Here is a 56,424-nt window from a genome sequence, read left to right on the forward strand (position 1 = left end):
CCGCCGGTGGAAGCGCCGATGTCCATGCAGACCTTGTTTTCCAGGGAAATGGGAAATTGTTCCATGGCCTTTTCCAGTTTTAAACCACCCCGACTGACGTAAGGCAGCGTTGCCCCGCGCACTTCGATCTTTGCCGAAGCCGGCAGCATGGTGCCTGGCTTGTCGGATTTTTGATTGTCCACGTAGACATTGCCTGCCATAATCATCGCGCGCGCTTTTTCCCGGCTCTGCGCGAACCCCTGCTCAAAAAGCAGGCAGTCCAACCTCTTCTTTTCTGCCACTTTTTAACTCCTAATCAAGATGTTCTACCCTCTATGGGAGAATCCATCCTTATCTCTATTTCAAATTATGTCCAATTTTGGACTGCATCGATCACGATGCGATACATTCCATCCGCATCCAACCGCAAATCGTGTAGCGATTCCTTCATGGTCGCATGCCGCACAAATCCACGGATCGCATGCAGCATATAAACGCCCTGAAAACCGGCCTGATGTAGCAAATGCTCAAAATGCTCACCCACACCGCCCTGTTCGATTCCTTCCTCAAAGAAGAAAACACGCTTTGCTCCTTTCGCTGCTTCCACCGCCTCGGGAGGGATCGGCTTGATCCGGTTGAGCTTGATAATCCGCACAGAAATTCCTTCTTCTTTCCAGCGAGACAGCGCTTCACAAGCAAAGGAGAACAACCGGCCATACGTCACCAGTACGGTGTCTGCCTGTCCCTCTCCGTAGAAGCAAAACGCCTTTCCGTTCGGCCGGTAATCATATGGGCGGAACAACTGCCCTCCGCGCGGATAGCGAACCGCCGTCACACCGTCGCAATCATACAGCGCGGTGTGCAAGGTCTCCCGAAGTTCATCGTAATAAGCCGGGGAAAACACGGTACAATTCGGCACCGTATTCAAAAAGGCTGCGTCAAAAATCCCCTGATGGGTTTCGCCATCCTCACCCACCACGCCTGCACGGTCGATGGCAAAGGTGACTTTGAGATTTTGCAGCGCTGCATCGTGGATGATCTGATCGTATCCGCGTTGTAAAAATGTGGAGTAGATTGCGCACACCGGACGCATCCCTCCGGCTGCAAGGCCTCCTGCAAATGTCACTGCGTGCTCCTCTGCGATACCCGTATCAAAAAAACGGTCTGGAAAGCGCTTGCCAAACTCGGTCAAACCCGTCCCCATTTGCATTGCCGCTGTGATAGCGCAGACGCTTCGATCATTAGCCGCTACCTCGCAGAGATATTGGCCAAATTGGCTGGAAAAATCCTCTCCGCTGGAGAGCTTTTTTCCCGTATGGACGTCGAATTTGGAAATCCCATGAAATACACCGGGATTTTCCTCCGCAAAGGAGTACCCTTTTCCCTTTGCAGTAATCACATGCAGCAGGATGGGGTGCTCGATGTGCTTGGCGTTCTCCAAAACTTCCAAAAGCTGCGGCAGGTTATGCCCATCGAACGGACCGTAGTAGATAAAGCCCATATCTTCAAATAGCGTATTATTGTACAGCAGGTGCTTAACCGCCGTTTTTGCGCCCGAAATCGCGCGGTGCAAAGACGGCCCCACTCCCGGCAATTTATCCACTGCAGATTCCAAATTCCCTTTTGCACGCAAATAGCCGGGCTTCGTGCGAATCTGCGCCAGATAGCGCGCCATAGCCCCTACACTGCGGGAAATCGACATCTTATTGTCATTCAGAATAACAATAAAATTTTTTGGGAATCGCCCCGCATTATTTAGCCCTTCATAGGCCATCCCGCCTGTCAGAGACCCGTCCCCGATCACGGCAACCACATGCCCTGGCTCATGACGAATCTTTTTTGCCACAGCCATCCCGTACGCTGCTGAAATGGCCGTACTTGCATGCCCTGCATTAAAAGGATCGTACGGACTTTCCGCCCGGTTTGGATAGCCACATAGCCCGCCCCGCATTCGGATGGTGTCGAGCTGCTCCCGGCGTCCAGTGAGAATCTTATGGGTATACGCCTGATGCCCCACATCCCAGACAATTTTATCCTGTGGCGCACGAAACACTCTATGTAGAGCAACCGTCAACTCCACGACCCCCAGATTGGAGGCCAAATGACCGCCATTATTGGCGACCGTATGAATGATTTTTTCCCGAATCTCCGAACATAGCAGCTCCAGTTCCTTTTCAGAAAGATTCTGCAAATCGTCCGGCCGGTTGATTCGATTCATCAGGTTCTCCATTCGAAAGTCCCCAGTGTTTCACTGTGGGCCGGGTTACATCGAAAGCCCGTTTTGTAGCCGGGCCGCTGTTAACGTATTGCGCAGCAACATCGCAATCGTCATGGGTCCTACGCCACCTGGAACCGGAGTGATATATCCAGCAACCTTCTCGACCTCTGCAAAGTCGACGTCACCACAGAGCTTACCATTTTCATCGCGGTCCATCCCCACGTCAATTACCACTGCACCTGGCTTTACCATATCCGCTGTCACGAATTTCGGCTTGCCGACCGCAGCTACCAAAATGTCCGCACGCTGGCAGATTTCCTTAAGATTTTGGGTTTTGCTATGACAAATGGTCACAGTCCCATGGTTGTGTAACAAAAGCATGGCCATTGGCTTGCCAACGATATTGCTTCGCCCGATCACGACGCACTCTTTGCCCTGGATCTCAATGTTTTGAGACCGCAGCAATTCGATAATACCCGCCGGTGTACAGGGCAGGAAATGGAAATTGCCGATCATGATGCGGCCAACATTGGAAGGATGGAACGCATCCACATCTTTCTCCGGAATAATTGCCTCCACCACGGCTTCTTCATCCAAGCCCTTCGGCAGCGGAGACTGGACCAAAATTCCGTTGATGTCTTTCTTGGCATTCAATGTGCGAATGAGTTCCATAAGCTCATCCTGCGTTGTAGTCGCCGGCAGGGCATACTCCTCGGAATAAATCCCTGTCTGTGCGCAGGCTTTCTTCTTGTTGTTTACATAAGTGCGCGACGCGGGGTCGTCCCCGACAATAACCACCGCCAGGCCCGGTGTGACGCCCTGCTTTTTGAGCGCCTCCACCTCTTCTGCTACCTGCGTGCGTACATTTGCCGATACTGCCTTTCCATCGATCAACTTTGCCATTTCCAAAATCCTCCTATACCGATCTTAGTCTTCCTGTTTCCCATTGTCCAGAACCTCGTCGACCTCTTCTGGGGCCACCTGCGTCCCCTCGCCCGCTGGAGATTCCAACGGCGTCTTCAGTGTGGTCAATGTAGGCTCTTCCCCTTCTGCCGGTTTTTCCTGGGAGTTCTCCCGCATTGCCGCCGGCTCTGGTTCTTCCTTCCCCTCTTCCGGCTCTCCAACCCCCTCAGGCTCCTGATTCGCCTCTGCAATGGCTGGCTCCGGACCATCTTCTTTTTCAAAGTTCTCCAACGTTTCTTCCCCTTCCGTCTCCAAAGAAACATCCTCTGTCTCCATCAATTCCTCGGGAATGGTCTCCTTGAGGGCATTCATCGCCATCACTTTGGCAGAGCCGCATCCGGAGAGGCTGGTGCGGTTGCGGAAGATCACCAAAAAGATCACGCCCACCAGTACCGTAGCTGCAGCCACCAGTTGAGAAACACGTAGATCGAAGAATGGAGTCAGCAGGCTGTCCGTGCGCAACCCTTCGATAAAGAAACGTCCAATCCCATACCATACCAAATAGAGAAGGAATACCTGCCCGTCATATCTTCTGAGCTTCCGGCAGAAGATATGTAGCAGGACGAATCCCAACAAACACCATACCGACTCATAGAAGAAGCAGGGATGCACCGGACCGTTTACCACGGCGCGAGTTCCCTCGCTGACCATACCCCAGGGCAGATCCGTCTGGCTGCCAAACGCCTCTTGATTGACAAAGTTTCCCCAACGGCCGATACCCTGTCCGATCAAAAAGCCCAATACCGCAATGTCCAACACAGCGGGAATTCTCAATTTGCAGATCTTTGCCGTGATTACGCCACCCAAAAGGCCGCCGATGATTCCTCCGTAGATGGCAAGTCCACCTTCGCGAATATTAAAAATCTGCATCGGGTCGCGAATATACAGATCGCCAGGATAGAAAAGTACATAGTAGAGCCGTGCCCCGATGATGCCGGTGACCATGCCGACCAACACACAGTTGACCAACTTGTCGCTGTTGATGTTCATCTTTTTACAGCTGAACATGGCATACAGGAATGCCAACATAAACCCAACGGCGATGATAATGCCGTACCAAGCAATCGGGGTATCCCCAATGCGAAAGGCTGTGGGGTCCACATGGAATTCCCAGCCGAGTTTCGGAAATTGTACAGTATACATTTCAAATCCACCTTCCCCGCGCGCGGTAAAAAATCAGGAAAGCCGCCAAGCTCCGCGCGGGAAGCCTGGCGGTTTGATTTTTCTTTGTTGAAAGTCGTGCGTTTTAGTCCACCGGGTACACCACTGATAAGGCGGAATATGCCGGGTCCAGCGCTTCTTCCAAACGCTTTTGGACGGAGTCCAGCTTCGCATTCGCCAGTTCATCGATGTAAGAATACAACTCGCGGCCGGCAAAGGCAAACACTGCCATTGAGTTCGCAATATTGTCCACACTGTTTAAGGCGGCAATGTTTCTGCCATACAACGCTTTTTTCGCACGCTGGAACGCCTCCGGGTCAATACCGTCCCGGCGCAAGCGCTCCGTTTCCGCGCGAATTTCCTCAGCCACGCGGTCCGGGTCCTTGGACTCTCCGGAGAAGATGACGGATGCATACCCTGGTCCTTCAAAATACTCATACCCAAAGGAAGATTCATTAATCAATCCCGCATCCAACAAGCGGCGGAACAGAGGAGAAGCGTCGGAAGCCATCAATTCCAGTAGAATCTCTGTCTCTGCAAGCTCCTTGGTCGTGCGGCGGCTTACTGCATTTTCTTTAAAGCCCAGCTGAAACAGAGGCGTCACAACCGAGAGCTTTTGTTCCACCCGCGTCTTGACCACTTCACGCGGCTCTTCTTCGAAGATGCGCTCAATCTCCACAGGCTTCGAAGGCTTGAGCATGCGGTCGCAGAGATCGAGAACTTTGTTCAGCTCCACGTTGCCAGCAACGCAAAGGACCATGTTATTCAAATTATAGAAGGTGTGGTAGCAGCGGTAAAGCAACTCCGGCGTAATTTGGGCAATGCTCTCCACTGTACCCGCGATGTCCACCTTGACCGGATGCTTGTGATACAACGCCTCCAGAAGATTGAACATCACACGCCATTGCGGATCGTCGTCGTACATGCGAATCTCCTGGCCGATAATCCCCTGTTCCTTTTGTACCGTCTGCTCGGTAAAATAGGGGGACTGTACAAAGTCCAGCAGGATCTCCAACGACTCATATACATTCTCTGTACAGGAGAACAGATAACAGGTTACGTCAAACGAGGTGTATGCGTTTGCATTGGCTCCTGTCTTGGCATAGCGCGCGAATGCATCTCCATCCTCGCTCTCAAAGAGCTTGTGCTCCAAATAATGGGCGATACCAGCCGGTACGGTGCAGGCATCCGCTTCATCCGAGCGCTTAAAGGTAGTATCCACAGACCCATAACGGGTACCAAATACCGCGTAAGTGGAATTGTTCTGTTCCTTTGGATAGACGAAAATACGAAGGCCGGAGGGATGCTTCACTTCATAGTACCGATCCCCCACACGGTCGCTCTTGACTTCTCGAATCACGTTCATTGTGCATCCTCCCCATTTCCCACCAGGCAGTACACGGTGTCCAATGTCACACGGTTGGCAGCGTCGATGATTTCCTGCCGGGTGACCGCATTGATCTGTGCAGCCGCCTCATCAGGCTGCTGCGAATGGCTGGCAAAGGTCTGGGAAAGATACCAGTTTTCCAACCCACCCAAGGAGTCAGAGAGCGTACGGTAACTGTTGCAGAGGCTCATCTTGGCCGCCTCCACTTCGCTCTCGTCAAAATGGCCTTGCTTGACCTCATCGAGCTGGCGCAGGATTTCTTCCCTTGCACGCTCGATATTTTTGGCCTCCACACCGCTCTGTACCAGCAGAATTCCCTTCATGCTGTTGTAAGATGCGCTGCAATAATAACACAAACTCAACTTTTCCCGTACATTCAAAAAGAGTTTGGAGTTCGGCGTCCCCCCAAAAAGAGCCGTCATCAAGCGTGTTGCAGGCACGGCTTCGTCCGGCGTTGCCGTTCCTGCGCGGAAGCCCAAAACAAGCTTCCCTTGCGCTACATCCATCTTCTCTGTGACCTCATGTACCTGTTCCGCAGAACGAACGACCATCGTCGTACAATCGGCGGTCTTTCGGCCGCCCAGTTTCTCGAATGCGGCGCGGAACCCCTCATAGACCGGCTCCGGGTCACAATCGCCCAACACCATCAGTTCTACCTTCGCCGTATCCAGAAGGCGCTTCCACGCCTCCGTCAATGCAGGGCGCTGCACCTGCGCAATGTCCTCCTTGCCGCCATAGCGATTAACGCCATACGGCTCATCCGCACACATAATGGCTTCACAACGCTGACGGGCATACGTGCGCTTGTCGCTATATTCGGAGTCGATCAACTCCACTGTCTGGCGTTTCTCCTGTTCAAAGCCGTCCTCCGGAAACAAGCCGTCCACCAGCGGCGGGTCAAACAAAATGCTGCAAAGAAGCTTTGCCAGCTCCCCTGAGATGGCTTCCCCTTCCAATGCATAGCGGTCTGCAATACCGGACGCTGAGAGAGAAAGCACCTGCAAATCGCCGAGCTTCTGGACGTCCGCATTCAGAGACGCCCCATAGAGTTCTGCGAGCCGCTGGCCTAGCTTGGTAAAATCGGGATATTCCCGGCTGGCCCGACTGAGTAAAAACGGCAAAAGCGCATTCTCTGCCGCGGTCTGCCGGCTCATCGGCACGATCAGATGGGCAGAAATGCGCATCGTTTTGAACTTCGTATCACGAATACTTCTAAAATTGACACCGTCACAAATGACGCGCTGTTCAATTCCGATCATTCCATCATCTCCATATTAAAAATCAACCTGCAAACAGAAACCATAAGCTGCATTGCGGCCCCAATCGCCATAACCGTTCCACGGCATATGGACCGCTGTATTGTCTCCATAAGCATGATTACATACACGGAATCAAAACTTCCCATTGCCCGATTCCGATTGGTTCGCGAAGTTATTATAGCACACCATCCCTGTTAAGAAAAGGAAAAATCTATGAACATACAAAAAATGCGGCTATTTATACACCGTCCTCCCCATAGTCTGCGCCTTGCCATTCCTCTGACACGATGGTATAATTTACAAAAAGAAAAGTGGGTTGTTTTTGAACGGAAGAAGCGGGATTTTTGTATTTTTTTCGGATGGGCGGCCACGATTCAAAACTTCTAAAAAGAATGGATGGGATAAGATTGAATGCGAAAAAACAACTACGGCTGGCAGAATTGGGCCTTTTGGTGGTCACCATCATCTGGGGCAGCGGATTTGTCGCAGTGAAAAGCGCAACCGGAAGTCTCGAACCAGCTGCCATTGTTGCGTTGCGTTTCGCGATCGCTGCTGTTTTGATGTGTGTCGTCTTTTTCCGGCGGCTGAAAAAAATCGACAAGGGTTGTATCAAAGCCGGCGCTTTGGCTGGTTTTCTCTATTATTTGGCCTTTTACCTGCAAACATTGGGCGCCAAATACACCACAGCCGGAAAAAACGCCTTTTTAACGGCCGTCTATGTTGTGCTGGTCCCTTTTTTATACTGGATCATTAAAAACCAACGGCCGGACGTCTACAATATCTCGGCTGCGTTTCTTTGTTTGATTGGTATTGGGCTTCTCTCGCTCAACGCGGATTTCTCCATCAACATGGGGGATGGTTTTTCTCTGTTGGGCGGCGTTGGTTTTACTGCACAAATCGTTGCCGCTGCTATTTTAACCCAAAAGCATGACCCTATACTGCTCTCGGTCACGCAGTTTGGCTTTGCTGCCCTATTTGCAGCGATCACGTCCCTTTTGACCGAACCGATCCCCACCCAGTTTGCTCCGGATGCTCTCACTTATATCCTTTACCTTGGCGTGTTCAGCACGATGATCGCCTTATTGCTCCAGACCGTCTGCCAAAAATACGTCCCCGCCTCTAAAGCGTCTTTGATTTTGTCTTTGGAATCGGTGTTTGGATGTATATGTGGTATTATTTTTCTGCACGAAGCACTCTCTGAGCGCATCCTTGCAGGATTTGTCTTAATCTTTGGCGCCATTTTGCTCTCTGAGGTCAAGCCCGCTTTTCTTCGTGTTGGTTTTCTAAAAAAATCGTCCATACCAATTCAAAGAGAGGAGAAAGAAGGGTCTGAAGGATGAACGATCTTTTCCAAAATCCGCTTTGCCGTCCTTTTGATTTTCCAGGTTCGTCCCAGCACGGCGTCCTATTGGTACACGGCTTTACAGCCACGCCCGGTACCATGCTGCCATTGGGCAAAGCGCTGGCCCAGTGCGGGTTCCGCGTCAAAGGAATTCTCTTACCTGGACATGGAACGAATGCGGAGGACATGGAACTTCGACGATGGCCCGAATGGCTTGCTGCTGTACAAGCAGGATTTGACCAATTGGTAAGCGAATGCGAGCGGGTCAGTGTAGCAGGCTTATCCATGGGAGGGACACTCGCGCTTCTTTTGGCGCAAACGCGCCCAGTCTATCGCGCGGCGGTCCTCTGCGCGGCGTTACGAGTGCGTAACCGCGCAAGCCGCGCTGCACGTATCCTCTGGCCGGTGATGCGTTATCACACGCAAGCCCCTTTTTCCTATGACGGGGAATTTCTTGCACAATACAACGCCTGCTATGACCGTACACCGGTGAGGAGTGTCGCAGAACTCAATGCGTTGATGCGCCATACCCTCCATGGCCTGAAAGGCGTCCGCTGTCCGCTCCTGGTGGTTCGCGCCGGACAAGATGAGACGGTGCTTCCAGTGAGCGCGGAGATCATTATGAATCGGGCGGCTTCTACCCACAAACGATTACTCACCCTTTTGAATAGCCCACATGTTTGTACACTGGGGCCGGAGCGAGAACGCCTATTTGCAGAAATTGCCCATTTTTTTGGCAGCCCCTGAAACATCGACCCATATGAATAAAATAAGAGGGTGTCCCAAAAGTCATAAAATGACGAAAGGGATACCCTCGTTTTTTAGAAACTCCGAGTTTTTTTCAAAACAGAAAGGGGATGCCCCTTTCCTATGAATCGAAAGATTCGTAGTTTGGGAACACCCTCTTTTCCATTGGATTATACCTGTGCCAAGGCCTGTTTGATGTCGTCCAAGATGTCCTCCGGATTTTCAATACCCACGGACATACGAATCATATCTGCGCTGATGCCGCCCTCTATGAGCTGCTCATCCGTCAACTGGCGGTGTGTGGTGCTGGCGGGATGCAGCACACAAGTCCGCAGATCCGCTACATGGATCACGATGGAAGCAAGCTTCAAGCTCTCCATAAACTTGGCAGCAGCCTCTCTGCCGCCCTTGATTCCGAAGGAGATCACCCCACAGGTGCCATTCGGCATATACTTTTGGGCCAACTGGTAATATTTACTACTTTTGAGCCCTGGGTAATTGACCCACGCAATGTGGTCATCCTGTTCCAAGAATGCGGCAACCTTCAACGCATTGGAGCAATGGCGCTCCATACGCAGGGCGAGCGTCTCCAAGCCAAGGTTCAGCAGGAAAGCATTCTGCGGGCTCGCCTGCGCTCCCAAATCACGCATCAAGTGAGCGCGCGCTTTGGCGATATAAGCCGCATTGCCGAACTGCTTGCAGTAGACAACGCCATGATAGGATTCATCCGGCTCTGTGAACTCCGGGAATTTCCCATTGTTCCAGTCAAATTTTCCACTGTCCACAATCACGCCGCCAACCTGTACGGCATGTCCGTCCATATACTTGGTGGTGGAGTGGATGATAATATCCGCCCCGAATTCAAATGGCCGGCAATTGATTGGGGTTGCAAAGGTGTTGTCCACAATCAACGGAACCCCATGCGCATGCGCCACTTTTGCAAAGAGTTCCAAATCTGTCACAATCAAGGCCGGATTCGAGAGCGTCTCCGCAAAAACACATCGCGTATTCGGCTGGAATGCAGCATGTAGCTCTTCCTCAGTGCTCTCCGGAGAGACAAAAGTAAAATCAATTCCCATCTCATGCATGGTCTTATAAAAAAGGTTAAATGTCCCGCCATAAATTGCACTGGAACAAACAACATGTCCACCTGCGCGGCAAATATTAAAAATAGAAATCAAAGAAGCCGCCTGCCCGGAAGAGGTAATCAGCGCACCAACGCCCCCCTCCAGCGCCGCAATTTTCTTTTCAACTGCATCGATCGTAGGATTTCCCAGACGGGTATAAAAGAACCCATCCTTCTCCAAATCAAATAGTTTTCCCAGCGTCTCCGCGTGGTCATACTTATAGGTTGTACTCTGGACAATGGGTAGCACACGCGGCTCTCCGTCGCCGGGCGTGTATCCAGCATGGATACAATTGGTATCAATTCGATACGGACTCATGGAAACATTCCTCTTTTCACATCTGAATTTATGATGACCGCCGCGAAGGGTCCCGCACACCGAAGGCGCCAAACGATTTTCTCCGGCCTGCGGAACCACAAGTGCGGTTAAAAACGTATATCATCAAGGATAGAGCAGAGATTTTACCCATCCTGCCGCCGCATCCGCCATCGTGACAACGGCCCAGATCAACAAAATAAAAAGCACCACTGAAATTGCACGCACGATGAATCGCTTGCGCGGGCTCATTTCAGCAGCTTCATCCGCTTCTTCAGCGCTTTTTCCCGAACCGGTTACACCGATATGATGCATCAATTCAACCGCCTCTTCCAAACGGTCATACGGCACAAAGATGTTTTTATTACACATCCCGCCTTCCCCTGCATAGGCGGATGCAATCCCTTCTACACCGCAAACACGTTCCTCATGTGGGATTTCCTGGCCGTCCAACGCACCGGCGATTCTACGGCATTTTTTCTCTGTCGCTGTAAGCAGCATCACCGGGTCGCCCTCCTGGGGTTCCCGCAGCTTTTTGCTGTTGCAGGCAGGGCAACGATCCCCTTCTTTTACCAGGACCTGGCACTTGGGACAATAGAGCATCGTTTCACTTCCTCTCTGTTCTTGTACCATCATAGCACACGAACAGGCGCTCTTGCAATCTTTTTATCCCCGCTAGCCGAAAATAGGCTGAAGCTGTCGCCCCTCCAATGCGGCAAGGGCCGCTGGGAGCAACTTCTCAAAGTCCGCCACCAGAGAATACGGTTTTTTCTCTGGATCATCCTGCGCCAAAGGCACAAAATAGACATGTTTCGTGTTGAGCAATTTACCAATGTTCTGTGCAGATGCTGCCAACGCATCGTTGGTCGCTAGCGCTAAAAGAACCGGCCGGCCAATGCGCAGATTGGATTTTACCGCCATCGTGACTGGCGTGTCCGTGATGCCATTGGCAAGCTTTGCAAGGGTATTTCCTGTACAAGGTGCCACGATCATCAGATCAACCATCTTCTTGGGGCCGATCGGTTCCGCCTCCACAATGGTCTGTATAACATCCCGTCCAGAAATGTCGTGCAGCTCCTGCACAAAGTCGGCTGCTTTGCCAAATCGCGTGTCCGTTTTTGCCGCATTATAGGACATGACCGGCAATAAATGGTATCCCTTTTCCGCTAAGAAACGCATTTGCTTCAGGGACTTCGAAAAAGTACAGAACGAGCCGCACAGTGCATAGCCAAACGTCAAATCGTTCAAAGTCCTCACTCCTCCATGATGTTGTAGATGGTGTTTTTGATGATTTCTCCAGCTGCCTTTGGTGCAACCCGGCCGGGTAAAGACAATGCTTTGATCGTTCGGATTCCCAGCTTGTCGGCCGCCTCATAGTCCACGCCGCCGGGAGCGCTGGCCAAGTCGATCAAAATGGTGCCTTCCCGCGCCTTGGAAAGCATTCTTCTGTTAAAAACCATGGCGGGAATGGTATTGAAGATCAAGTCGTATTGGTCCCGGTCGCAGATGTCGTCCGTTTTGATCGCCTGATATCCGAACAATTCAATCCAGGCAAGGTCGCTTGTTCTACGGGCGCTCACCGTGACCTTGGCGCCAATCCCACGCAGCATCCAAGCCAGCACCTTCCCTATCCGGCCGTATCCGGCCACCAGGCAATTGCTGCCATTGATGGTTCCCGCGTATTCCCGCATGGCAATTTCGAGCGCCCCTTCCGCTGTGGGAACCGTATTCTTTACCGCGAAATCCTCACGGGTATAGTAGTCATAGGCGTCGATGCCATCCCATAATTCACTGGTGAGGAACAACTTTCCCATCATCCCGCCAAAAACGGTCTTGTTGCGCATATACTCCGCAAAATCGTCGTCCAGCAGGGTCTTTTTTTCACTGTACTGCGTATTTAAGTACTTTCCGTCCGCTGTCACTGGCAAGGGCAGAATGATATTTTCACATCTGGCAGCGATCTCGCCCAATTCGGCTTTGATGACGCCTTTCTTAAAATCTACGGTGTCAAAACCGAATGCGTACACGGTGTATCCATCTGAAGCGATGGATTCGGCCAGAGCAATCTGCCGCCGGTCGCCGCCGACTACGCCGAAACTGTTATAATCGATCATATTTCAAACCTCCTGTACGGACTGAACAGCCGATCGTTCCCTCTTCCCTAGGAAATATGGCTGTAATCTATAGTATGGGGATTTTTTTACTATGTGATTATCCTAGACAAAATCCCCCCAAAGCCCACCAAAGATTTTTCTTGTCAAAATTTCAAGAAACTGTTTATTCTTTTGGGATTTTGCAATATAATAAATTAGTTAAGTCTGTCAATGGCGGACATTCCCTTATATACGGCCCAACCGGCCAAAAGCGTTTCCTTTTTTAACATCTACTAAGGAGATCATATAGAATGGACAGCAACGACATTTTAGCAAAGGTTCAGAAAATTCATTTTGTAGGGATCGGTGGGTCTGGCATGTGCCCAATCGCCGAGATCCTGCACCACAAAGGTTATCATCTCACTGGTTCCGACACCAACGAATCCGACACTTTACAACGGATTCGTTCCTATGGCATTCCCGTGTCTATGGGGCATCAAGCAGAAAACATTGGCGATGCCGAATTGGTTGTCTACACGGCGGCGGTGAAAGCAGATAACCCGGAACTTGTGGCCGCGCGTGAAAAGGGCATTCCAACGGTGGAGCGATCGGTCATGCTCGGCATGGTGACCCGGCGGTATCCCAACTCTGTGGCGGTCTCTGGAACACATGGAAAAACCACCACCACCGCGCTCATCACACAAATTTTTGTCAATGCGGGGATCGATCCCTCTGCCATCATCGGCGGCAAACTCCCCTTTATCGGTGGAAATGGCCGTGTCGGCAAATCAGAAACCATTGTCTGCGAAGCCTGTGAATATGTGGATACCTTCCTGCATTTGGAACCTGCGCTGTCCGTAATTTTAAATATCGACGCAGACCATCTGGATTATTTTAAAACTCTGGAAAATATCATTCGCTCGTTCCACCAGTTTGCCCTTCAAACTTCCCGCCTGCTTGTGGTAAACGGCGACGATGTCAACACCCGCAAGGCAGTCGAGGGAATCCCATCCGAGAAGCTCCTGACCTTCGGTTTTGAACAAGGCAATGACTACCGCGCAGTAAATGTCGCGGATACCAAGCGTGCCTGTGAACGTTTCACTGTCTTGAAAAAAGGTGTCCCACTTTGTGAAGCAAGCCTGCGGATTCCAGGAAAGCACAATATCTACAATGCATTGGCTGCGGTAGCTGTCGCAGACTTTATGGGAGTGGATGCGCAGACGATTGCGGAAAGTCTCCACCAATTCACAGGGGTACATCGCCGCTTTGAGATTCTCGGTACTTTTGACGGTGTGACCGTTGCTGACGATTTTGCCCATCACCCCACAGAACTGACCGCTACCCTAACCGCGGCTATGCAGATGGGGTTCCGTGAAGTGTGGGCGGTTTTCCAGCCACATACCTTCTCACGCACCTATATGCTGTTGGACGATTTTGCCAAAGCGTTGTCGATTCCCGATCATGCTGTGCTCTCGGAAATTCTTCCTGTACGTGAGGTCAACACCTACCATATTTACGCGAAGGACCTTGCTGAAAAGATTCCAGGTTGCGTGTGGTTTCCAACCTTTGAGGAAATCAGCGACTATGTACTTTCAAAAGCGCAGGAAGGGGATTTGATTCTTACTCTCGGTGGCGGCGACGTCTATAAATGCGCCAATCGGATTGTGGAGAAATATCAGGCGCAGGGAAAATAGAAAATTGCTTTTCTGTATGTAATACAAGGTTGCGTGTGAATCCGACAACCGTACCGTTGGATAGGGGGAGCCATGCTCCTGCATTGGCAGAAAATCCGGCTCCTCGGTACTGTTCGCTATCGTCGGATTTTACGGATCATCTCTCTGGTATGGCCCCTATCCAAGCCGGGTTTCATAGACAATTCATACCAATCGAATGCAGGTTGCAGTTTTTTGAAAAAGAACCGTATGTTCCATCTTCACCAAAAGGGAAAAAGAGGAATGCGGATATGGCCATCACAGCATCCTTTCGATTCCTTATCAAAGGAATTGGCCCTTCCTAACAGGGCATCCGCCATGTATTAGCCCCTTATTTATCGGATTGTTTCCTTTCAAAAAAGCTATCCCTTATGATGGTACGAGTCTGTAAAGCAAGGTTCTCTATCTCTGATTTTTAAAAGAAGTCCAAAATAAAAATAGGGTATTCAAAAGCCATTTCATGGCTTTTGGATACCCTTGTTTTTTTAGAAACGCAGATATTTTCCCAAACAGAAAGAGGATGCCCCTTTCCTATGAATCGAAAGATTCGTAGTTTTGGGACACCCTCTTTTCCCTTTTTATGGATTCACTCCATTTGGAAATCCGAAACCTCTTCGAGCCTTGGAATCTATTTCTCGCGCTTTCACAGAATATCTATCTCTTTATCGATTTTTCCCATCAAAGGGTTCCCCGTCAATACGGCCTAAAGAGACATACCGTTGCCTTTTAATACGCCGCGCTCAGCGGATTCAGCACACCATAGGCTTTGTTCTCAATGTCGTCAATATACTTGATTGCAAGGCCAGCACCGCGCGCAACACACATATCCGGTTCCTCCGCGATATGCACCGCCATCTTTGCCTTTTTCGAGATCAACTTATCAAAGCCAAACAGTTGTGCCGATCCCCCTGTCAGGATGATTCCATCGGAATACACATCCCCCATCAGCTCCGGCGGGGTTCTCTCTAACATCTCCTGTACGGTGCGAATAATCTGCATCGCCGGCTCAATCAATGCTTCCAACATCTCGTCGCAGGAGATGTCCGCCCATTGTGGCAAACCGGTCATGGCGTTGCGCCCCTTTACCCGATGCTTCACCATCTCCTTGCGCGGATAGACACAACCGATCGCAATTTTTGCCTCCTCTGCCATACGCTTGCCGATAATCAAATTATACTTCCGGCGTATATACTTGATAATCGCCTCGTCGAATGCATTGCCCGCTGTTTTGATCGACCGTGAAATGGCAATTCCGCTCAAAGACAACACGCCCATGTCCGTTGTACCGCCGCCAATATCTACAATCAACGTCCCATGCGGCTCGTCAATCTTGACACCCGCACCCATGGCTGCCGCAACCGGTTCCTCGATCAGACAAATTTTGCGTACGCCGGCCGAACTGATCGCATCCACCACAGCGCGCTTCTCCACTTCGGTAATCAAACAAGGGACACTCACTACAACACGCGGCATAAACACCTTGCTGCCACTGATTTTTTTCATATAATGGCTAATCAAATACTGCGCTAAGTCAAAGTTTGAGATTACACCATTGCAGAGCGGTTGAACGACATCGATACGATCCGAAGTCCGCCCAACCATCGCATAAGCTTCACTGCCGATGGCAACAACTTCGTCCGTTTCTACATTGTATGCCACAACAGCCGGTTCTTTCAAAATAATCCCTTTTCCGTCCAAATAAATCTTCACTGTGGACGTGCCCAAATCAATTGCAATGTCGGTTCCAAGCATGCATCATCACTTCCAATCTAAATCCATTTTCCGGCAATTTCAAAGTGGAGTGTACAGAATGATGCTTTGAAATTGCCGCAAAATAAAACATGTAAGTCCTGTTTTTCAGTGTACCAATTTATTATATTACATTCATGAAAGCTTTTCAACCGCTGTTCTACGATTCACTCCGGTGGACATCTGCGATTGCTGCACAGAACACCTGAGATGCACCAGCCTTGTACAGCATCCGTGCACATTCACAAAGTGTGGCGCCTGTGGTGACAATATCATCTACCAAGAGTACCGCCTTTCCAACCAGTTCTATTCTCTCATGAACCCGATAAACACCCCGCACATTTTTCTGGCGTTCTTCTCCCGAAAGTTCGTGCTGCACCCGATTTTCTTTGATTTTGAGAAGTACTTCTTCATATGGTAGCTTCAAGCACTCTGCCGTTCTCCGGGCAATCTGTTCCGACTGGTTGTATCCGCGTTCCCGTAAACGGCGTATGGAAAGAGGCACTGCCGTCACAAATGACGGATGATTCAACGGTACACTTTTCTGCAATTCCTCTGCAAGTATACGTCCGTAATACGCAGCATATTCCCGCTTTCCGTGGAACTTAAATCGCAAAAGCGATTCCTTCACCAGACCTTCATATGGATACAGCGTCAAACACCCTACAGTGTCCCCAGTTGGTCCCAGTTTCATGCGGCGGATAACGGAAGAAACAACTACGGCTTTTTCACAGGAATCACATATTTCCCATCCCGGATAGATGGGTTCCTCACAGAACAGGCATCTCGGTGGAAACAGCATATCCCCTAAAGTTTGGAAAACAGCTTTTAGCCCCATGCTTTTTTATTCCTCCTGATCGGCGCCTGTCAAAAAATACAAAAGGCCGGAATAGCGCCGGGTCTTGCGGGCATTCTCCACCATTGCCTGAACGGTACGCCGCATTCCCACCATCACCAACAAAGTTTTGGCGCGTGTAATAGCCGTATAGAGAAGGTTTCGGTAGCAGAGTTGTGGCGGTCCGGGGAACATGGGCATCACCACAGCCGTGAACTCGTTTCCTTGGCTTTTATGTACCGTCATTGCATAGGCCAGTTCCAGTTCAGAAGCCGCTTCGAGTTCATATAAAACCAGCCGGTCGTCGTCCATCAATACCGTCAAAACAGAGGCCCGGCGATCTACGCCACACAACACGCCCATATCCCCATTGAATACGCCTTCCCCGGTGGTTCCATCCGATTTATTCCAAGGCAGATTATAGTCGTTTTTAACCTGCATGACCTTATCGCCTTCGCGAAACAGAACGCCATTGACCGTGATCTCATTTTTGGAGCGGTCCGGCGGATTGAGTGCCGCCTGTAAGCGCTTATTCAGTTCATTGGTCCCCAGGTCGCCTTTCCTTCCCGGACAAAGCACCTGAATATCTGCGGTGGGAGAATATCCATAACTGGCGGGCAACCGCTTGGCACAAAGGCTGACAATGGTTTCCGCTACGTCCACAGCATTGTTGCCAGGCAAAAAGAAGAAGTCACTTGTCCGCACAAAAAGGTCGGGCATTTCGCCCGCCACGATTCGATGGGCATTGGTGACGATGAGGCTCTGCATGGACTGTCGGAAAATCTCGTTTAGACGCACGACGGGAAGCATCTCCGATGCAATCAGATCCCCCAACACATTTCCCGGCCCCACACTGGGAAGCTGGTCACTATCTCCCACTAGAATCAGGCGGCAGCCGAGTGGCAATGCGCGCAATACCGCTTCAAAAATCGTGACATCCACCATGGATAGCTCATCGATCACCAAAGCATCACAATCCAGATTATTCTTCTCGTTTTTGGCAAACGTGGGCTGGTCATTTTCGTCCCATTCTACCTGCAACAAACGGTGGATGGTCTTGGCTTCTTTCCCGGTCAAGTCCGACATTCGTTTGGCAGCACGGCCTGTTGGCGCGGCTAGGAGTACCTTTTCTCCCTTACGTTCCAAAATCTGAATAATCGCGTTGAGGGTTGTCGTCTTGCCAGTACCAGGACCGCCGGTCAGAATGAGCATTCCCTGGGATAGCGCTTTGCGAATGGCTTGCTTTTGCATCTCTGCATAACGGATGGAAAGTTCCTGTTCCAATACAGCAATATAATGATCGATTCCCACAATGGATTGTGCAGGGTACCGTAAAAGCATCCCGATACGTGCTGCCGCATAGACTTCAGAGCGGTGTAGCTTGGGGGTGAAAAGGAATTCTCTTCCGTTAAACCGTTGTGCAACGACAGAGCCATCCTGCTTCAGTTGTTCTAACGCCTCCTGCGTGAGCGATACCTCCACGCCGAGCATCCCGGCTGCAGCGGCAAGGAGCTTTTCCGCAGGCAGGCAGGTGTGCCCATTTCCGATATTGTGTTTTAAGACATAGACCACCCCTGCACGCAAGCGGCAAATGTCATCCTGTGGCCGCTCTAAAGAAGCGGCAATATCGTCCACACGGCTAAATCCGATATTCAATCCCTCCCCACACAGGCAATAGGGATTTTCCTGCACACATTCGACCGCTTGGGGACCGAATTGTTTCCAAATACGAACAGCCTCCTCCGGCGAAATCCCATACTGGCTAAGGCTGAGCATCATCTCTCGGATACCATGTACACGCTGGAACTCCTCTCCGATCTTGCGCGCTTTCTCCCGTGTAATCCCCTTGATCGCGCTCAAGCGCTCCGGCTCCTGTTCCAAAATTTGCAGCGTATGATCCCCAAAGGTGTCAACAATCCGAGCGGCTGTCGCCGCTCCTATCCCTTTGATCGCGCCAGAAGATAAATACTTCAACATCGCCACTGCAGTGGCTGGCTTGGAACGCTCAAAGGCTTCCACTTTAAACTGCGTTCCAAAACTTGGGTGGCTGCTCCAAGTGCCTATCACCCGAAGCTCTTCGCCAGCGCTCACCCAAGGGATCGTCCCTACCACGGTGACCAGCTCCTGCCCATTGTTGAGTTCCAAGACCGTATATCCATTTTTTTCGTTCCGAAAGACAACCCGCTCCACAGAGCCGGTCATCTCCAGAAGAGTTTCTTCGTACATTTCGGTTCCTCCCGCATGTCGGGTTTTGTCGATTCTTAATAGATACCTGCTTCCCCTGCGATCGACTTCCCGCCGGGCTCCTGGACGGGTTTTCCCATCCCGGCCCCGGGAAGCTACGCTTTTAGTATAGACGATTTTGTATGTATTTGCAAACTATTGTTCCAGGATTTCTGCCAGTTCCTCCGGTTTACAGATGTGAACATCCAAATTTTCACTGCTGATGATCCGGCAAACTTTTCGCGTCTCTTCATCCATCCCACGATCGACACACAGCACCCATTTTTCTTGCGTACTGTCCAGCCAACGCAGATGCTCCAATGCATTTTTCAGTGCAAGTTCTGCCTCTTCATCGTGGCCACTGAAGGAAATCACCCAGTACAGCGTTCCACGGTTGCGGGTTCGCAGAAAACGGAAGGACAACAGACGGAAGATTTCGGTCAATCCTACAATCGCCAGCAGGATCAGGATGGTCTTTAGAAACATGCCCCACATAAAAATCACCTCATCACAGTTTATGTGATAAGGTGATTTCCGCTCATATTTTTTCTAAAATCGTACCATTAAGCGCGCAGTACCGCCTTGAGCGCTTCCACCTGATCCCGCTGCTCCCATGGCAAATTCAGTTCCTCTCGTCCCATATGACCATAATTGGAAATCTGACGATAGATCGGACGGCAGAGGTCAAAATTCTGAATGATGGCGGCTGGCCGCAGGTCAAATACCTTGCGCACCGCATTTTCCAACTCTTCACTGGTATACGCAGACGTCCCAAAGGTATCCACTGCGATGGAAACAGGCCGCGCTACACCGATCGCATAAGCAAGCTGGACTTCGCATTTCTTCGCCAAACCTGCAGCAACGATGTTTTTCGCAACGTAGCGAGCAGCATAAGCGCCAGAACGATCCACTTTGGTCGGGTCTTTGCCGGAAAACGCACCGCCGCCATGGCGTCCATACCCGCCATAGGAATCCACGATGATCTTCCGCCCTGTCAAGCCGGTATCTCCCGCAGGGCCTCCTACGACAAAACGCCCCGTCGGATTGACATAAAACTTTGTACGCTCATCCAGCCACCTTTCCGGGATCGCAGCCTTAATGACGTGTTCCACTACATCAGCGCGAATCTGTTCCAAAGTAACATCCGGACTATGCTGGGTGGAAACTACGACGGTATCCACACGCACCGGAACGCCATCCTGATATTCCACAGTAACTTGTGATTTTCCGTCAGGACGCAGGTAAGCGAGCTCACGGCTTTTACGCACTTCGCTCAATTTTTTAGAAACCTTATGCGCCAAGGAAATCGCCAAAGGCATTAGCTCGGGGGTCTCGTCGCAGGCAAATCCGAACATCATTCCCTGATCTCCGGCGCCAATGCTATCCAAGGCGTCGGTTGCACCGTTTTGCGCTTCGTAGGACTTATTTACGCCCATTGCAATGTCGGGCGACTGCATATCAATCGATGTAATGACACCACAGGTGTTCCCATCAAATCCATATTTATTGTTGCTGTAGCCGACATCGATGGCCACATTCCGGGCGATGGATGCGATGTCCACATAGCACTCCGTAGAGATTTCTCCCATGATATGCAGCATTCCGGTGGTCGCTGTCACCTCGCAAGCTACATGTGCATGGGGGTCCTGCTCCAAAATTGCATCCAATACAGCGTCAGAAATCTGGTCGCAGAGCTTATCGGGATGTCCCTCTGTCACCGATTCGGATGTAAAAAAGTATTTTGCCATGTCTTATAAATCCTCCTGTTTGAAAATTACCATTCTTGTCCATATCCTTGGAAGCAGCCGCCTCCTACTTCAAGATTTCAGGTCATAGAAAAACCGCTCGGAAAACCGAGCGGTCTATAAAGCAACCTCATCTTTCGGCTTACCCGCAGGAATTAGCACCTTGCTGCATAGCAGGTTGCCGGACATCACAGGGCCTGTTCCCTCCGTCACTCTTGATAAGGACATATTCTGTTAACAGATATATTATAGCACGAGTTGCTTTCCCTGTAAAGGGACAAAATAAGAAAAATTCTTACAAATTTCTGTTAGGGCTGCCCAACGAGTTCCTTATGACGGCGAATAAAAGGTTGTAGCGCTTTAAAGACTACCGCAGTAATCACACAGTTGGCAGACGCCTTAATGAGATTAAAGGGTATGATGACCGGAAGGATCATATCCACAACCGCCTGCATGGGAACCCCCTGAAAATAACTGGTGAGTACAAGATTCAACGGAATCATCAGAGCGGTCATGGCCAACGTTCCAAGGACCATTCCGACGACCGTTTCACGGAATTTGTTGTGCCAACGGCTGAATTGTCCCACCAGGACCACCAGCGCACCGGATGCGACAACATGCATCACAAGGCCAATCCATCCGTCGCCTCCCAATAGAAACGCTTGAATCAGAGAAACAACCACTAGGATCACCAAACCGGGAAGGGTACCAAATAGCAAAGTCCCCAGCAAAATCGGCACGTCCGCCATATCGTATTTCATAAACGGAGCAGCAGGAATAATCGGAAACTGTGTGATGGTCACAAGAACGATTGCAATTGCAGCGAGCATTCCCATCTGCGCCATGCGGACTACGTTGTCTTTGGTGTTTGTTTTCATAGAAACCTCTCCTTTTTGTCCGGCTGTCTACGAAAAAAGCCCCGCAGCAAATGCCACGGGGCCCCAATACGCATGATGCGCGGTTCTTCTTCCATCCGGACTATACCGTCGGCTTTGGGATCACACCAAAATCAGCTTTCGCTCGCGGGCTTGTCGGCTAAACGCCGCATTACCGCCGGTGGGGAATTGCACCCCGCCCCGAAGACAGCTCTTAAATTTGTTAATAGTATAACACTCTCCCCAACGCCTGTCAATCCACAGAAACATATTTTTCCGGAATGTTCTGCGCGACCATCTGCTCTATGTACGAGAGGCTAAAAATGGAATCATATTGCCGAACCCCGTGTTGTTCTGCCAACGCAGCGGAATACTGCGAAAGGGGATAAATCGTTATATCCCGGAAATTCGCCCCATAATGGGTAACTATGGGGACAAAATCGACATCGGATACCGCCGTTTCTCCACTTTCCAGATTCTTTTCCACGGTTACTTTGAGCATCCCACCCACCATGCTCAAGGCGCGGTCCTGCGCGGACACAAAATTTCCCAGGGCATAAGCCACTGGACATTGCGCTCCGTCCGACGCACGTTTCAGCATCACGACGGGTTGTAACGTATGGGCGTGGTTACCGATCACCACATCGGCCCCCCAGTCCACCAGGTTTTGCGCGAGTTCCTCCTGTTTCTTCGTTGGAACATGTGTATACTCTTCCCCCCAATGTGCAGACACCACTACAATGTCCGCCATAGAATCCGCCTTTTGCACAAGATGCTCCAGTTCTTCCGTCTCGCTGGTCAAAAGGACATGGTAAGGGGAGTCCTTTGGTAGATATAGGCCATTTGTCATCTCTGTTACGCCGATATGCGCAGTTGTAATCCCATTGCGCTCTACAATCCGGATGTTTTCCAAATCTTTATCGCTTCGGTATGCTCCAATCACAGCCACTTTCTTGGTGTCCCAATAATCCAGCGTAGCGCGCAGACCCTCTTCTCCTTGATCCAAGATATGATTATTCGCATGATTGACGACATCGAAGCCAACCCGTACCAATTCATCCCCCAACTGCGTCGGCGAATTGAAGCGAGGATACCCGGAGAGCGGTCGAACAGCTCCTGCTAAAGGTGTTTCCTGATTGATAATGGCGATGTCTGCCTGCTCGATATACGGTGCTACCCGCGCATATACTGGGGAAAAATCGTATCCGGTTCCACCTGTGCGACGGCTAGCTTGCTTATAAATGCCATCGTGAATTAGGTTGTCACCCACTCCCAGGATGGTGATGGAGGCTATCTCTGGCTCTGACGAGGGTGCACTGTCCGAGGGCTTGTCCAAGGAAGGCGAGGGCTGTGCCCCCCACTCCGGCACGGATGGTTTCTCTTTCGCTTCCCCTTGCGAGGAACCCATCTGCGGAACCGGTTCCATATGTTCCATCCGTCCTGCCGCAGGCATGAGAAGCAACATCGCGGTGCACAACATCACAGCGAAACCAGCGGTCGATATGCGCAGGATGACTGTCTCTAAACGCACAGGTTTTACGCGAGGCCTTTTTTGGTAATGTCTTGCCTTCCTCATATCCGTTCCTCCATCCACATAACTCTTCCACTTCTATTGTAAAGCAGGGCTCCTTTTGCCCCATAGGTCTTTATACAAAGATTATACAACAAAAAGCCGTATGGAGCTATGAAAACCGTAGGACGGATTCTGACAGAAAAGGCCGCTGTAGAACAATAACCACAGCGGCTTTAGCAATCTTCCATATATTCCGGCAAAGTCCCAAAAAGATTACTCCGGATAAACCAGCTTTCGCTCATCCCAGCCTTCTATGATGGTCAAGAATTCTTGTGCTTCCTTCTTCGCACCTTCCAGATCATGTTCCAAATAGTTCCCACATTCCTTGGCAGTCGCTCCTGGAACCTCTCCATCATATTGGGCAATCTGCTGGAAAATCGAACGAACCAGGCGTACCGCGTCCGCCTCTTCCATGTCGCGGAGCAAAAAATAGCATCCGGTCCGGCAGCCCATTGGCCCAAAATAGATGACATGATCTTTCCATTCTGAATTGCGGGCAAAGGTTGCAAACAGATGCTCCAATGTGTGTAGCGCTCCGTTCTCGATATAGGGCGGTGTGTTTGGCCGGCGCATCCGGATGTCATATGTCTTGACATCGCCGTCGATACGGGAAAGATAGATCCCTGGAACCAACCGATCGTGGTCGATACAGAAACTTGCAATTCTGTCCATTTCATTTCCTCCATAACTCTGCAAAATAATAACACAAATTCTTTTTATCCATCCTCAAAGGAACGATTTACAAACATATCCTATAGCGTTTCCCCAGAAAAAAAGCTCTTAATTTGCTCCAAAGCTTCTACAATGGAACGTTCATAAACATCCAAAAAACTCTCATTGTTCTGTCTTCCATTCTCTGGTGAACGCCATGTCTGTAATAGAGTGTTCGCATAATCGAAGTCATCCCCCTCTCCCACGCCACGAATATGACAGGATAGAGTATGCTTTCCGCCGTGCTTCTTCTCCCACCGTTCCACCAACGGCTTTTTCAAGCTGGTGTGGTCATTGAGCCACCCCATAGCAGTCCGGGCATCCTTCACTGCCTGTTCTACCAATGGCAGCGCATGCGAGACCCCAAACCGTACATGTAATAAAAACGCATAGAGAGAAACGATCTCAGCCTGCACCTTTTGATTTTTGGGAAGGGTCCTTTTTAAGGAGAACTCAATCGGAAGAGCCCCCGCTTCATAGCGCAGAAGGACAACATCCAACGCCGACTCCATCTCATGATGGGCAATTTGTGCATCCTGATCGGGCTGTATCTTTAAAAGTTCTCGCGCCTGTGCCTCTATAAACGGATGGCAAATTCGATCTGCCGCGTAATGGCAGAGGAATCCTGCAATACAGCTCCACACACATTCCGACGGATGCGCTTCACCGTATTCATGCAGGATAGAAACTGTTCGCGAAACCGACTCTTGATGCAACCGTTCACCAAAGGAAGAGAGGCTTTCCCCTTTCTGCCAAGGAAGCGCCCGATGGTAAAAAAGAAGATCCGGTCCCTGAGCCCCCCATAAAAATGCGTCGCGTTCCAACTCCGTATGGTTCGGTTTCCAAAGCTCCAACACGCGCAAGGCGTGATAATAATGGGTAATTGCGGCAGGCATATCATCCCTCGCTTTCTAAAAGTTCATTTCCAGCAAAAAATGAGAGGCCCCTGTTGGGTTGCCTCTCATTTTATCACACTTAAAATTCATTTTAAAGGACCTTGGACAAAAAGTCCTGTAGACGCGGATTTTTGGGATGATCGAAAAACTCGTCCGGTTTGGCCTCTTCCAAAACAAGCCCCTCGTCCATAAAGAGGACGCGCGTGGCAACCTCGCGTGCAAAGTTCATCTCATGGGTAACAACTACCATGGTCATCCCCTCGTGAGCCAGCTCTTTCATCACCTGGAGCACCTCTCCGACCATTTCCGGGTCCAGGGCGCTGGTCGGCTCATCAAAGAGCATAACATCCGGCTCCATAGCCAACGCACGTACAATCGCAATGCGCTGCTGCTGGCCGCCGGAAAGCTGGGAGGGATAGGCATTTGCCTTATCCTGTAAACCAATGCGCTTTAGCAACTGCATGGCCTTATCTTCCGCCTCTTTCTCGGACTTCAGCTTCAATGTTACAGGCGCAAGGGTAATGTTCTTCAAAACCGACAGATGGGGAAACAGATTAAAATGCTGAAACACCATGCCCATTTTCCGGCGAAGCTGATCTACGTCGCAACCAGGCGCATTGATCTGTGTTCCTTCAAACCAGACTTCCCCGCCTGTCGGCATCTCCAACAGATTCAAACAACGGAGAAAGGTACTTTTTCCGGAACCGGACGGTCCGACAACAACCACCTTTTCTCCCTTCTGGATCTCTTGGTTGATCCCCTTGAGCACCTGAAGGTCGCCCCTTTGGGTGTGGAACGTCTTTTCCAAATTCTTAACGCTTATCACTCTGGTGCAACCTCCTTTCGAGCTTGGACAGACACATGGTCAACAAAATTACCAACACCAGATAGATTGCCGCCACTAAGAACAAGGGCATGAACGCATCGTATGTAATGCTGCGGATAATGTCGCCGCCCTTGGTCAAATCCTGAATGCCGACATAACCTGCGATAGAAGTCTCCTTCAAAAGGGCAATAAACTCGTTGAAAACCGCTGGCGCAACATTTTTAAATGCCTGGGGCAGAACAATCTTGCTCATGGTTGTCCGGCTGTTTAAGCCGAGCGAACGTCCTGCCTCGATCTGGCCGCGGTCCACAGACTGAATACCGCTGCGGATTACTTCCGCGACATAAGCGCCGGAGTTGATACCGAACGCCAACATCGCCACCAAAAGGGTTTCGCCGCTGGCAAAAATAAAATACACCATAATCATCAACTGAACCAACACAGGGGTTCCGCGGATGACCGTCAGATACAAGCCGCAGATTTTATTGAGAATCCGCAACTTTTTGGGGTTATTCTGATGTGTGATGCGCACTAAGGCGACCAATGTCCCCAGGATAATACCGATGATAACCGCCACTAGGGTAATCACCACTGTATTGGCAAATCCCTGCACGATGTACATATACCGGTCTTTTAAAATAAAATCGTCATAGAACTGCTGGCCTAAATCAGAGAAAAAGGACAGCGGAACCGATGCAAAGAGCGTCTGCATGCCAACCTCCCCATAAAACAGAAGCAGGCAGAAAAACTGCCTGCCCCCAAAAGGGTCCGGCGGCTCTTCTGCTGCCTATCATTTGTTTGATTTTATTCTGCGCTGATGTACTTGCCGACGATCTCGTCCATCTCGCCGCTATCCTGCATCTCTTTGAGGACTTCATTGACCATCTTTTGCAGTTCAGTGCTTCCTTTGGGCATAGCGATGGCGTATTCCTCGCTTGTGAGCGCTTCGTCCAGCTTCTTTACCTTATCACTGTTCTTTTCCACAAGCTTTTCCGCCGGGAAATTGTCGATGACCACCGCGTCGATGCGTCCTGCAATCAGATCGGAAACCGCTTCCATCCCCTTGCTATAGCGCTTGACTTCCGCTACCGTAATATCGTTCTCGCCATCTTCATTGGTGCAATACTTGTCGCCCGTAGTGCCCAACTGAACGCCAACCGTTTTACCGTTCAAATCGGTTCGAGAAACAATGTCGCTGTCGTTGGCAACAATGATCGCCTGAGAAGCGTTAAAATACGGATCTGAAAAATCCACATTCTTTTTACGGTCTTCATCTGCTGTCATACCAGCGGCCACAATGTCCGCTTTGCCAGACTGCAACGCGGTAATCAAAGTGTCAAATGCAATATCGCTGACTTCCAGCTCAACCCCCAGTTTTTCTGCGATCTTTTGGGAAATTTCAATGTCGATTCCAACGACTTCGTCGCCGTCTTTGAACTCAAATGGCTCAAATTCTGCATTGGTCGCCATAACCAGCTTTCCAGCATTCTGAATGTCCTCCGGTGTCTTGGCCTTGCTGCCACAAGCAGCCATCGGGACCATCATCGCTGCTGCCAGAAGGAATGCCAAAATCTTCTTCCCTGTTTTCATAAATCGTACCCCCAAATTTTATACTGTACCTTCTTCACCATTCTATAGCATAAATATTCATATTTCAAGCATATTTATGCGACCTTCTAAAATTCGTAAAACCTGTCAACTTCACGCGCATCGCCGGAAAGGTTTTGTGGAAATTGCAAGCCACAAATCTCCAAAAGTGTACAAAAATCCCTTGGAAGCGGCGCAATGATGCACCTGTCCTTTCCCGTCACTGGATGTCGAAAAGAGGCTTGCACACAATGCAATGCCTGCCGGTCGATGTATATCCGGCTTCCACCGTACAGATCGTCCCCCGCCAAGGGATTTCCCCTGTGCGCCATATGTACACGGATTTGGTGCGTCCTACCGGTTTCCAGGCGAAAGGCCAAAAGCGTGTGGCTCTGTGAGTGGCACAATGTGCGCCAGTGTGTTACAGCGCGAATCCCATCTCTGCACACGCAACGCTGGATGGTGTGACCCGGCAGCCGTTCAATTGGCCCATCCTCAGTCCCACTTCCCTCTAACACCCCTTCACAAACCGCCAAGTAAACTTTAGAGATACCCTGTGCCAAACGTGCCGCTGCATAAGGATTTTTTGCCAAGACCAGAACCCCGGTGGTGTCCCGGTCCAGCCGGTAAATCGGGCGAAACGCCAAGGATTCGCCCTTTCTCTGAAAATACGCCGCAACAGCATTGGCCAAGCTATCCCGGGCATGTCCAAACGAGGGATGCACCGGCATACCGGTCGGTTTGTCAACTGCCAGCAGATCGCTGTCTTCATAGAGGGGAACCAATGGGAGATCCACAGGTTCCGGAGCAGCAGAATCCTCTGGAAGCATCAACTGTACTCGATCCCCTACCTGTAAGATCTTCCGCACGGTCGCATGAGCGCCATTTACGGTGATTCCCAGTGGTTCCTTCTTTAAATCTGTCAGAAGCCGTGCAGATACCCCACAAAAATGGCGTAAAAATCCTTTAAGCTGTGCATCTCCGTATTCCGCTGGCACCGTAAACGTCAGCTTTCTCATAGAACCTCCCTGCGGGCAAAGAAAAAGAGCGGAGGCAAAATCCTTCCGCGTGCCGCCGCTCTGTTCCGCAAATGCACTTATTTTACTTCGACCGTCCAGCCGAACTCATCCTTTAGTTTTCCCCACTGAATGCCAGTCAGTGTGTCATACAACTTCTGTGAAAGCGGTCCGATCTCGCCATGGTTGATCTCCATAATATCATCGCCCCATTTTAAATGGCCGATCGGAGAAATGACAGCTGCAGTCCCCGTGCCAAACGCCTCTTTCAGACGGCCTTGTGCCGCTGCATCTGCAACCTCCTGGATCGAAAGCTTCCGTTCAGAAACCTTCAGCCCCCAGGACTTTAACATATCGATGCAGGACATGCGCGTGATACCGGACAAAATCGAGCCTTGCAAGGCCGGCGTAACCACTTCGTCGTCAATTACAAAGAATACGTTCATGGTCCCCACTTCTTCGATGTACTTACGTTCCACACCGTCGAGCCAAAGCACCTGGGTATAATCCTGTTTCTCCGCCTCATCCTGTGCCTTAAGAGAAGCTGCATAGTTGCCTGCTGTCTTTGTAAAGCCCATACCACCGCGTACTGCACGGACATAATTGGTCTCTACATAAATTTTTACGGGATCGAGCCCTTCTGGATAATAAGCGCCAACCGGGCTGCAGATCACCATAAACAGCAGGTGACGCGCCGGATGTACGCCGATGTGCGGATCTACGCCAATGATAAATGGACGAATGTACAAGGATGTCCCTTCTTCACTGGGAATCCAATCCTTTTCAATGGAAACCAGCTTTTCAATTGCTGCCTTTGCCAATTCCTCATCAATCAGCGGAATGCACAGACGTTCATTGGAGACATTCAAACGGGCCATGTTTTTATCCGGGCGGAACAGCAAAATTCTGCCATCCTGCGCGCGATAAGCCTTCATCCCCTCAAATACGGATTGGCCATAGTGAAGGCACATAGCGGAGGGGTCCATTTCAATCGGCCCATATGGAACGATGCGGGGATCGTGCCAACCTTGCCCCTCGTCGTAGTTCATTAAAAACATGTGGTCGGTAAAAATGGTTCCGAACGGAAGGGGCGCGCCCGGAGCCGGCTTTTGTTTGGGATGTTTTGTAAGTTCCACTCTGATTTCCTGCATGGTAAATGCCCTCTTTCTGATTATTCCTGCTTATTGTACCATCATTTTTCAGGGATTTCAAGTTATTAGCGCGCGAAAGGCATAGCCAAAATCCCCACACATTTGACAGGATATTTCTCACTTTTTAGAAATACTACCAAAATTTTCTGCCTGTAACCGTCAAAAGGAGCATCCTGCTGTTTGGGGCGTTGATCCCCTGTTTTGCACAGGAATATCAGAAGTCCTGCATAAAGTGAATCTCATGATTGCGCAATCCTTTGGGATAACGGTTTTTTAATCGTCCCCCGGAACATTTTCCAAATCCAGTCACAATGCCGTCAACAGCCACACCGGTATATCCCTTCAACGACTCCGGCACATCCAGTTCTTCTCCGTGGAGAAATGCCGCAATCTGGGGTCCTTCATGCGTCAGTTCTAAAACATTGCACAGAGATTCTGGCCTCGCGGCCATAAACGCTGCGTGTGCAGGTTCGATACGCTTTTGATAAGTTCCCAACAATACGCCGGCACGCAGGACGCCAAGTCCTTTCATCTGCGGTAACCCATCTGGAAGCAACAGCAAATTGTCCCCAATCTGTTCCAATACTCCCGACGGCATCTGCTTGTACAGCATTTCACAGCATGCTTTCGCCAATTCACTGGGCTTTGCATAATTGTACGGCGATGGAGTATTCCCATTCTCCGATAGGCGTTGCAACTTTGCCACAAAATGTCCCTCGCCGCCATCCATGGGAAAAATTCTCCGCGTCTGTGGAATACTTCCCGGCCGGCCAAAGGAAACGCCGCAGTCTAACAACGCAAAATCTGGACGCTTTTTCAAGAAGGCTTCAACCACCCCTTCGTTTTCTTCAAAGGAAAACGTACAGGTCGAATAGACTAAAATTCCCCCTTCACGCAACGCTTGAGAAGCTGTTTCCAAGATAGCCAGCTGGCGGATAGCACACATCTTTACATGTTCTGGGCTCCATTCTTGTATCGCCCGCTCGTCCCGCCGGAACATTCCCTCTCCCGAACAAGGGGCGTCGACTAAAACCTTATCAAAAAAGCCTTCCAATGCATCACAAAGAGTTTCGGGCCGGCAACAGGAGACCACGGCATTGCGCACCCCCATCCGCTCGATATTGGATAGAAGCACATTCGCTCGATTCCGCACGACTTCATTGCTCCAAAGCAACCCCTGCCCTGCCAATAAAGTGGCAATTTGGGTCGATTTTCCCCCGGGAGCCGCACAGAGATCCAATACCCGGTCGCCTGGCTGCGGCGACAGCACTGTAACCGCGGAAGCTGCCGAGGGCTCCTGCACGTAAAATGCCCCCGCATGATGGAACGGTAAGGCGCCAAGGTGTTCCACTCCCTCCGGGATATAATAAGAGAGCGGCGAAAATGGAGCGGTCGTGATCGAGAACGGCAAAGCCGCATGCAAACGTTCTTCCTCACACTTTTCGATATTTAAGCGGATTCCTCTCCGATAGGACTGCTCATAACAGGCAAGAAACGCAGGATATTCTCCACCCAGCATGTCCTGCATCCGTTCGCAAAAGGCCAGCGGCAATGTCGTCATGTCGAATTCTTCCCTTCTTCAAAATGATTTTCAAAGTCTTCTTGTTCTTCCTTCGTTGGCAAGCGGCAGTATCGCTTCAATCTCGGTAAGACGGCACCATATGTTTTGTAGTTATTCCTGGCCGCTTTCAGCGACAAACCGTGGTTCTCGTCGCTTGGTTCCTCTTCTCCAGACAAAAACACGTCGATCTCCCAATAACAGATTGGACAAATATAAGCGATTGCGTCCCCGTTATTTGGAATTGTCCGGTACCCACAGCAGGGACAGGGCGAACCGTTTTTCACAATCAGAGGCTCTTGACTTTCTGTATTTACTCTACCATTTCGATCCGGAAGGAAAAAATCCTTTGTCCTTTTCAAGATGATCGTCCCCTTCCCTTCTCCTTAAGAGGAATGTATTTTTTAAATAGAAAATCGCATAATTCTCCCTTGCAAAACCAATAATAACAACGCAAAGGGGGTGAATACAAATGAACAGCAATTACAATAACAGCCAGAACAGTTCCCAGAATCGTTCCAGCCAGAACAGCACACAGAACAATTCTCAGAACCGTTCCAGCCAGAACGCTAAGAACAGCACACAGAATCGCACCAGCTCCAACAGCCAGAACTGCAAGAACAGCACCAATCAGTGCAGCAGTCAGAATAACAGCCAGAATAGCCACAACTAACACCCAATCCTGACGATGGCCCATCCTCCGCAGAGATCGCCCACGGTCCACAAAGGCGGTATCTGCGGTATGGGTCCAGGAAAATCCAGGCTATATGCAAAAGCAGGCGGCTTTGTTTTCCGACAAGGCCGCCTGTTTTTTTATGTCTTTTCGGGTGGGAGTTCCTTCTTCTTACGGTTCTCTTTCAAGATCTGCCGCAGAGATTTGTCATCCGGCTTGATCTCACGGAACCCTTCACCCGTAATTTCGCCCGCTTCCCCGACAATGATAAATGCATTGGTATCCACTGAATGCACAATGTCGTAAACCCTGCTGACTTCATAGCGCCGCACCGCACAGAGAAGTACCTCCCCTTCGCGTCCGCTGTACCCACCGCGGGATTTCAGCGCCGTGACGCCGCGATCTAACCCAATCAGAATATTTTGGGCAATCTCCTCATTTTTTTCGGAGATAATAAATAGCACTTTGCCATTCCCCATATCCGTACCATAGAGGATGGCATCAATTAGACGGGTGGAGACAAAGATCGTCAAAAGTGCATACAAAGCACTCTCCATACTCTGGAAAGCAAAACCGGAGAATACGATGATAACAAAGTCCACACCCAACATCAACTTGCCCATGGAAAGATGACGGAAATGCCTTCCCAACAAGCGGGCCACCATATCTGTGCCGCCTGTAGTGCCCCCTCTTGTAAAGACCAGAGCAAGGCCAACTCCTTCCAATACACCGCCAAAGATTGCCGCCAGCATCTGATTTCCCTCATATGGAGGGATGACAACCCCCATAAGGTCAATCGCCGCCGAAGATAAAAGGGTAGCTACAAAGGTTTTAGCAACCAATTTATAGCCAATTTCTACAATGGCCCAAATAAAAATCGGGATATTGATGAGAAAAGCCGTAGCACCGATCGGCGTATGGAACAAGTAGTTCAACACAATGGATAAGCCGGTCACACCACCGGACGCGATGTGATTTGGCGCTGTAAACATCTTAACCGATACAGCATAAATCAAACTGCCCGCCACAAAAAACAGGAGATCCTTTGTCAAAGTTTTCGCCCGCTCTTGGGTCAATGGAACCTTCATAGATAGTCCTCCCCTCTTAGACCAGCGGATGCGTTTCGTCCGCTCCTTCTAATGCTTCACAGGCAATCTGAAACAGCATTCGAAGCCGCTCCAGGTCTCCCGATAAGTAAACATAACCAAACAATGCCTCAAACGCCGTAGCAGCATGGTAGTCCGCCACCTTGGCATTTTTGGGAACATGGCCCACATGGGCGTTGCGCCCGCGATTGTATACAGCAGCTTCTTCCTCTGTCAACAAAGGCAGAAGCTTTTTTGCTGCAACCGCTTGGGCGCCGCAACAGACCTGCTCAACCGAGCGTTTATGCAGCGCATTGACTGGGCAATTCCCCTGACAAACCAATTTTTCCCGCACAAACAATTCGAACACGCCGTCGCCCACAAATGCCAAAGTCAAGGGGCTGAGTTGTTTTGGATTACAGTCCGCGCCAAACAGCCGTTTCACTTTCATCACTCCACAAAGTCGAATTCGATCTCATAAATGCTGACCGTGTCGCCCTCTTGAATGCCCGCTTCACGAAGGGCGTCAATCACACCGGTCTGAATGAGAACGCGCTGGAAATATTGCAGTGATTCATAGTCATCGAAATTGACGGAATTGATGACCTGCAACAGCCACTCGCCCTCCACCATATAAAGGTGATCCTGTTTGGTAATTTTGACCGCATGCTTTTCGTAATCCTCCACAGGCTTTTGCGGCAACGATTCGGGCTCGTAGCGCTTGACCGGCGGTAGTTTACTCAAAAGTTCAGATATACGGTTCAAAAGCGGGTCTACATCGTAGCGAATTGCAGCCATAATTGGGAAGAATTCATACCCCTTTGCCTCTACAAAAGCTTTAAACTCTGCAATCTGCTCCTCTGTTGCAAGGTCACATTTGTTGCCCGCCACAAGCATGGGGCGTTCAGCCAGATCTGGATCAAATTTTTTCAGCTCTGCATTGATGATGTCGAAATCCTGCTTTGGATCGCGGCCTTCACTGCCCGCCACATCCACCATATGGACCAGAAGGCGGCAGCGGTCAACATGCCGCAGGAATTGATGGCCTAAGCCAACACCTTCACCCGCCCCTTCGATCAGTCCGGGGATGTCGGCCATCACAAAGGACCGGCCATCTTTGAGACGCACTACGCCAAGAACCGGTGTGATCGTGGTAAAATGATAGTTCCCGATGGTCGGCTTTGCTTCACTCACCACAGAAACCAACGTGGATTTTCCCACGTTCGGGTAGCCCACAAGTCCTACGTCCGCCAAAAGTTTTAATTCCAACACAAGGTCAAAACTCTCGCCCGGCGTGCCTGGCTTTGCAAAGCGGGGCGTCTGGCGGGTAGGCGTGGCAAAGTGCATGTTCCCCCATCCACCGCGCCCCCCTTTTGCAATGATCTGCGGTTCGTCGCCCGAGAGATCTGCTAGAATACGGCCGGTTTCCGCCTCTTTGACCAAGGTCCCGCGCGGAACTCGAACAACCAAGTCCTTTCCACTCTTCCCGTTGCAGCGGGACCCGCGGCCATTTTCCCCGCTGGGAGCAACATATTTTCTTTTATAACGAAAATCTGCTAATGTGGAAAGGTTGTCATCCACCTGAAAGACAATATTTCCGCCTTTTCCACCGTCGCCGCCGTCCGGACCGCCGGAAGCCACGAATTTTTCCCGATGAAAGGCGACGGCACCGTCGCCCCCATTGCCCGCTTTCACGGTAATTTTGGCATGATCTATAAACATACGAATCCCTTTCCTCAAATCAAGCTGTCAAGAAACAGCACTGCGCGTAGAAAAATTTTCTACGCCGACTGATTTAGTATGCCATCTTTTTTCACAGGAAACCGAAAAAATCCCTGCCGAATGGTTCCGGCAGGGATTTGTCATTCTGGTAAAATTACTGTTCCACAGCGTAAACGCTGACCTTTTTGCGGTCACGGCCCAAGCGTTCAAACTTGACGCGGCCATCCACCAACGCAAAGAGGGAATCGTCGGAACCTCTGCCCACGTTCTCGCCCGGATGAATGTGTGTACCGCGCTGCTTCACGAGGATATTGCCAGCCAAAACAAACTGGCCGTCTGCACGCTTCACACCAAGGCGTTTGGACTCGGAATCACGGCCGTTCTTGGTAGAACCCATTCCTTTTTTATGTGCGAACAGCTGAATATTTATCTTCAACATACCTTACACCTCCACATAGCTTACATTGATATTTTCTGGATATTGTTCCTCAAGCCCCAACATATGAAGCTTGAAACCCGCGAACAAAACGCGGCAGTCCCTCGCCGCCTTGGCCGGAATCCGCACAAGCATATAACCTTCTTCGGCTACCGCCTGCGCCTCCACACCGATAATCTCTGTCACCGTGTTGGCCGTCATATATGCCGCAGAAGAAACGGCTGCACAAATGACATTGTTGCCTTCTACTCCGCTGCCAGAATGACCACTGATGCGAAATCCAACCAAATCGCCGTCGGGCCTGGTGAAAAATTCAGCGCAGATCATTACGCATTAATAGCTTCAATCTGCACTTTGGTGTAGGGCTGTCTGTGGCCCATCTTACGCTTCTCACCCTTCTTGGGCTTATAGGTGAAGACCGTGATCTTCTTGGACTTGCCGTTCTTCAAGACCTTACCGGACACGGATGCGCCCTCCACATACGGTGCGCCGACCTTGACGTCGCCATCGTTGTCCAACAGAATGACCTTAAAGTCAACGGTTGCGTCCGCTTCCACAGCAAGCTTCTCAACAAAGATGGTGTCGCCAGCCTGTACTTTGTACTGCTTGCCGCCAGTTTCAATCACTGCAAACATGAATTTCTGTTCCTACCTTTACATTAGTCTCGCTACTATCGGGCGGGGAAACCCACTTATAGCCCGTAATATGCGGCTTATCAATATTAGCACATCCTGTCAAAAAAGTCAATCACTTTCCCCATTCAACAGCGGCGCAATGCCAAATCTTTTGCAAAATCCGCCAGGGAAATTCCTTCTTCTCCGAAGGGTTCCAAAGCGCGCACTGCCGCATGGGTCAACTCTTTCACCCGCTTCTTTGCAGGTTCCAACCCCAGAAGAGAAACATACGTTGCCTTCTGGTTTTCCGCATCGCTTCCAGTCGCCTTACCAAGCGTTTCTGCGTCGCCCTCCACGTCCAGGATGTCATCTACAATCTGAAAAGCCAATCCAATTGCGCGCGCGTAATGTTCTGCCGCGCGGCGCTGGCGTTCATCCGCCCCTGCCAGCGCGCAGCCCATTCGCGTGGCAGCCAAGATGAGAGCCCCGGTTTTTTTCTCATCCATCTCTTGAAGCGTCTCCAAAGAAACAGCCGTTCCNTTTGTTGCCCGCCACAAGCATGGGGCGTTCAGCCAGATCTGGATCAAATTTTTTCAGCTCTGCATTGATGATGTCGAAATCCTGCTTTGGATCGCGGCCTTCACTGCCCGCCACATCCACCATATGGACCAGAAGGCGGCAGCGGTCAACATGCCGCAGGAATTGATGGCCTAAGCCAACACCTTCACCCGCCCCTTCGATCAGTCCGGGGATGTCGGCCATCACAAAGGACCGGCCATCTTTGAGACGCACTACGCCAAGAACCGGTGTGATCGTGGTAAAATGATAGTTCCCGATGGTCGGCTTTGCTTCACTCACCACAGAAACCAACGTGGATTTTCCCACGTTCGGGTAGCCCACAAGTCCTACGTCCGCCAAAAGTTTTAATTCCAACACAAGGTCAAAACTCTCGCCCGGCGTGCCTGGCTTTGCAAAGCGGGGCGTCTGGCGGGTAGGCGTGGCAAAGTGCATGTTCCCCCATCCACCGCGCCCCCCTTTTGCAATGATCTGCGGTTCGTCGCCCGAGAGATCTGCTAGAATACGGCCGGTTTCCGCCTCTTTGACCAAGGTCCCGCGCGGAACTCGAACAACCAAGTCCTTTCCACTCTTCCCGTTGCAGCGGGACCCGCGGCCATTTTCCCCGCTGGGAGCAACATATTTTCTTTTATAACGAAAATCTGCTAATGTGGAAAGGTTGTCATCCACCTGAAAGACAATATTTCCGCCTTTTCCACCGTCGCCGCCGTCCGGACCGCCGGAAGCCACGAATTTTTCCCGATGAAAGGCGACGGCACCGTCGCCCCCATTGCCCGCTTTCACGGTAATTTTGGCATGATCTATAAACATACGAATCCCTTTCCTCAAATCAAGCTGTCAAGAAACAGCACTGCGCGTAGAAAAATTTTCTACGCCGACTGATTTAGTATGCCATCTTTTTTCACAGGAAACCGAAAAAATCCCTGCCGAATGGTTCCGGCAGGGATTTGTCATTCTGGTAAAATTACTGTTCCACAGCGTAAACGCTGACCTTTTTGCGGTCACGGCCCAAGCGTTCAAACTTGACGCGGCCATCCACCAACGCAAAGAGGGAATCGTCGGAACCTCTGCCCACGTTCTCGCCCGGATGAATGTGTGTACCGCGCTGCTTCACGAGGATATTGCCAGCCAAAACAAACTGGCCGTCTGCACGCTTCACACCAAGGCGTTTGGACTCGGAATCACGGCCGTTCTTGGTAGAACCCATTCCTTTTTTATGTGCGAACAGCTGAATATTTATCTTCAACATACCTTACACCTCCACATAGCTTACATTGATATTTTCTGGATATTGTTCCTCAAGCCCCAACATATGAAGCTTGAAACCCGCGAACAAAACGCGGCAGTCCCTCGCCGCCTTGGCCGGAATCCGCACAAGCATATAACCTTCTTCGGCTACCGCCTGCGCCTCCACACCGATAATCTCTGTCACCGTGTTGGCCGTCATATATGCCGCAGAAGAAACGGCTGCACAAATGACATTGTTGCCTTCTACTCCGCTGCCAGAATGACCACTGATGCGAAATCCAACCAAATCGCCGTCGGGCCTGGTGAAAAATTCAGCGCAGATCATTACGCATTAATAGCTTCAATCTGCACTTTGGTGTAGGGCTGTCTGTGGCCCATCTTACGCTTCTCACCCTTCTTGGGCTTATAGGTGAAGACCGTGATCTTCTTGGACTTGCCGTTCTTCAAGACCTTACCGGACACGGATGCGCCCTCCACATACGGTGCGCCGACCTTGACGTCGCCATCGTTGTCCAACAGAATGACCTTAAAGTCAACGGTTGCGTCCGCTTCCACAGCAAGCTTCTCAACAAAGATGGTGTCGCCAGCCTGTACTTTGTACTGCTTGCCGCCAGTTTCAATCACTGCAAACATGAATTTCTGTTCCTACCTTTACATTAGTCTCGCTACTATCGGGCGGGGAAACCCACTTATAGCCCGTAATATGCGGCTTATCAATATTAGCACATCCTGTCAAAAAAGTCAATCACTTTCCCCATTCAACAGCGGCGCAATGCCAAATCTTTTGCAAAATCCGCCAGGGAAATTCCTTCTTCTCCGAAGGGTTCCAAAGCGCGCACTGCCGCATGGGTCAACTCTTTCACCCGCTTCTTTGCAGGTTCCAACCCCAGAAGAGAAACATACGTTGCCTTCTGGTTTTCCGCATCGCTTCCAGTCGCCTTACCAAGCGTTTCTGCGTCGCCCTCCACGTCCAGGATGTCATCTACAATCTGAAAAGCCAATCCAATTGCGCGCGCGTAATGTTCTGCCGCGCGGCGCTGGCGTTCATCCGCCCCTGCCAGCGCGCAGCCCATTCGCGTGGCAGCCAAGATGAGAGCCCCGGTTTTTTTCTCATCCATCTCTTGAAGCGTCTCCAAAGAAACAGCCGTTCCTTCGGAACGAAGGTCGATTTCCTGCCCGCCGACCATTCCATGAATTCCCGCCGCAGAAGCCAACTGAAACGCTGCTTCTGTAGCGCGCCCGGCTCCTACTGCAGCAATACTCTCCGGCGAAAGCATGACTGCAAATGCCAATGTCAAAAGGCCGTCCCCTGCCAACAGTGCAGTATCCTCCCCGAAGGTTTTGTGGTTAGAGGGCTTTCCACGGCGCATATCGTCGTTGTCCATACAGGGGAGATCATCGTGAATGAGGGAATAGGTATGAATCATCTCTACTGCACAAGCAAATGGCAGAGCCGCCTGTACATCGCCGCCACACAGCCGGCAAAATTCCAGCACCAGTACTGGCCGTACACGCTTTCCTCCATCCAAAAGGCTATAGCGCATAGCTTCGATCAACCGTTCATAGCGGCAATGTTCCTTTGGAAGAAACTCCTCCAATTTCTGTTCCACCATGGGGAGATATGCGTCGAGCTTCATACCGGCTCCTCCTTTTCCAGCGCAGAAAGCTGGGTGATCTTTTGTTCCGCCTGTTTGAGCTTGTCGTAACATAGTGTTGCCAGCGCGGACCCCTCTTCAAACAGTTTCATCGAGGAATCCAACGGTTCTCCTCCCGCTTCCAGCAGCTGAACGATCTCATCCAGCCGGGAAACCGCCGCCTCAAATGTCATCGCCTTTTTTGCCATCTTTTGATTCCTCCTGTTCTGAACCATATGCCGCCTGTTCCACCAGGCAGCCGATCGTTCCATCTGAAGTTTGTAAGGAGAGCCTGTCCCCCTGATGTACTTGTCCGGCGCTGGTGACCACCTGCCCATCCGCGCCACAGGCAATTGTATATCCGCGGGAAAGCACCGCCAGCGGGCTGAGCGCATGCAACCGCCCACACAGTTCCGCCAAATAGGCTTCCCTGTCCGCTAATTTCCGTCCCATGCACCCGGAAAGCTGGGCCGACAGTCCATCTATCCGCATACGTTGAACCGCCAATAGCTCCTGTGGATTGCGCAGGATGCGACTTCCCGTTAAGGCGTCCAATTGTTGACGGAGCCGTGCCAACTTTGCACGCATGAGGGACGCCATTCGCGCCTCTTGGCCGCGCAGGCTGCAAAGCCAATCTGCCTGATCGGGGACGGCCAACTCCGCCGCCGCAGATGGCGTTGGCGCGCGCAGATCCGCCACAAAATCACAGATGGTGAAGTCTGTCTCATGGCCGACCGCACTAATCACTGGAATCTTCGAAGCTGCCACAGCTCGGGCAAGCGTCTCTTCGTTAAACGGCCACAGGTCCTCCAAAGATCCGCCGCCACGGCCCAAGAGGATGACATCAGCACAGCGAAGGCGATTCATCCGCCGAAGGGCATCAACCATCTGCGGCGCAGCCCCCTCCCCCTGTACCAAAACGGGGCAAAAGATGATTTCCGCCAGCGGCCACCGCCGCGCCAAAATCGTGACCATATCGTGTACGGCCGCGCCTGTCGGGGAGGTAATCACCCCGATGTGCATCGGAAAGCGAGGCAGCGGCTTTTTGCGGTCTGCGCGAAAAAGTCCTTCCGCACCCAATTTTTCCTTCAATTGCTCAAAAGCGAGGTTCAAGGCCCCCACGCCGTCCGGCTGGAGATCCTCGATGTAGAGCTGATACTGTCCAGTCGGCTCGTATACGCCTACATGCCCGCGCGCTATCACCTTCATACCATCCTTCGGTACAAAACGCAGACGCCGCGCATAAGCGGCAAACATCACCGACTTGACCACACATTGACTGTCTTTCAAAGAAAGATAAAAATGCCCCGACCGGTAATGGTTCGTAAAATTGGAAATTTCCCCGCTGACAAAGACGCTCGCCAAATGCGCGTCGCCTTCTAGCAGGGACTTGATATACGTATTCAGTTGTGTAACGGTCAATACGATCGGCTCTACCATGGCTCCACCCCCATTTCGGGATATAGGATACGGACATTTAATATGCTCCGGAATATTTCATCTCTGTGAGTACGGCAATCCCAGCCGCATTATCACTGGAAAATGCAGGTTCGGCAAATACAGCGCCATACTTTTCTGTGAGCGCAGATCGAATGATCCCATTGGACATCACTCCGCCTGCAAAGAGCATGGGCAGCACGCGGTATTCCTTCTGCAAGGCAGCCGCCATACCGTCCAAGGCTGCCAGAATGGAGAGAAGACAATACCGCGCCACGTCCTCCCGTGGACAGCCCTCCTCGAGCATCTTTCGGCATTGATTTTCCACTCCGGACAGCGAACAGTCCGCCCCTTTCATGGACGGGCGGATGGAAAACAAGGCGTCGGACTGCATCGCCAACTCCTCAAGGTATTTTCCAGCCGGGAATGGCAACCCCAACATACCTCCCACACGGTCCACGGCCTGTCCCCCTTTTAAATCAAGCGAGCGGGCGACAATTTCGGCCTGGAAGAGATGTTCCCGATCCGGCACAACCCGCACCGCCTCGGTTGTACCGCCGGAGACATGGAACGCCAAAAATGGTTTCTTCAAAAAAGAGAGCTTTCCAGCAGAGTAGAGTGCAGCTGCAATGTGTCCCGCTTGATGGGAAAACGAAAAGAAAGGCACGGAAAGCGCCATTGCCATCGCCTTCGCCGTGCCGGTTCCCACTGTAAAACAGGGCATATAGGACCCTTCCTGGTCACGCGGCCGGGCAGACGCCCCTACCGCCGTAACCGCTCCGCTTGATTCCTGGAACAACCGCTCCAGCACCTGCGGAAGCTGCTGAACGTGGTGAAAAACAGCGTCACTCTGCCGCAAGCCGAGCTCCCCCTTCCGCACCGGCAACAACATTTTTTGCTGGCGTACGGTCCCGTCCGTATATAATGCGGCTGACGTCGTATAGTTGCTCGTATCGATGCCCAAAGCCCTATGCATGCTTTTCACCGAATTCCTTTGCAACCGAGGCTAATACGCCGTTGACGAATGGCGCATCCTCTGCCGTCCCATACTTCTTTGCCAGGTCAACCGCCTCATTGATCGAAACGCTGATGGGGATCTCCTGCTCAAATAAAATCTCATAAATTGCAAGCCGCAGCAGGGACAGGGAAACCTTTGACAAGCGGGTCATCTTCCAACCACGGATATTCTTTTCAATCTGTGCGTCGATCTCCGCCTCATGCTGCTCTGCGCCCTCTGCAAGACGCTCTGCAAAATCGTCCACGATGACATCCTTGGACAGGCCGGCCGCATCGATAATCCGGCTGACGGAGTCCCGATTGATGGTCCTTTCAAAAGTCAGGACAAACGCCTGCTCTCTGGCTTCGCTTCGTTTCATAAGCTTCCTCCGCGTATCTTGTCAAAATAAGAAACCCTCCACAGTCGTGGAGGGTTCAAAAGATTCGTTCGATTTTCAAACTTCCACGTGGTTATTATACCACAGGATGGAAGAAAAGCACAAGGGAAGCGCCAAAGAAATCCTACTGGTTCTCCACGATTTTGATCTTATCGTAGGAGACGCCCGCCTGCCCGGCCACAATATCTTTGATAACGACCGCATTGTTCGGGTCAGATTCCTTGACTTTTACCACCACGTTGCACTCCCCGTTTTGCAGGAATACCACGCAGTCCTCAAAGCCCTTGGCCTTGATGAGATTTTCAATATTACTTTCTTTCAAGACATTTTGCGCTACGACCGCTGCCTGTGCAACCGCGTCCTTCTTCGCGGCATCGCTCTGCTCCGCGTCCTGTAGCACCTTTTCCAAGAGCTCGACCGCCTCATCCCGCGCTTTCTGTCGACTCAAACGCGCCTGTGTGAAATAATCGTTTGTATCCGCCGGTTGTTCCGTCCCAGAGGAAACCGGTGCGCTGGACGATTCTGCCGGCGCCGAGGAGGACGGCACGGAGGCATTGACCAGTTGTGCTTCTCCGAGTTCCTTCTGCGAGGTGACCGTGTTCGTTGCAAGCAGCTGATTATCTCCTGAGAATTGCCAATTCAAATAGACGGCTGCCCCCAGCGCGACGACCAAGGCCGCAAGAACAAGCTGACGTTTTCCGATACCCATAAGTATGTACTCCTCCTGTTGTAAATTTTCGCCCTGTACTGCAACGCCGGGCACAGCAGTGACCGAAGCGGGGCTATCCGGTGTCCGCTGCCTTGACCACGCAGACTCGGACCGATGTAATATCCAACGCCGTGGTTACTGCGTCGATGATGCGCTGCTGTACCACGGGATCGTCCCCGCCATCGCACACGACCACCACCCCCTTGACCACCGGCTGTACTTCTGTGATGGCCAACGCGCGTTGGGAACCATCGGCATCCTTCACCAAGATGTAATTGGTTTCTGTACTGTCGTTGGAACCGCGGTCCGAGGTGGTTTGGGTACTGCGTTTCTCCTCCTGGGCGTACACCTGTTCTGCACCTCGTTCCACAGTCACCATCACTTTTGCATTGCCCGCCCCTTGAATATGCGTGACCAATTCCGCAAGGCTCTGTTCCAGCTCCTCGGTGTACGCCTGTGCGGACTGTGCCGCCGGTTGAGAGGAATTTTCTGGTTCTTTTTCCTTTCCCGGACTGAGCAACCCCGACAGGAAGATCAGTGCAATCCCTGCTACCCCTGCGATCACAACCCATTTTCGGCAGGTTTCATTTTCTGCGAGCTTTTCAAACCAGCTCTTTCCTTCATGTTCCGCCGTCGCCATGCGCCGTTACCTCCACTTCCAGCCCAAGCGTCTCTCGTAAGCGCGCTTGGGCCCGGGCACAGTCGCCGCCATACCCCTCGGCCAGCGTGACTTCCACCCTGTTAATACCTATGCTGTTGTCCGCGTTTGTATCCATCCGCACCACAACTTTTTCACTTTTCACATCCATTTTGCTCAGCTCTGCCGCCACCAGGTTCTCAATGCTGGACCTTGCCGCAGTTTCCATTTGCGTTTCCACCGTACTTTGCAGTTGTGTATTCTCCTGTGTATGTCCTTCTATCGGAAAATTCCAGGCAATTTGCACCCCTAGGTTTTTCAGGGGCATCGCCATCGCACAAAGCACAAAGGCCCCCAGGACAAGTTTGACCATCCGTTCCATCGAGCCATTCGGCGCCAACCCCTGTAGCAGGGCGGCTGCCAAAGCCACCAAGCAGATCGCCGCGCTCCATTCTCGGACTGCCCCCATTATCCTCCCCCCTTTCCCATCAGCAGGACAATTGCCGTGGAGACAGTCAGGACGGTCAAACAGCACAGCACAATCGCCAGAATCAATTCGACGGCTTTGGCAACTGCTCGCAACAAAGAAGTGATCTCTTTGAGTTCAAAGATGTCCCCTGCTCCTGCACACACATTCAGCGTTACCATCCAGAGCAGGCACTGCAAAATGACGGGTAAAAAAATCAAAGCGCCAGCCAAAAGGCCAAAGGCTCCTACACCGGATTTTAGGAGTTTGACACAGCCGGTTACTGTCTGTAAAGCATCCCCCAAGGCGCTACCGACGACGGGGACAAAACTGCTTACCACGAATTTGGCCGCTTTTGCTGTCGTCTCATCCATAGAGGACGCCACGATGCTATGTACTGTCAGTAAACCGGCAAATACGGTCATACAAAACCCCAGCACCCATTTGACCACCTTATGAAAGGCGTTGCAGATACCGCCCAAGTTCACCCCCGGGGAGATGGCGGAAACGATGGAAAGGGCCAGATAGATGTTCAATCCTGGGACCAAAATGCTGGCGGATAGAATGGAAATCACATTGCCCACCGCCATCATCAGTAGATTGTAAGAACCAGCAGAAGCCGGCTGTCCCGCCGCCAGCATGATTCCCGCCAGTACCGGCACACAAGCCAGCAGGAAGCCCGCCGCAGCCTGTACGACCTGTGCTGCATGTTCTATACACGCCACTACCGGCCCTACCACGGTTGTGCAGACACAGAGCGCGCCAACCATACCGATCACGCCGCCGAGCGGTTTATCCCCCAGGGACAGCTTCATTCCATTGCACAATGCGCAAAGCAGCAGAACTGCAATCACCGAAGTCGCGGCCTGCAGGGGGCCCTGCGCGCTTTCCTCCGCCATTCCTCCGATTTCAGAGAAGAGGGATTCCGGTGTAATTGCTGTCAACGCCTGCCAATCCGTCCCACGGATACCGAGTTCCTCCAATGCGTTCTGCGTCTCCATGGGAAGTTCTTCCGGCAAGTCGGCTGCGCCGCTTTCCTCCATCTGTTCTGCATAGTAATCCTCCGTTGTTTCTGCCCGCGCTATGGGTGCAAGGATCGCCAGCAGAAAAAGCGCCAGCATGAGGCAAACCATCCGTTTCATGCGACATCCATCCTTTTTTTATCATCCGCCAATCAGTCCAAGAGCCGTCTGCGCAATGTCCTCAAACAATGGCAAGGAAAGCACAAGAATGGATATTTTCCCTGCGAGCTCCACTTTAGACGCTAAGGCGCTCTCCCCGGCATCCCGGCAGGAATCGGCCGCAAACTGTGCCAAAAAGCAGATTCCCAGTGTTTTAAACAGAATCAAACCGTATTCCTGCGAAAGCCCTACCCCGGAGAGCAAGGTCGTAATCTCGCGCACGGCTGGGGTGAGGTTTAATAAAATCTCTACCAGGATGACCACCCCGGCGATGATGCTGATAATGACCGCATATTCCTGATTGTACCGCTTAAGTGTCACGGCCAGAATCGCTGCAATCAGCGCCGCTCCCACAATGCCGATGATGTTCATCCCTGCACCTCCCCGCCGGGGTGGACGTTTTGCACCGTCACAGCCCGAAAATGGATTTGATGGACCGGAACAGCACGTCGATCTGTTGGATAATCATCATCAGCACAACAATCAGCCCGGCCAATGTCGTCATCATAGCCTGTTCTTCCCTGCCGGAGCGCACTAAAAGCTGATTGAGTACGGCGACGATGATACCGATCGCGGCGATTTTAAAGATCAGATCCACATCCATTTTCTGTTCCTCCCCAACACCCTGGTTGTGTACAGGGCTATGTTTGATAATCCGCTGTTCAGCATAAAAATAGGGCAACGGCAATCCCCGAGAAGGACCCCAGCATCAGGTATAGCTTTCCTTTTCGAGTCTTTTCTGATCGCGCATTCTCCAACCGGTCGCTGAAAAGTTCCGTATACAGGCGGCAATGCGAAAGCTGGCCCTCTACATCGCTGGCTCCAAACCCGTCCCCGAAGTCGCTCAAAAGGAGCCGGTCCGCTTCTGTGAGGCCCGTCCCTTTCGAACCAGCCTGCACCCCTTTCTTCCAAGCTGTGTGGAAATCCTCCCCCTCTTCGCAATGTGCCGCGCACTCCTGTAAAAACGCAAGACTCCTCCCATGTCTCTGAACAATTTCTGCAACAGACGCCGCGGAATAACGGATTTCTGTCTGTGCTGCATTCAGGAATCGAAGCATTTCCTCAAGTTGTTGTACCCTCTGTGAAAGCCTATGCGACTGTACATATCCCGCTATGGTCCCTGCTGCGATCAGAAGCAGAATTCCCAAAACCTTGAGCAAGCAAATCACCTGCCTTATAGACCCCTGCGACACGGCCCGGTTCTCGGCTGCCTTCCAGAAGAACTACATATCCAAAAGCGCCGGTATGTAATAGACTGAGCGCCTGTTGCCGGCGAAGGAGTTCCCGCACACTCCCCGCATGTACACTGGAAATCATTCCCACCCCGGCATTAAGCCCCTGGGCGGCGGCTTCCACATCGGCCAGACCTCCCATCTCGTCACAGATGATAAATTCGGGGGAAAGCGAACGGATTGCCTGCAAAATGCCTTCCCCCTTTGGATAGCCGTCCAGAACATCACAACACGGCCCCAGGTCGTTCTGCGGTACACCGCGATACGTTCCTGCCAACTCACCTCGTTCATCCACCACTGCCACCTTTCGGACATCCCCGCACAAGCCGGAGGACAGCTGCCTGGCTATATCGCGCAGGATGGTTGTTTTGCCGCTGGAAGGCGCTCCGGCCACCAGTACTCCATCCCGTAGGTTTTTTCCCACTGCCTGTAGCACGCCGCTGGCGCATCCGTAAACCTGCCGGGCAATACGGATATTGATGGAGCTGATGTCGCGCAAGCTGTTGATTTCTCCTCCGGAGATCACCGCTGTGCCACAAAGCCCTACGCGGTGGCCTCCGCTCAGGGTAATAAATCCGTTTTTGATCTCACTCTGATGGCTATATACGGAGTAACTGCAAATCCCTCGAAAAGTCTCGTCGATGTCCTCGCGAGTTGCCCGCATCCCGTCCGGTTCCGGCCTGCAAGAGGGCCGTCCATTTCGATTCAAAAAATATACACCGCCCGTACAACAGATGGAGACCGGCTGATTCACACGAAAACGGATTTCCTGCGCCTGTTCTTTCATATCGGTTGGCAGCAGGCACAGATATTTCCGCAAACGGTCGCAGACCGCACGCGCTGCCGAATCAAATCTGGATTCAAAATTGTTTTCCATCTCTTGTCCTCCTTTCCATACATATCTATGGACAAGTGCCACTCCTTAGAACAAAAAAGGCCCCCGGAAGGAAAATCCCTCCGAGGGCACACCGAAATGTATCGAATTTTATTGATCCCTATTTATCTATGAATTTTCCGGCTGATAGCCATTAGGACGGCAGCAAGTCCTTAAGAATAAAGGATTCAATGGCCTGCCGCGTCCCCTGTACGGACCCTTGGACCAGCTCTGCCTTTCCTCCCCCGCGCCCAGAAAACCTCTGGTTGAGTGCTCTCCCCAGGGAACGGACGTCCTCCTTTCCTGCAATCGCATATTTCCAGCCATCTGCATCCGTTCCGGAAAAAACAACCGCTGTTCTTGCGCGCTCGGAGAGCGCCAAGCAGAAATTCCGCAGACTATCCGGAGAGAGTCCTTCCTCAAAAAAGCAGACGCGCTCCTGGCCTTCTGGAACCGCAGCAACCTTCTGGGCAAAGATCTCCTGTTGCAATTGATAAACTTGTTGCCGAAGATGGTCCCGTTCCGAAAGCAGGCGCTCTACTGCGCCCACCACTTCCTCTGGCTTTGCCGAAAGAAGAACCGAAATATCTGTGACGCTTTTCAACTTTTCGTCGTAATCTGCCAAGGCACGGCTTCCAAACTGTAGCGTCACCCGGACGCCGCCTTTGTAACGCTGCATCGCAACCACTTTAATTGCGCCTACTTCTCCGGTCTGTGCCGTATGAAGGCCGCAACAGGCACAGCAATCATAACCGGGTATGGTCACAATCCGCACTTCCCCAGCGAGCTCTTTTTTACTGCGGTAGTCGATTTGCTCCAGCTCCTCCTTGGAGGGCCATTCCGCCTGCACGGGCAGATTCTCATAGACCGCCTGGTTGGCCAGATGCTCTACCTGCGCGATTTGATCTGTGGTCAGTTCCCCATTGAAGTCCACCGTGACCGCCTGCGCACCCATATGGAACCCCACATTGTTCCATTGAAACAGGCGGTGGGTAATTCCGGAGACGATATGTTCTCCGGTGTGTTGCTGCATAAACAGGAATCGTCTCGGCCAGTCGATTATCCCTTCCACCGTTGTTCCTACTTCGAGCGGGCGGTCCGTAGTGTGAAGCAGCCGGCCACCCTGTTCTTGGACATCCAACACCTTGGCGTCCCCAAGTATCCCATGGTCTGCGGGCTGTCCGCCGCCCTCCGGATAAAAGGCGGTGCGATCCAGGGTAACGGTAAAGCCATCCTTCTGCGCCTCACACCCAGTGACCGTTGCCGTAAACTTCTGTAAATAAGCATCTTCATAATAAAGCCGCTGTGTCGGTATCTGTCCCATTGTTGTTGTCCTCCTCAGAGTTCCATCTCATCCTGTAGGCTGCGCATGGCAAGTATGGTCTTTTGTATCAGTTCATCCAGCGGCCAACCGAGCATGTCCGCCCCCGCCTGAATCACCTCACGGGAACAGCCCGCTGCAAAGTTTGGCGTCTTAAATTTCTTTTTAACCGATTTCACCTCTAGATCCGAAACACTTTTTGAGGGCCGCATCAATGCAACTGCACCGATTAGCCCAGTGAGTTCATCCGTGGCATAGAGAACCTTCTCCATGATATGTTCGGGCCGGATGTCTACCGCCGGATAGGCATGGCTGGCGGTGGCCCGGATTATGCGCTCATCGATTCCATTCTCCCGCATGATCTCTTGGCTTTTGATACAATGTTGTTCTGGATACCGTTCAAAATCGAGGTCGTGCAACAGACCGACCACTTTCCAAAATGCAATTTCGTCCGGCGCTAGTTCCTTCGCAAACCAGCCCATCACACCGGAGACAATCTTAGCATGACGAAGGTGGAAGGCCTCCTGGTTATACTGTTCCAGCAGTGCTTGCGCTTGCTCTATTGTCGGAATCATCTTTTACTCCCCCCTATCGGCTGACTGGCGGTGTAACCGCCCATTTCAGGCAGTGATCCTGCTTGCCGCCAAATATACGGTATCCTTCTAAAAGGTCGTTCAATGGTGCGCGATGCGTAATGAGGAAATCTGTGTGCAGTTTTCCACAAGAAAGCAGCTTCATCAGTTGCTCGCAGTGAACCGCATCCACTCCTCCTGTTTTGAAGATCAGATTTTTTCCATACATATCCGGCAGAGGAAGCGATTGCGCTTGCTCATACATGGCAACCAACGCAACAACCGCATTGGGCCGGGCGATCTGCCAAGCGGTCTGGAAACTATCCGCCCCTCCCGCGGCCTCGATCACCGCATCCGCGCCGCGGCCCTGTGTCAAAGAACGAACAGCCTCCTCCGCGTTTACCTCCGAAGGGCAAATCCCATAGGTAGCAAGCCCAAGCTGTTTGGCGAGTTCCAAGCGCTCCGGGTCAATATCGAGCATAATCACATCTCCGGCGCCAAATAGACCTGCACACATTGCAGCGCAAAGCCCCACTGGTCCAGCGCCAATCACTGCAACCGTGTCGCCTGGATGAATCTCTGCCAACTCTGCACCAAAATAGCCGCTGGATAGGATATCCCCCAAAAACAATGCATCGTCATCCTTTACATTGTCTAAAATTTTGGTCAATCCCATGTCTGCATAGGGTACGCGGACATATTCTGCCTGGCAGCCATCTATTCGGCAGCCGAGCTCCCAACCGCCATGTGTACAGTTGTTGATAAATCCCTTGCGGCAAAACCAACAATCCCCACAAAAAGTGATACAGTTGGCTGCCACACGTTCACCCACCTTCCGCTTTTTCACACCTTCTCCAATAGCAACGATCTCTCCGACAAATTCATGCCCCAATACGGTCCCCGGCACAGCCCTCGGAACCGCTCCATGCAATATATGCAAGTCACTGGTACAAATTGTGGAAAGAGTTACTTTTACAATGGCATCCCGCGGGTCCTGTAGTTTGGGAATCGGGCGCTCTTCCAAGCGCAAATCCTCGAACCCATGATAAACCGCCGCTAACATCGTTTTTTGCATCGATATCCTCCTGTTCTCCTAGATAAATAAATTTCTATAAGTACATTTCATCCCATTCGACTTGCCCATTCCACAGGAATATAGCGTATTTCCCACACCATTTCCCTCTAGAGATCCTCCGAAGGCACCATCTCCCACCTGTCTCGAAAGGGCGCGCGGCCCAAATCCTCCGATATTTACACCTCTATCGGATCGATTTTCCCGATTGTATGAGAATCCTATGTGATTTCTCTCTTTCGATCTTACTTTCCATCGATCAGGTTTTCGTGTTTTCCTCTTTATTCGCTTGACTTTTTTTCCCAACACTCGTACACTCTTAGAAGAGGCTTTTTAGGAAAAGCGCGCCCCTTGAACCGTATTGCGCCGTGCCAGCTCGCGGTCAATGCCGCCGAGTACGGCAATCTTATCAAGACTCCAAAGCGGCGCCAAGAGCATTTCACGTTGTCCATCACCAGTCACACGTTCAATCACAGTTTCTGGCGGAAGCCATTCCAGCTGTGTGCAAACCGTATGGATGTAAGCTTCCCGCGTCATAGGGGTAAACCGTCCAGCCGTATACGCTTCGGCAAGGGGTGTTCCGCGCAGGATGTGCAACAGATGCAGCTTTACCGCATCTGGCCGCAATTGTCCAACAGCGCGTGCTGTTTCCAACATCATGGGGAACGTCTCTCCTGGAAGCCCGTCAATTAAATGAACACAGACACGAATTCCACGTCGTTTCAAAGCCTGGTAAGCCTGGTTGAATTCCGCATAAGAGTGCCCTCGATGGATTCTCACCGCAGTTTCGTCATGGATTGTCTGTAGGCCTAACTCCACCGTGAGATACGTCCGTTGAGAAAGCTCTGCGAGATAATCGATTGTCTCTGTGGACAATGCGTCTGCCCGCGTTGCGAGGCTCAAGCCGCACACCCCCTCCACTGCAAGCGCTTCTTCGTACTTTTTCTGGAGGATGGGTAGGGGCGCATATGTATTGGTGTGTGCCTGAAAATAGGCAATCACGGGGGCATCCTTCCACTTGAGGTGAATGCGGGCCTGCTCGATCTGAATCTGTCTTGTGATCGAAAAAGCTGGTCCAGGCGCAAAAGCGCCGCTGCCTCCCTGGCAATAGGTACAGCCGCCCGTTCCTCGTGTACCGTCCAAATTCGGACATGTAAAACCGGCATCGATAGAGGCTTTAAATACCCGCCTTCCAAATCGCCTTTTCAAATGATAAGCGAGCGTATGGTATCGTTTATTGTCGTCCGCATAGAGAAATGGATGTTCCATTTCATCCCTTCCTTGCACGTTTACAGGTTTTTTCTTGTCCCATTTTAAGATTTCTTTAAGAAATTCATGGGGAGACTTGTAAGAATTTACTTGTAGAATAGCACGCAGAATCAAAAAGTGCAAGGGGCGTATCGATATGATTAAGGAAGGGCCATTGTATTGCAAAACCGTTTCCTCTTATTCGAAGGACAAGCCGTTAAAGCATGTCCAAAAGGAGGGGGACTCTGCGTATCTGCGGCGCAGACGGATTGTCAGTTTGGTATCTTTCATTGGATTTCTCCTATTTTCCATTGTATTTGCAGCGACCGTCGGGCAGAAGTTGATGGAATTTCTGGCGGATGGAAAAACCTTTCGCGTATGGGTGGAGCAACAAGGCATTTGGGGGCCGCTTACATTGATAGGGATCATGGCTTTGCAGGTGGTCATTGCTATCATCCCCGGCGAAGCGGTAGAGATCGGCGCGGGATACGCATTTGGAGCAATACCCGGTATGTTCCTCTGTTTGGCCGGCGCAGCCGTGGGGTCCGTTATCATTTATGGGCTTACGAAGTCCTTTGGAATCCGGATGGTAGAGGCCTTCATCTCAAGGGAAAAACTCCAATCTTTGAAGTTTCTACAGAATACAAAAAAGCTAAACCTATTAATCTTTATTTTGTTTTTTATTCCTGGTACACCCAAGGATCTGTTTACCTATTTTATTGGGTTGACTCCCATGAAATTGCGCACCTTTCTGATCCTCTCCAGCATTGCTCGCATCCCCTCGATCATCACATCCACAATTGGCGGGGAAGCGCTTGGGATGCAGAATTATACGTTCGCGGTTTTGGTTTTCGTTGCCACTGCAATCATCAGTGGGATTGGTTTGTTAATCTATCGAAAAATCACCGTACATTCAAACGGAAAGAAGGAAATTGAATGAATTGGCAGCTCCTGATCAGCAACCGAATTATCAATGTGGGATTTATCTCATGGATGTTATCCCAGTTGATTAAAACGGGGATATTCTTATTACAAAACAAGAAGATCAACCTAAAACGGTTGTCTGAGTCAGGTGGAATGCCCAGCGCACATTCCGCTCTGGGATGTTCCGTGGCAATCGCCACGGTACAGGAGGTCGGCTTTGCCTCCCCAATTGCTGCACTCGCCCTGACGTTTGCTGCGGTTGTTCTATATGACGCGATGGGCGTACGGCGCGCCGCTGGCGAGCAAGCAAAGGCGATCAATCAAATCGCGGATTATCTGGAGGAAACCGACAAAACAGGAAAAATGGCTGAGATCAAAGAATCCATCGGTACCCTGGAGGTATCTTTGGGGCATACGCCATTTGAAGTGTTATGTGGCGCTCTGTTGGGCATCTGTGTTTCCTTACTTTCTGCATAGCTATTTTATAAATCCCCAAACGATCTATAGAACAAATAAAAAAGAGGGTATCCCAAAAGTCATGAAATGACGGAAGGATACCCTCTTTTTTTAGAAACGCAGATATTTCCCAAACAGAAAGAGGACGCCCCTTTCCTATGAATCGAAAAATTCGCAGTTTTGGGACACCCTCTTTTCCAACGATCGTCTCAAGAACGAGAGCAATGGCAAAAATAGGTATCAGCCGGCCCCTGGCTCTCTGCATAAAAAGGAGCGTCCTCTTTTATCGAAAGCTGGGAACACATGACTATCCACACAAATCGTGCAGGGTTCCAAAGGTATAACCCTCTGCCTCCCACTTGCTCAAAAGTTCATCCAAAATCTCAGCATTCGTCTTGGACGTGCTATGTAATAGGACAACCGCCCCTGGATGGATACGTGGGAGCAGCTTATCAAAGGCTTCTTCCTTCGAGGGCTGCTTATCAACATACCAATCCACATATGCTAAACTCCAGAAAATCGTTTTATATCCCAATTCCTGTGCTTGTTTTAAATTGCTCTCATTATATTTTCCTTGGGGAGGCCGGTAAAATTTTTCCATCTCTTTCCCAGTTGTTTCCTTATATAAAGCCTCGAGGGAGGAGATCTCTTTCTGAAAATCTTCCATCGCAGAAATCTTCGACATATCCGGATGATGGTAGGTGTGGTTTCCAACAATGTGTCCTTCTTCTACCATTCGTTTGACCAGGTCGGGACTGGTTTCTATGTAATTTCCCACAACAAAAAAGGCAGCTTTTACGTTGTGCTTTTTCAGCGTATCCAAAATGGCTGGGGTATAGCCATTTTCATACCCGGCGTCAAATGTGAGATAAATTGTCTTTTTTGCCGGATCTCCCGCATAGTAAGCATTATATTGCTTTAAAAAATCAGCGGATGCATTGCCGACTGGCGTTTTTCCCTCTTCTTGAAAACTCAATCCCCAGTTGGTATTCGCCTGTGCAGATGCTGTCACACTTGCTGTTGAAGCATGATGAAAAATTCCCGGGACCGCTGCCAAAAGCAACAGGCAAAGGAGCACGGCAAGAATTTGTTTCTTTCGGATTACAACAACCATCGTTTCACCGCCATTTCTATATGGTATTGTAGATCTTTTAAAAGCGAATCATTACGAAAACGTACGAAATCGTTGTAGATAGAACGGTTAAAGGTAGACCGGTTACATCTTAATCAAAATTCTGCTTTCATCATATCCACTTTTACCATTCTATACATATGCGTCCATTCGCATAGGAATACCCCCGTTGTAAGAAAATCACAAAAGGCCCCCAGCCAATCACAAAAGACTGGCTGGGGGCCTTTCTATCCTTTCGAATAATCCTTTAAAAGATCATCCAATCGTAACTGCGCAATGGAACTGCGGGTTTTCACCAGGCATTTGCGTATACACGCCCGTCTGCTGTCCAGGAGTTCCGATTGCCCATACGCGGAAGTAATAGTCGTTCCCGCTCTTTGCAACGAATTGCGTCTTCAATACACTACCATTGCCCACCGTAAAGCTCGGCATTGCGGTGCTGCCGTTGGTAACTGTCATCTTGAAGCAATAAGCACTACCTCTCTTGAGCGTAAACGGAAGGGTGGTATCACTGCGAACCGAAGCTTGTACGGTAACGTTTTGAGCTGCATTTACAACTGGAGACGTCGCCGCAATTGCCGTCCCACCAGTGCTACCGGAAGAACTGCCGCCCTTACCGCCGGAACTGCTGGAACCGCTGGAACTATTATGGTTGTTATTGATCTTCAGATTTGCTTTTGTATCTTCCAAAAGATCAAACGCTTCCATGATTTCCTTTGGAGTTGCCTGCGCATTGTTGTAGGCATTTTCTGCGATGTGCAATGCCGCCAGGCAAGCAGAAGCACTCGTAGCCGTGTAATCGCTCATATCCAAGCGCTTCACTTCGTCAATCAATGCTTTCAGTTCATCTCGATTGGGGATCAACCGCAGAGCTGCAATCGCATTGGAAAGGCGAAGCGCTGCTTGATCGACCTCGCTCTGCGTTGCTTCGTCCGTCAAGTCCTTTGCAGCCTGCAAAGCTGCCTTGAATTCTTCCTGACCATCCGGGCGATACTTGGATTCCAACTGCGGCAGAATTTCTTCTGCTTCTGCAATCAGCAGATCCAGCTGGCTGCGGTTGGCCGCATATACCAACGCCATGAGCGCATTGTAAAGGTTATCACGAGCCTTCTGAATGTCATTTTCCAATGCCTCTGCATCGTCTGCGACGGACTGAGCCGCGGTACGCATCTTAACAAGGGCGTCCCAACTGGATGCTGTGTAATCTTCTGAATTCAGGCTATTGGCGATCTTCAAAAGTTCCAGCAAGTCTGCCTTATCGCCAGGGGTAAACTCAAGATAGTGGATCATATCCAGCAACCTAACCCATGCTTCATTGATATCTGTCTGGGTTGCAGCCGGGTCGTCCAAAACAGTCTTGGCGTGGTTATAAGCTTCCATGAAAGCGGTCTTTACACTTTCAATCAGCTTGTCAACGGTTCCATCTTCGACATACGTCTTCGCATAATCATAAACCTGCTGTAACGTCGTCTTATCGGTCATTTCAAAGGTAAAGCTCAGATTGGTCTCTGTTACCGGCATTTCGAACTCATACGTATAGGACGTGCCACTGATGAGAATCGGTTCTGCGTCGCCAATCTGAACAGAACGGAACGCCTGTCCGTCTACACGAGGTGTAAAGGTAAAGGTGAATGCCGTGCCGCTCTCCACCTCATCTAACTGATACTTGCCGATTAGATCCGCTATCGGCTGGCTTACGCCGTTGACTTCCAACTTGACGTTCTTGCCATACGAAACCGTCAAGCTCTGTGGCGCCGTTGGAACAACCGTGTAGGTAATCAGGGTATCCTGCCCTTGCCATTCAACTGGTTCGCCATTCAGCGTAATGACTCCGACATCGCTGTAAAGAACTTCCCAATTTGCCTGCTCGGCCGGTTCCAGACGATAGCCCTTCTTTGCCAGATTTTCGATCGTCTTTTCTGTAATGAAATTCTTGGGTTCATTCAAGAACAGCTTACCACTATACTTCAAAATCGGTTTTTCTACGCCAGGAGCCACAAACTGATACTGAATGTCAATATGGTTCTCCGGAACAATGACCGCTTCATAGGTGATATTCTCTCTGAACTGGAAGGTACCTACCCACTTGTGAATCTCACCATCCGGATCATTCTTGTCTCTCCAACCGGACCATGTGTAGCCATCTGCAGGTTTAACCTCTGGATAGCTGGCTGTATTATAGTCATAGCCTGTCGCTTCAACGGTCTGTGGATCGACCTGTGTGCTGCCACTTCCTTTGGCTACCAAGGTGCCATATTTCGGATCTGTGATCTCAAAGCGTACAGTATACTTCACCTTTGCAAAGTGTGCCGTATAGGTTTCTCCTCCAAGCGGAACCTTTACCGTTTCGCCGAGCTCTACCTTTTCGCCTTCACTATTGGTCCAGTAAACAAACTCACAGCCGCTGGCCGGACGAGTTGTCGGAACCGGAACTTCGGAACCAATCGCTCCTGTTTCAATTACTGGCGTTTGTGCATTCGTCAAATCATTCAAGAAGCCATTTCCTGCGCTCTTGAAGGTGACCGTCTCTTCCTTTGTGACTTCCACGCGGAACTGATTCAACGCCGGGGATGTAGTCCCCAAACGTGCGACACCATCTGCACCCATGACCACAGCATAGCCCATCGAGCTTTCCGGTACACAGTCTTCAATGGTATAGCCCTCATTCATTGTGACGTCAATGTTGGACTGCGTGAGCTTGCTCACTTGGAAACGGTCGCTCTTGGTGTAATG

General features: G+C 50.9%; 61 protein-coding genes, 1 pseudogene and 2 riboswitches (1 of these 64 cut by a window edge). Of the genes and pseudogenes, 6 read left to right on the plus strand and 56 right to left on the minus strand.

Annotated features, from left to right (window positions below; genetic code table 11):
- The 6 genes from B9Y59_RS08260 to yfmF all read right to left on the minus strand — a co-directional run.
- Window positions 1-281: S4 domain-containing protein (locus B9Y59_RS08260; RefSeq protein ID WP_256366516.1), on the minus strand; the 281-nt coding region annotated here is incomplete at its 3' end.
- Window positions 282-346: 65 nt separating this feature from the next.
- Window positions 347-2,209, minus strand: a complete 1,863-nt coding sequence (gene dxs, locus B9Y59_RS08265; RefSeq protein WP_085532889.1) for a 1-deoxy-D-xylulose-5-phosphate synthase — start codon at window positions 2,207-2,209, stop codon at window positions 347-349.
- Between the two features lie 33 nt (window positions 2,210-2,242).
- Window positions 2,243-3,100 carry a bifunctional methylenetetrahydrofolate dehydrogenase/methenyltetrahydrofolate cyclohydrolase FolD gene (gene folD, locus B9Y59_RS08270; RefSeq protein WP_054323403.1) on the minus strand — a complete coding sequence of 286 codons (858 nt, stop codon included), beginning with the start codon at window positions 3,098-3,100 and terminating at the stop codon, window positions 2,243-2,245.
- Between the two features lie 24 nt (window positions 3,101-3,124).
- On the minus strand, window positions 3,125-4,303 hold the full coding sequence (gene lgt / locus B9Y59_RS08275) for a prolipoprotein diacylglyceryl transferase (protein ID WP_085532891.1): 1,179 nt from the start codon (window positions 4,301-4,303) through the stop codon (window positions 3,125-3,127).
- 103 nt (window positions 4,304-4,406) lie between these two features.
- Window positions 4,407-5,687, minus strand: a complete 1,281-nt coding sequence (yfmH, locus tag B9Y59_RS08280; protein ID WP_054323404.1) for an EF-P 5-aminopentanol modification-associated protein YfmH — start codon at window positions 5,685-5,687, stop codon at window positions 4,407-4,409.
- Window positions 5,684-6,967 carry an EF-P 5-aminopentanol modification-associated protein YfmF gene (yfmF, locus tag B9Y59_RS08285; protein WP_054323405.1) on the minus strand — a complete coding sequence of 428 codons (1,284 nt, stop codon included), beginning with the start codon at window positions 6,965-6,967 and terminating at the stop codon, window positions 5,684-5,686. Before yfmF ends, yfmH begins: the two co-directional genes overlap by 4 nt.
- Before the next feature lie 407 nt (window positions 6,968-7,374).
- Between yfmF and B9Y59_RS08290 the strand changes: the two genes are divergently transcribed.
- Together B9Y59_RS08290 and B9Y59_RS08295 are read left to right on the plus strand one after the other, a co-directional pair.
- Window positions 7,375-8,307, plus strand: coding sequence for a DMT family transporter (locus tag B9Y59_RS08290; protein WP_158088983.1), 933 nt, complete (start codon window positions 7,375-7,377; stop codon window positions 8,305-8,307).
- Window positions 8,304-9,056, plus strand: a complete 753-nt coding sequence (locus tag B9Y59_RS08295; RefSeq protein ID WP_085532895.1) for an alpha/beta hydrolase — start codon at window positions 8,304-8,306, stop codon at window positions 9,054-9,056. Before B9Y59_RS08290 ends, B9Y59_RS08295 begins: the two co-directional genes overlap by 4 nt.
- Before the next feature lie 170 nt (window positions 9,057-9,226).
- Here B9Y59_RS08295 and B9Y59_RS08300 read toward each other — a convergent pair whose 3' ends face one another.
- The 4 genes from B9Y59_RS08300 to dpsA all read right to left on the minus strand — a co-directional run bounded on the left by B9Y59_RS08300 (window position 9,227) and on the right by dpsA (window position 12,612).
- A complete protein-coding gene (locus B9Y59_RS08300; protein WP_054323408.1) occupies window positions 9,227-10,501 on the minus strand; it encodes an O-acetylhomoserine aminocarboxypropyltransferase/cysteine synthase family protein in 1,275 nt (424 codons plus the stop codon).
- A 123-nt stretch (window positions 10,502-10,624) separates the two neighbouring features.
- Entirely contained in the window at window positions 10,625-11,101 is a 477-nt protein-coding gene (locus B9Y59_RS08305) for a hypothetical protein (protein WP_085532897.1), read from the minus strand.
- 72 nt (window positions 11,102-11,173) lie between these two features.
- Window positions 11,174-11,746, minus strand: coding sequence for a dipicolinate synthase subunit B (locus tag B9Y59_RS08310; RefSeq protein WP_085532899.1), 573 nt, complete (start codon window positions 11,744-11,746; stop codon window positions 11,174-11,176).
- A 5-nt stretch (window positions 11,747-11,751) separates the two neighbouring features.
- Window positions 11,752-12,612, minus strand: a complete 861-nt coding sequence (gene dpsA / locus B9Y59_RS08315) for a dipicolinate synthase subunit DpsA (RefSeq protein WP_242967278.1) — start codon at window positions 12,610-12,612, stop codon at window positions 11,752-11,754.
- 290 nt (window positions 12,613-12,902) lie between these two features.
- Here dpsA and murC point away from each other — a divergent pair, with 290 nt between their 5' ends.
- Window positions 12,903-14,285 carry a UDP-N-acetylmuramate--L-alanine ligase gene (murC, locus tag B9Y59_RS08320; RefSeq protein ID WP_054323410.1) on the plus strand — a complete coding sequence of 461 codons (1,383 nt, stop codon included), beginning with the start codon at window positions 12,903-12,905 and terminating at the stop codon, window positions 14,283-14,285.
- Window positions 14,286-15,029: 744 nt separating this feature from the next.
- On the opposite strand, the gene B9Y59_RS08325 is transcribed toward murC, so the two are convergent.
- From B9Y59_RS08325 to B9Y59_RS08400, 16 genes are all read right to left on the minus strand, one after another.
- Window positions 15,030-16,055 carry a rod shape-determining protein gene (locus tag B9Y59_RS08325; RefSeq protein ID WP_054323411.1) on the minus strand — a complete coding sequence of 342 codons (1,026 nt, stop codon included), beginning with the start codon at window positions 16,053-16,055 and terminating at the stop codon, window positions 15,030-15,032.
- Between the two features lie 157 nt (window positions 16,056-16,212).
- Window positions 16,213-16,890: a ComF family protein gene (locus B9Y59_RS08330; RefSeq protein ID WP_085532901.1), complete on the minus strand. Its 678-nt coding sequence runs from the start codon at window positions 16,888-16,890 to the stop codon at window positions 16,213-16,215.
- 6 nt (window positions 16,891-16,896) lie between these two features.
- On the minus strand, window positions 16,897-19,113 hold the full coding sequence (gene recD2, locus B9Y59_RS08335) for an SF1B family DNA helicase RecD2 (protein ID WP_085532903.1): 2,217 nt from the start codon (window positions 19,111-19,113) through the stop codon (window positions 16,897-16,899).
- 153 nt (window positions 19,114-19,266) lie between these two features.
- Window positions 19,267-19,605, minus strand: coding sequence for a hypothetical protein (locus B9Y59_RS08340; RefSeq protein ID WP_054323414.1), 339 nt, complete (start codon window positions 19,603-19,605; stop codon window positions 19,267-19,269).
- A 68-nt stretch (window positions 19,606-19,673) separates the two neighbouring features.
- A complete protein-coding gene (metK, locus tag B9Y59_RS08345; protein ID WP_054323415.1) occupies window positions 19,674-20,858 on the minus strand; it encodes a methionine adenosyltransferase in 1,185 nt (394 codons plus the stop codon).
- A gap of 124 nt (window positions 20,859-20,982) precedes the next feature.
- Window positions 20,983-21,080, minus strand: a riboswitch (SAM riboswitch).
- An 83-nt stretch (window positions 21,081-21,163) separates the two neighbouring features.
- Window positions 21,164-21,733: an ECF transporter S component gene (locus B9Y59_RS08350; RefSeq protein ID WP_085532905.1), complete on the minus strand. Its 570-nt coding sequence runs from the start codon at window positions 21,731-21,733 to the stop codon at window positions 21,164-21,166.
- Window positions 21,734-21,812: 79 nt separating this feature from the next.
- A riboswitch (FMN riboswitch) is annotated at window positions 21,813-21,943 on the minus strand.
- Between the two features lie 40 nt (window positions 21,944-21,983).
- Entirely contained in the window at window positions 21,984-23,306 is a 1,323-nt protein-coding gene (locus B9Y59_RS08355; RefSeq protein ID WP_085532907.1) for a CapA family protein, read from the minus strand.
- 210 nt (window positions 23,307-23,516) lie between these two features.
- Window positions 23,517-23,975 (minus strand): S-ribosylhomocysteine lyase, encoded by a 459-nt coding sequence (locus tag B9Y59_RS08360; RefSeq protein WP_085532909.1) that lies wholly within the window; start codon window positions 23,973-23,975, stop codon window positions 23,517-23,519.
- An 80-nt stretch (window positions 23,976-24,055) separates the two neighbouring features.
- Window positions 24,056-24,910 (minus strand): zinc dependent phospholipase C family protein, encoded by an 855-nt coding sequence (locus B9Y59_RS08365; RefSeq protein ID WP_085532911.1) that lies wholly within the window; start codon window positions 24,908-24,910, stop codon window positions 24,056-24,058.
- Window positions 24,911-25,001: 91 nt separating this feature from the next.
- Window positions 25,002-25,736: an amino acid ABC transporter ATP-binding protein gene (locus B9Y59_RS08370; RefSeq protein WP_054323419.1), complete on the minus strand. Its 735-nt coding sequence runs from the start codon at window positions 25,734-25,736 to the stop codon at window positions 25,002-25,004.
- Window positions 25,723-26,448, minus strand: a complete 726-nt coding sequence (locus tag B9Y59_RS08375) for an amino acid ABC transporter permease (protein ID WP_054323420.1) — start codon at window positions 26,446-26,448, stop codon at window positions 25,723-25,725. Before B9Y59_RS08375 ends, B9Y59_RS08370 begins: the two co-directional genes overlap by 14 nt.
- 92 nt (window positions 26,449-26,540) lie before the next feature.
- Window positions 26,541-27,326, minus strand: a complete 786-nt coding sequence (locus tag B9Y59_RS08380; protein WP_054323421.1) for a basic amino acid ABC transporter substrate-binding protein — start codon at window positions 27,324-27,326, stop codon at window positions 26,541-26,543.
- An 86-nt stretch (window positions 27,327-27,412) separates the two neighbouring features.
- Complete coding sequence (locus B9Y59_RS08385) at window positions 27,413-28,342, minus strand: RluA family pseudouridine synthase (protein ID WP_082402101.1); 930 nt, start codon at window positions 28,340-28,342, stop codon at window positions 27,413-27,415.
- A 77-nt stretch (window positions 28,343-28,419) separates the two neighbouring features.
- Entirely contained in the window at window positions 28,420-29,490 is a 1,071-nt protein-coding gene (locus B9Y59_RS08390; protein WP_054323422.1) for a branched-chain amino acid aminotransferase, read from the minus strand.
- 214 nt (window positions 29,491-29,704) lie between these two features.
- Window positions 29,705-31,051 carry an RsmF rRNA methyltransferase first C-terminal domain-containing protein gene (locus B9Y59_RS08395; RefSeq protein WP_054323423.1) on the minus strand — a complete coding sequence of 449 codons (1,347 nt, stop codon included), beginning with the start codon at window positions 31,049-31,051 and terminating at the stop codon, window positions 29,705-29,707.
- Window positions 31,048-31,410 carry a CPCC family cysteine-rich protein gene (locus tag B9Y59_RS08400; RefSeq protein WP_054323424.1) on the minus strand — a complete coding sequence of 121 codons (363 nt, stop codon included), beginning with the start codon at window positions 31,408-31,410 and terminating at the stop codon, window positions 31,048-31,050. The genes B9Y59_RS08395 and B9Y59_RS08400 overlap by 4 nt, the downstream gene beginning before the upstream one ends.
- A gap of 110 nt (window positions 31,411-31,520) precedes the next feature.
- On the opposite strand from B9Y59_RS08400, the gene B9Y59_RS08405 reads away from it, so the two are divergent.
- A complete protein-coding gene (locus tag B9Y59_RS08405; protein ID WP_082402102.1) occupies window positions 31,521-31,721 on the plus strand; it encodes a hypothetical protein in 201 nt (66 codons plus the stop codon).
- Window positions 31,722-31,861: 140 nt separating this feature from the next.
- On the opposite strand, the gene B9Y59_RS08410 is transcribed toward B9Y59_RS08405, so the two are convergent.
- The 28 genes and pseudogenes from B9Y59_RS08410 to B9Y59_RS08545 form a co-directional block, all read right to left on the minus strand.
- A complete protein-coding gene (locus B9Y59_RS08410; protein ID WP_085532913.1) occupies window positions 31,862-32,809 on the minus strand; it encodes a YitT family protein in 948 nt (315 codons plus the stop codon).
- Between the two features lie 16 nt (window positions 32,810-32,825).
- Window positions 32,826-33,251: a Mini-ribonuclease 3 gene (locus B9Y59_RS08415; protein WP_054323460.1), complete on the minus strand. Its 426-nt coding sequence runs from the start codon at window positions 33,249-33,251 to the stop codon at window positions 32,826-32,828.
- A 5-nt stretch (window positions 33,252-33,256) separates the two neighbouring features.
- Entirely contained in the window at window positions 33,257-34,528 is a 1,272-nt protein-coding gene (gene obgE / locus B9Y59_RS08420) for a GTPase ObgE (protein WP_085532915.1), read from the minus strand.
- 154 nt (window positions 34,529-34,682) lie between these two features.
- Window positions 34,683-34,967: a 50S ribosomal protein L27 gene (gene rpmA / locus B9Y59_RS08425; RefSeq protein ID WP_050698087.1), complete on the minus strand. Its 285-nt coding sequence runs from the start codon at window positions 34,965-34,967 to the stop codon at window positions 34,683-34,685.
- A 3-nt stretch (window positions 34,968-34,970) separates the two neighbouring features.
- Window positions 34,971-35,291 carry a ribosomal-processing cysteine protease Prp gene (locus tag B9Y59_RS08430; RefSeq protein ID WP_085532917.1) on the minus strand — a complete coding sequence of 107 codons (321 nt, stop codon included), beginning with the start codon at window positions 35,289-35,291 and terminating at the stop codon, window positions 34,971-34,973.
- On the minus strand, window positions 35,291-35,599 hold the full coding sequence (rplU, locus tag B9Y59_RS08435; RefSeq protein WP_054323428.1) for a 50S ribosomal protein L21: 309 nt from the start codon (window positions 35,597-35,599) through the stop codon (window positions 35,291-35,293). The genes B9Y59_RS08430 and rplU (B9Y59_RS08435) overlap by 1 nt, the downstream gene beginning before the upstream one ends.
- Before the next feature lie 125 nt (window positions 35,600-35,724).
- Window positions 35,725-36,084, minus strand: coding sequence for a polyprenyl synthetase family protein (locus tag B9Y59_RS08440; RefSeq protein WP_085532919.1), 360 nt, complete (start codon window positions 36,082-36,084; stop codon window positions 35,725-35,727).
- Window positions 36,085-36,118: 34 nt separating this feature from the next.
- Window positions 36,119-36,964 (minus strand): annotated as a pseudogene (obgE, locus tag B9Y59_RS08445) (GTPase ObgE); the annotation flags it as partial.
- 154 nt (window positions 36,965-37,118) lie between these two features.
- Window positions 37,119-37,403, minus strand: a complete 285-nt coding sequence (gene rpmA, locus B9Y59_RS08450) for a 50S ribosomal protein L27 (RefSeq protein WP_050698087.1) — start codon at window positions 37,401-37,403, stop codon at window positions 37,119-37,121.
- A gap of 3 nt (window positions 37,404-37,406) precedes the next feature.
- Window positions 37,407-37,727, minus strand: coding sequence for a ribosomal-processing cysteine protease Prp (locus B9Y59_RS08455; protein ID WP_085532917.1), 321 nt, complete (start codon window positions 37,725-37,727; stop codon window positions 37,407-37,409).
- Entirely contained in the window at window positions 37,727-38,035 is a 309-nt protein-coding gene (rplU, locus tag B9Y59_RS08460; protein ID WP_054323428.1) for a 50S ribosomal protein L21, read from the minus strand. The genes B9Y59_RS08455 and rplU (B9Y59_RS08460) overlap by 1 nt, the downstream gene beginning before the upstream one ends.
- 125 nt (window positions 38,036-38,160) lie before the next feature.
- The gene (locus tag B9Y59_RS08465) at window positions 38,161-39,039 is read right to left on the minus strand and encodes a polyprenyl synthetase family protein (protein WP_085532921.1); all 879 of its coding nucleotides are present in this window, start codon (window positions 39,037-39,039) and stop codon (window positions 38,161-38,163) included.
- Window positions 39,036-39,245, minus strand: coding sequence for an exodeoxyribonuclease VII small subunit (xseB, locus tag B9Y59_RS08470; protein WP_085532923.1), 210 nt, complete (start codon window positions 39,243-39,245; stop codon window positions 39,036-39,038). The genes B9Y59_RS08465 and xseB overlap by 4 nt, the downstream gene beginning before the upstream one ends.
- Window positions 39,220-40,476: an exodeoxyribonuclease VII large subunit gene (xseA, locus tag B9Y59_RS08475; protein WP_085532925.1), complete on the minus strand. Its 1,257-nt coding sequence runs from the start codon at window positions 40,474-40,476 to the stop codon at window positions 39,220-39,222. The genes xseB and xseA overlap by 26 nt, the downstream gene beginning before the upstream one ends.
- 37 nt (window positions 40,477-40,513) lie before the next feature.
- Entirely contained in the window at window positions 40,514-41,449 is a 936-nt protein-coding gene (locus B9Y59_RS08480; protein ID WP_085532927.1) for a tRNA (adenosine(37)-N6)-threonylcarbamoyltransferase complex transferase subunit TsaD, read from the minus strand.
- Window positions 41,442-41,849, minus strand: a complete 408-nt coding sequence (nusB, locus tag B9Y59_RS08485) for a transcription antitermination factor NusB (RefSeq protein ID WP_054323431.1) — start codon at window positions 41,847-41,849, stop codon at window positions 41,442-41,444. Before nusB ends, B9Y59_RS08480 begins: the two co-directional genes overlap by 8 nt.
- Before the next feature lie 142 nt (window positions 41,850-41,991).
- Complete coding sequence (locus tag B9Y59_RS08490; protein WP_054323432.1) at window positions 41,992-42,576, minus strand: SpoIIIAH-like family protein; 585 nt, start codon at window positions 42,574-42,576, stop codon at window positions 41,992-41,994.
- Between the two features lie 73 nt (window positions 42,577-42,649).
- Entirely contained in the window at window positions 42,650-43,216 is a 567-nt protein-coding gene (locus B9Y59_RS08495; protein WP_054323433.1) for a hypothetical protein, read from the minus strand.
- Complete coding sequence (locus B9Y59_RS08500) at window positions 43,197-43,682, minus strand: stage III sporulation protein AF (protein ID WP_085532929.1); 486 nt, start codon at window positions 43,680-43,682, stop codon at window positions 43,197-43,199. The genes B9Y59_RS08495 and B9Y59_RS08500 overlap by 20 nt, the downstream gene beginning before the upstream one ends.
- Window positions 43,682-44,821: a stage III sporulation protein AE gene (locus tag B9Y59_RS08505; protein ID WP_085532931.1), complete on the minus strand. Its 1,140-nt coding sequence runs from the start codon at window positions 44,819-44,821 to the stop codon at window positions 43,682-43,684. Before B9Y59_RS08505 ends, B9Y59_RS08500 begins: the two co-directional genes overlap by 1 nt.
- 21 nt (window positions 44,822-44,842) lie before the next feature.
- Window positions 44,843-45,232, minus strand: coding sequence for a SpoIIIAC/SpoIIIAD family protein (locus B9Y59_RS08510; RefSeq protein ID WP_054323435.1), 390 nt, complete (start codon window positions 45,230-45,232; stop codon window positions 44,843-44,845).
- A 37-nt stretch (window positions 45,233-45,269) separates the two neighbouring features.
- Window positions 45,270-45,464 carry a stage III sporulation protein AC gene (spoIIIAC, locus tag B9Y59_RS08515; protein WP_050698074.1) on the minus strand — a complete coding sequence of 65 codons (195 nt, stop codon included), beginning with the start codon at window positions 45,462-45,464 and terminating at the stop codon, window positions 45,270-45,272.
- A 58-nt stretch (window positions 45,465-45,522) separates the two neighbouring features.
- On the minus strand, window positions 45,523-46,020 hold the full coding sequence (locus B9Y59_RS08520; RefSeq protein ID WP_158088984.1) for a stage III sporulation protein AB: 498 nt from the start codon (window positions 46,018-46,020) through the stop codon (window positions 45,523-45,525).
- Window positions 45,950-46,969, minus strand: a complete 1,020-nt coding sequence (locus B9Y59_RS08525) for an ATPase, T2SS/T4P/T4SS family (RefSeq protein WP_085532935.1) — start codon at window positions 46,967-46,969, stop codon at window positions 45,950-45,952. The genes B9Y59_RS08520 and B9Y59_RS08525 overlap by 71 nt, the downstream gene beginning before the upstream one ends.
- Before the next feature lie 151 nt (window positions 46,970-47,120).
- Complete coding sequence (locus B9Y59_RS08530) at window positions 47,121-48,290, minus strand: alanyl-tRNA editing protein (protein WP_054323438.1); 1,170 nt, start codon at window positions 48,288-48,290, stop codon at window positions 47,121-47,123.
- Window positions 48,291-48,304: 14 nt separating this feature from the next.
- Window positions 48,305-48,862, minus strand: a complete 558-nt coding sequence (locus tag B9Y59_RS08535) for a hydrolase (protein WP_085532937.1) — start codon at window positions 48,860-48,862, stop codon at window positions 48,305-48,307.
- Window positions 48,863-48,875: 13 nt separating this feature from the next.
- A complete protein-coding gene (locus tag B9Y59_RS08540) occupies window positions 48,876-49,934 on the minus strand; it encodes an alcohol dehydrogenase (protein ID WP_085532939.1) in 1,059 nt (352 codons plus the stop codon).
- A gap of 330 nt (window positions 49,935-50,264) precedes the next feature.
- Window positions 50,265-51,200 carry a tRNA modification radical SAM protein MnmL/YtqA gene (locus tag B9Y59_RS08545; RefSeq protein WP_085532941.1) on the minus strand — a complete coding sequence of 312 codons (936 nt, stop codon included), beginning with the start codon at window positions 51,198-51,200 and terminating at the stop codon, window positions 50,265-50,267.
- A 136-nt stretch (window positions 51,201-51,336) separates the two neighbouring features.
- On the opposite strand from B9Y59_RS08545, the gene B9Y59_RS08550 reads away from it, so the two are divergent.
- Together B9Y59_RS08550 and B9Y59_RS08555 are read left to right on the plus strand one after the other, a co-directional pair.
- Window positions 51,337-52,119, plus strand: coding sequence for a TVP38/TMEM64 family protein (locus B9Y59_RS08550; protein ID WP_085532943.1), 783 nt, complete (start codon window positions 51,337-51,339; stop codon window positions 52,117-52,119).
- Window positions 52,116-52,580, plus strand: coding sequence for a divergent PAP2 family protein (locus tag B9Y59_RS08555; protein ID WP_054323441.1), 465 nt, complete (start codon window positions 52,116-52,118; stop codon window positions 52,578-52,580). The genes B9Y59_RS08550 and B9Y59_RS08555 overlap by 4 nt, the downstream gene beginning before the upstream one ends.
- A gap of 286 nt (window positions 52,581-52,866) precedes the next feature.
- On the opposite strand, the gene pdaA is transcribed toward B9Y59_RS08555, so the two are convergent.
- The gene (gene pdaA, locus B9Y59_RS08560; protein WP_054323442.1) at window positions 52,867-53,673 is read right to left on the minus strand and encodes a delta-lactam-biosynthetic de-N-acetylase; all 807 of its coding nucleotides are present in this window, start codon (window positions 53,671-53,673) and stop codon (window positions 52,867-52,869) included.
- 273 nt (window positions 53,674-53,946) lie between these two features.
- A protein-coding gene (locus B9Y59_RS08565; protein ID WP_085532945.1) for a GLUG motif-containing protein crosses the window boundary here: on the minus strand, window positions 53,947-56,424 show its 3' end. It continues 3,204 nt past the right edge of the window; 2,478 of the gene's 5,682 nt are visible here — the last part of the coding sequence; the start codon falls outside the window, past its right edge; it ends in the stop codon at window positions 53,947-53,949.

The sequence above is a fragment of the Anaeromassilibacillus sp. Marseille-P3371 genome, from assembly GCF_900169665.1.
Taxonomy (GTDB): Bacteria; Bacillota; Clostridia; order Oscillospirales; family Acutalibacteraceae; genus Anaeromassilibacillus.

Excerpts from the sequence above, each read along its gene's own strand:
- dxs (WP_085532889.1), bottom strand. The coding sequence starts at position 2,209 with ATGGAGAACCTGATGAATCGAATCAACCGGCCGGACGATTTGCAGAAT.
- folD (WP_054323403.1), bottom strand. The coding sequence starts at position 3,100 with ATGGCAAAGTTGATCGATGGAAAGGCAGTATCGGCAAATGTACGCACG.
- lgt (WP_085532891.1), bottom strand. The coding sequence starts at position 4,303 with ATGTATACTGTACAATTTCCGAAACTCGGCTGGGAATTCCATGTGGAC.
- yfmH (WP_054323404.1), bottom strand. The coding sequence starts at position 5,687 with ATGAACGTGATTCGAGAAGTCAAGAGCGACCGTGTGGGGGATCGGTAC.
- yfmF (WP_054323405.1), bottom strand. The coding sequence starts at position 6,967 with ATGATCGGAATTGAACAGCGCGTCATTTGTGACGGTGTCAATTTTAGA.
- B9Y59_RS08295 (WP_085532895.1), top strand. The coding sequence starts at position 8,304 with ATGAACGATCTTTTCCAAAATCCGCTTTGCCGTCCTTTTGATTTTCCA.
- B9Y59_RS08300 (WP_054323408.1), bottom strand. The coding sequence starts at position 10,501 with ATGAGTCCGTATCGAATTGATACCAATTGTATCCATGCTGGATACACG.
- B9Y59_RS08305 (WP_085532897.1), bottom strand. The coding sequence starts at position 11,101 with ATGCTCTATTGTCCCAAGTGCCAGGTCCTGGTAAAAGAAGGGGATCGT.
- dpsA (WP_242967278.1), bottom strand. The coding sequence starts at position 12,612 with ATGATCGATTATAACAGTTTCGGCGTAGTCGGCGGCGACCGGCGGCAG.
- murC (WP_054323410.1), top strand. The coding sequence starts at position 12,903 with ATGGACAGCAACGACATTTTAGCAAAGGTTCAGAAAATTCATTTTGTA.
- B9Y59_RS08325 (WP_054323411.1), bottom strand. The coding sequence starts at position 16,055 with ATGCTTGGAACCGACATTGCAATTGATTTGGGCACGTCCACAGTGAAG.
- B9Y59_RS08330 (WP_085532901.1), bottom strand. The coding sequence starts at position 16,890 with ATGGGGCTAAAAGCTGTTTTCCAAACTTTAGGGGATATGCTGTTTCCA.
- recD2 (WP_085532903.1), bottom strand. The coding sequence starts at position 19,113 with ATGTACGAAGAAACTCTTCTGGAGATGACCGGCTCTGTGGAGCGGGTT.
- B9Y59_RS08340 (WP_054323414.1), bottom strand. The coding sequence starts at position 19,605 with ATGTGGGGCATGTTTCTAAAGACCATCCTGATCCTGCTGGCGATTGTA.
- metK (WP_054323415.1), bottom strand. The coding sequence starts at position 20,858 with ATGGCAAAATACTTTTTTACATCCGAATCGGTGACAGAGGGACATCCC.
- B9Y59_RS08350 (WP_085532905.1), bottom strand. The coding sequence starts at position 21,733 with ATGAAAACAAACACCAAAGACAACGTAGTCCGCATGGCGCAGATGGGA.
- B9Y59_RS08355 (WP_085532907.1), bottom strand. The coding sequence starts at position 23,306 with ATGAGGAAGGCAAGACATTACCAAAAAAGGCCTCGCGTAAAACCTGTG.
- B9Y59_RS08360 (WP_085532909.1), bottom strand. The coding sequence starts at position 23,975 with ATGGACAGAATTGCAAGTTTCTGTATCGACCACGATCGGTTGGTTCCA.
- B9Y59_RS08365 (WP_085532911.1), bottom strand. The coding sequence starts at position 24,910 with ATGCCTGCCGCAATTACCCATTATTATCACGCCTTGCGCGTGTTGGAG.
- B9Y59_RS08375 (WP_054323420.1), bottom strand. The coding sequence starts at position 26,448 with ATGCAGACGCTCTTTGCATCGGTTCCGCTGTCCTTTTTCTCTGATTTA.
- B9Y59_RS08380 (WP_054323421.1), bottom strand. The coding sequence starts at position 27,326 with ATGAAAACAGGGAAGAAGATTTTGGCATTCCTTCTGGCAGCAGCGATG.
- B9Y59_RS08385 (WP_082402101.1), bottom strand. The coding sequence starts at position 28,342 with ATGAGAAAGCTGACGTTTACGGTGCCAGCGGAATACGGAGATGCACAG.
- B9Y59_RS08390 (WP_054323422.1), bottom strand. The coding sequence starts at position 29,490 with ATGCAGGAAATCAGAGTGGAACTTACAAAACATCCCAAACAAAAGCCG.
- B9Y59_RS08395 (WP_054323423.1), bottom strand. The coding sequence starts at position 31,051 with ATGACGACATTGCCGCTGGCCTTTTGCGAACGGATGCAGGACATGCTG.
- B9Y59_RS08405 (WP_082402102.1), top strand. The coding sequence starts at position 31,521 with ATGAACAGCAATTACAATAACAGCCAGAACAGTTCCCAGAATCGTTCC.
- B9Y59_RS08410 (WP_085532913.1), bottom strand. The coding sequence starts at position 32,809 with ATGAAGGTTCCATTGACCCAAGAGCGGGCGAAAACTTTGACAAAGGAT.
- obgE (WP_085532915.1), bottom strand. The coding sequence starts at position 34,528 with ATGTTTATAGATCATGCCAAAATTACCGTGAAAGCGGGCAATGGGGGC.
- rpmA (WP_050698087.1), bottom strand. The coding sequence starts at position 34,967 with ATGTTGAAGATAAATATTCAGCTGTTCGCACATAAAAAAGGAATGGGT.
- B9Y59_RS08430 (WP_085532917.1), bottom strand. The coding sequence starts at position 35,291 with ATGATCTGCGCTGAATTTTTCACCAGGCCCGACGGCGATTTGGTTGGA.
- rplU (WP_054323428.1), bottom strand. The coding sequence starts at position 35,599 with ATGTTTGCAGTGATTGAAACTGGCGGCAAGCAGTACAAAGTACAGGCT.
- B9Y59_RS08440 (WP_085532919.1), bottom strand. The coding sequence starts at position 36,084 with ATGGATGAGAAAAAAACCGGGGCTCTCATCTTGGCTGCCACGCGAATG.
- rpmA (WP_050698087.1), bottom strand. The coding sequence starts at position 37,403 with ATGTTGAAGATAAATATTCAGCTGTTCGCACATAAAAAAGGAATGGGT.
- B9Y59_RS08455 (WP_085532917.1), bottom strand. The coding sequence starts at position 37,727 with ATGATCTGCGCTGAATTTTTCACCAGGCCCGACGGCGATTTGGTTGGA.
- rplU (WP_054323428.1), bottom strand. The coding sequence starts at position 38,035 with ATGTTTGCAGTGATTGAAACTGGCGGCAAGCAGTACAAAGTACAGGCT.
- B9Y59_RS08465 (WP_085532921.1), bottom strand. The coding sequence starts at position 39,039 with ATGAAGCTCGACGCATATCTCCCCATGGTGGAACAGAAATTGGAGGAG.
- xseB (WP_085532923.1), bottom strand. The coding sequence starts at position 39,245 with ATGGCAAAAAAGGCGATGACATTTGAGGCGGCGGTTTCCCGGCTGGAT.
- xseA (WP_085532925.1), bottom strand. The coding sequence starts at position 40,476 with ATGGTAGAGCCGATCGTATTGACCGTTACACAACTGAATACGTATATC.
- B9Y59_RS08480 (WP_085532927.1), bottom strand. The coding sequence starts at position 41,449 with ATGCATAGGGCTTTGGGCATCGATACGAGCAACTATACGACGTCAGCC.
- nusB (WP_054323431.1), bottom strand. The coding sequence starts at position 41,849 with ATGAAACGAAGCGAAGCCAGAGAGCAGGCGTTTGTCCTGACTTTTGAA.
- B9Y59_RS08490 (WP_054323432.1), bottom strand. The coding sequence starts at position 42,576 with ATGGGTATCGGAAAACGTCAGCTTGTTCTTGCGGCCTTGGTCGTCGCG.
- B9Y59_RS08495 (WP_054323433.1), bottom strand. The coding sequence starts at position 43,216 with ATGGCGACGGCGGAACATGAAGGAAAGAGCTGGTTTGAAAAGCTCGCA.
- B9Y59_RS08500 (WP_085532929.1), bottom strand. The coding sequence starts at position 43,682 with ATGGGGGCAGTCCGAGAATGGAGCGCGGCGATCTGCTTGGTGGCTTTG.
- B9Y59_RS08505 (WP_085532931.1), bottom strand. The coding sequence starts at position 44,821 with ATGAAACGGATGGTTTGCCTCATGCTGGCGCTTTTTCTGCTGGCGATC.
- B9Y59_RS08510 (WP_054323435.1), bottom strand. The coding sequence starts at position 45,232 with ATGAACATCATCGGCATTGTGGGAGCGGCGCTGATTGCAGCGATTCTG.
- spoIIIAC (WP_050698074.1), bottom strand. The coding sequence starts at position 45,464 with ATGGATGTGGATCTGATCTTTAAAATCGCCGCGATCGGTATCATCGTC.
- B9Y59_RS08525 (WP_085532935.1), bottom strand. The coding sequence starts at position 46,969 with ATGGAAAACAATTTTGAATCCAGATTTGATTCGGCAGCGCGTGCGGTC.
- B9Y59_RS08530 (WP_054323438.1), bottom strand. The coding sequence starts at position 48,290 with ATGGGACAGATACCGACACAGCGGCTTTATTATGAAGATGCTTATTTA.
- B9Y59_RS08535 (WP_085532937.1), bottom strand. The coding sequence starts at position 48,862 with ATGATTCCGACAATAGAGCAAGCGCAAGCACTGCTGGAACAGTATAAC.
- B9Y59_RS08540 (WP_085532939.1), bottom strand. The coding sequence starts at position 49,934 with ATGCAAAAAACGATGTTAGCGGCGGTTTATCATGGGTTCGAGGATTTG.
- B9Y59_RS08545 (WP_085532941.1), bottom strand. The coding sequence starts at position 51,200 with ATGGAACATCCATTTCTCTATGCGGACGACAATAAACGATACCATACG.
- B9Y59_RS08550 (WP_085532943.1), top strand. The coding sequence starts at position 51,337 with ATGATTAAGGAAGGGCCATTGTATTGCAAAACCGTTTCCTCTTATTCG.
- B9Y59_RS08555 (WP_054323441.1), top strand. The coding sequence starts at position 52,116 with ATGAATTGGCAGCTCCTGATCAGCAACCGAATTATCAATGTGGGATTT.
- pdaA (WP_054323442.1), bottom strand. The coding sequence starts at position 53,673 with ATGGTTGTTGTAATCCGAAAGAAACAAATTCTTGCCGTGCTCCTTTGC.